The organism is Streptomyces sp. NPDC058665 (assembly GCF_042714995.1).
Lineage (GTDB): Bacteria > Actinomycetota > Actinomycetes > Streptomycetales > Streptomycetaceae > Streptomyces.
This window is the reverse complement of sequence record NZ_JBHXRX010000010.1, coordinates 57,672-104,844: the sequence shown is the minus strand read 5'-3', so window position 1 is coordinate 104,844 and position 47,173 is coordinate 57,672. Positions and strand designations below refer to the sequence as shown.

The following is a 47,173-nucleotide window of genomic DNA, read 5'->3' as shown; positions in this document are numbered from 1 at the left end:
CCGGCCGGCTTTCTGGTGCTCCAGGATCTTCGCCCCGCGGCCGGCGAGGCGGACGTGGCGGTCGCCAGGGCCGGCGCGGGCCTGGTCGAGGGCGTGCTCGATGCCGTCGTTGACGAAGTGGAACGTGGTGCCGCCGGGCCGCTCCCACGGATCACGCTTGGTGTGCGTCACGACGAAGACCGGAGTGTGGAAGGGCGCCTCCTCCGGCCATGTCTGCTCGCCGAAGTCGAACATGCGCTTTCCCATGACGTTCGCGCCGGTGCGCTCGAACGTCTCCCGCGCGACGTCGTTGTCGCGGCCCTCCTCGCCGCCCTCGCCCAGCTTCAGGTTCTCCCGGAAGAATCGCAGCGGGAACGCCCACTGCTGCAGCTCCGTCCACTGCGCCATCCAGCGCTGAACGTCCGGGTCGTCCTGCTTGTCGGGCGCGAGGAAGTCGTCGACAGGCACGGACTCGGGCGCGATGAAGCCGTCCAGCGACATCGACACGCTGAAGAACACCTTCCCGGACATCAGCTCTCCGCCTCCTTCCGTACGAGGCCGGTGACGTAGGCCGCCAGGTTGCTCAGGGTCTGCCGGCCGCCCTCGATCGCGTGGTACTTCTCGACCGCCTCGTCGCGCAGTTCCTTGGTGGGGAACACGGTGTGCATCTCGATCCGGGTCGCCGCGCCGTCCGGCGCGAAGGTCAGGACCGACTCGAAGGCGTTCGGGTCGTCGCGGGTCTCGCCGTGCAGCAGCGCGATCCGCTCCGGCGGGGTGATCCGCAGCCAGCGGATCCACTCGGAGTAGTCGGTCCCGTCCGGCCCGTGCAGTACGAAGACCCACTCCCCGCCCTCGCGGAACTCGAAGGACCGCGTCGTGGTGGTGAACCCCTCCGGACCCCACCACCGCGACAGGTGCCGCACCTCGGTGAACGCCTTGAACACCAGCTCCCGCGAGGCGTCGATGACCCGGGAGATCACGATCTCCCGGTCGGCCGCCGCCGACTCCGCCTGCGGTTCCTGTCTTGCCCCTGCCATCGGTCATTCCTCCTGTTGTGTCTGTTTGAGGTCCTGGACGTAGGTGTCCAGCCGGTCGAAACTCTCGTTCCAGAACCGCTCGAATCCGCCGACCCATTCGTGGACCGGCCGCAGCCCGTGGGCCTCCAGGCCGTAGAGGCGCTGCTTGCCGGCCTCGCGGACCCGCACCAGCCCCACCTCCCGGAGCACCCGCAGGTGCTTGGACGTCCGAGGCTGGCTTATCCCCAGCTCCTGGGCCAGGTCGGTCACCGGCCGCTCACCCGCCCGCAGCAGCGCCAGGATGTCCCTGCGCTGCGGCTCGGCGATCGCGTTGAACGCGTCCGACGTCGTCGCTGCTCGTGCCATGACGGCGATCATATTCCCATATCGGAATACGTCAAGCCGGTGGGGGATCGGGTGACCCTGGGCCGGAGCTTGACCGTCGAGAAGGCTGAACGACGGGCGATGACTTTGCCCCGGGCGAAGAGTCTCCTGTTCGACGCGATGCAGAGCGCGACCTCGAACAGGAGACTCTTCCGGTGACTGATTCGGAACTCACAGCGGACCGAGCCCGAAGGGCCGGGGTCTGGCCCTTGATCCATGCCGAGCGAGCGGCGCTGGCCGCCGATCTCGCGGACCTGACCGACGAGCGATGGACGATACGGTCGCTGTGCGACGACCTGACGGTGCGCGAGGTACTGGCCCATCTCACCTCAGGCGCGAGCCTCAACTCCGTGCGCTGGCTGGCGGGTGTGATCCGCTGCCGGTTCGACTTCGACAAACAGGTGGCCATGCGGCTCGCCGAGCAACTGGGCGCGAACCCGGCCGAGACGCTTGAGCGATTTCGGCGGATCGTCCCGAGCACGACCAAGCCTCCCCTCCCGGCCTTGGCCATGCTGGGCGAGACGGTCGTCCACGCGGAGGACATCCGGCGCCCGCTGGGCATCCGCCGCGATCATCCGATCGAAGTCGTCACGCGGGTGGCCGAGTACTACCACGGTACGGACCTCGTGGTCCTTGCCAAGGGACGTATCGGTGGCCTGCGACTCGTCGCGAACGACGGTCACTTCACGACGGGTTCGGGGCCGCTCGTGTTCGGCTCGACCGTGGCCCTGGTGATGGCCATGACCGGGCGCGCGGCGTACTGCGACGACCTGGAAGGCGACGGTGTCGGCCTCCTCCGTGAGCGCTGCGGACAGGCGTGACGGTGATCAGCGACGTACAAGGCCGTCGGACCGCGCCCCCTCACCGGTGAGCCAAGTGGGGCCGGGCCGGTTCTTCGGCCTGAACTGCCTCCTCGCGCCCCGGAGTCCGGACCGGAGCCGCCACCCTGCGCGGAACTCCGCACAGGGCCGTTACCGGCCCGCCGCGTAGAATGCCTGAACCGCGAGGCTGATCCACTCCGGGTGCTCCCAGGTGGTCCAGCGGGCACGCGCCGCCTTGTCGATCGTGGTCGCCGCCTCGTCCACGGACACGCCGCCCGCGCGCAGGCGCTCGACCTCGTCGCGTACGTGGGCCAGGTAGTCGCGTACGTCGCGGATCAGCGAGGTGTCCGCCACCTCGCCGTGGCCGGGGACGGCGATCTCCGCGTCGAGAGCGGCGAGTTGGTCGAGCACCGTGATCCAGCGCGCGCCGTCGACGTCGGTGTCGTACGGCGGGAAGTACGGCGTGATCGGGAAGATACGGGTCTCCAGCAGGTCCCCGCCGAACAGGACCCGGCCGTCGATGAGCACGGTCTGGTCGGAGGCGGTGTGCGCGGGGCCGACCGTGCGCAGTACGGCCGTACGGCCGCCGAGGTCGATCTCGGCCCGGTCGTCGTACACGAGGTCGGGGTCGACCAGCTCGACGCCTTCGAGTTGGGCGGCGACCGCCGGGCTCATGCCCCGGAACATGTCGATGTATGCGGGGCCCTTGCGGTGCAACTCGTCGCGCTGACCACGGTTGTAGACGATCGTGGTGCCCCCCGGCGAGTCCGACCCCCAGCGACGCCTGGTCTCCCTCGGGCGCGGTTACGTCGAGTGGGCCGTGGCCGACCCCTCGGCCGGCCGGTCTTCGGCGCCGGGGTGTCCGGTTCCGGCCACGAGATCTCGCCCCATCCGCACGAGGTCCTCGACCAGGAACTCGACCGGCTCACCGAGACCGGCGGACTGCCCGCTTCCTCGCGTCCCGGAGCCGACTTCGTGCTCTGGGCCGCCATCCACGGGCTCGCGACGCTGCTCATCGACGGGCTGGCGCGGGTGGACGACAGCCCGGGGGCCGTGGCTCGCGAGGCGGAGCGCGTCGTACGGGTCGTGCTCGACGGCCTGACGCGGGAGGCCGTGCCGGACGAGGGCCGGCCGGCCGTGCGCTCCCTCCATACGGAGCAACGCGCCGACGAGTAGGGCGCGGCTCCGTGTACCTCCTCGGGCCGACGGCCTCAGGACCCGTCGCCGCTCAGGAGTTGCTCCATCGCGGTGGCGTCCTCGTCGAAGGAGTCACGCCTGCGGTGGGGGCCGCAGCCCTGGACCAGGCGGGCGTAGTCGGCCGCGGCGGCGGCGATGCGGTCGCGCAGGACCGCCCCGTTCGACTGGGCGCCGAAGTCGTCCGTCGCGGCGTACACGCCCCGCGACGACACCAGGGCGTGGAGATAGGAGAACATCGGCCGTAGCGCGTGTTCGAGGACGAGAGAGTGCCGTTCGGTGCCGCCGGTCGCGCCCATGAGGATGGGCATGTCCGACAGCGTGTCCTCGGGGAGCACGTCGAAGAAGGACTTGAACAGGCCGCTGAAGGAAGCGTTGAACGCCGGGGTGACCGCGATGACCGCGTCGGCGTCCGCGACAGTGCCGAACGCCTTCTCCAGTGGGGCGGACGGGAATCCGCTGAACATCGCGTCGATGATGGCGTGCCCCAGCGGGCGCAGCTCGACGAACGAGGACTCGACCCTGACCCCGGCGCCGGCGAGTTCCGTGCGTACCGCCGCCTCAAGCCGGTTGGCGAGCATACGTGTTGACGACGGCTCGCGCAGTCCGCCGGTGATGATCGTGAGTTTGGTTGTCGTCACGTCATCCATCCTCCAACTCCCGTCAGGATTCGGTGGGTTCCTTGGTGTTTCCCGCATCACGGGCTCGCAGGAGCGACTGGTGCGTGGGGGCGTCCGGCGCTTCGGGGGAGCGGCCGACGGCGAACTCCTTGCGGAGCACCGGCACCACCTCTTCCCCCAGGAGGTCGAGCTGTTCGAGCACCGTCTTGAGCGGCAGTCCCGCGTGGTCGAGAAGGAACAACTGGCGCTGGTAGTCGCCCGCGTACTCCCGGAAGCCCAGCGTCTTCTCGATCACCTCCTGCGGGGAGCCGACCGTGAGAGGTGTGAGCGAGGTGAACTCCTCCAGCGACGGACCGTGCCCGTACACGGGCGCGTTGTCGAAGTACGGCCTGAACTCCCGTACGGCGTCCTGGCTGTTACGGCGCATGAACACCTGCCCACCCAGGCCGACGACGGCCGTCTCCGGTGCGCCGTGGCCGTAGTGCGCGAAGCGCTGCCGGTACATGTCCACCATCGTCCGCGTGTGCGACGCGGGCCAGAAGATGTGGTTGGCGAAGAATCCGTCGCCGTAGTACGCGGCCAGTTCCGCGACCTCGGGGGTGCGGATGGAGCCGTGCCAGACGAACGGCGGGATGCCGTCCAGCGGCCGGGGAGCGAGGGTGAAGCCCTGGAGGGGTGAGCGGAGCTTGCCCTCCCAGTCGACGACCTCCTCGCGCCACAGCCGGCGCAGCAGGCCGTAGTGCTCGACGGTCAGCGGGATGGCCTTGCGGATGTCCTGGCCGAACCACGGGTAGACCGGCCCGGTGTTCCCGCGTCCCAGCATCACGTCGGTCCGTCCGCCCGACAGATGCTGCAGGACGCTGAAGTCCTCGGCGATCTTCACGGGGTCGTTGGTGGTGATCAGCGTGGTCGACGTCGACAGGATGATCCGCTCGGTCTGCCCGGCGATGTAGCCGAGCAGGGTCGTGGGTGAGGACGGGACGAAGGGCGGATTGTGGTGCTCACCCGTGGCGAAGACGTCGAGGCCGACCTCCTCCGCCTTACGGGCGATGGTCACGCTGGCCCGGATCCGTTCGGCCTCGGTGGGGGCACCACCGGTGGTCGGATCGGGGGTCACATCACCGACGGTGAAGATTCCGAACTGCGTCCCGGTCGTCATGTCACGACACCTCTCAGCTCGCGCGGGGCCGCTCGTCTGCGCCCTGGTATCGGTTGCGGCACACGGCATCCGCCCCCGTGGCCTCCGTAGCCTCACAAACCACTTCATTTCTACCCAATGAGGCCGACGCCGAATCCGGGCCGTCCCCGGACGCCGGAGAGCACGCCCCGCCCGGGGCGAGTCCCTATTCGACGCCGACAGGCCTCCGGGCTGCCGTCGTGCGTCGCAGCCGGGCCGAGAGATGGTGTTGCAGCGGTTGGCCCACGGCCGCGAGGTCGTGGACGAACGTGAGCGCGTCGTCGTCCGTCAGGGTGTAGCGGCGACGCGTGGCGTCGACCTCCTTGGCGGTGGGGGTGCGGGCCACCTCGTGGGTGGCGAGGTCGACCGTCTCGCCGGTGGCCTGGCCCACCGAGATCTCCGCGATGCCGGTGGGCTGGGTGATCAGCGCCTCCACCCGGCCGTCCGGCTGGAGCCGCCACCAGCCGCTCTCGCGGGCCGACGGGCGCAGCGGCGCCCCGTCGGCGTCGAGCAGCCAGGCCCGGGTCTCGTAGCGGAGGAAGGGGCGGCCGTCGTGGCTGAAGGTGATCTCCTGCGCGTAGCTGAAATCCTCGGTGAGTGTGGGGTATTCGCCGCGTCCCCGGCCGCTCCAGGTGCCCAGAAGCCCGAGCACCGGCGCGAGCAGTGGGTGCGGTGCGGGAGCCCCGTCCGGGCGGTGGGTGTCGGGGTACGGGTGCTCTGGTGCGAGGTCGAACACGGTTCGCGCTCCTGGAGTCGGGGCCTGTGCCGCGTTGAAGCCTAAGGGCGGTCCCGTAATCCCTGGCGGGCGCGCGGCTCCGGGGAGCCCTCGTGGCCCGTCCCGTGCCGTGCATACATTCCATTTACGACGTTTCAACGCGATGAGGAGGAAAATGGCAAGTGTAGAGAAGTGATGGAGGCGAGAGATGTCCCAAACCCGCTACACCAAGGACCGCGGCCTGACCACGCGCATGGTGACCACCATGTTCCTGATCGGTCTGCTGTACGTGGTCCTGGTCGGTGTGCTGCTTGCCGTGCTGGGGAAGTTCTGGCCGGTGATCCTGATCATCGCCGGTGGCCTGTTCGTCGCGCAGTTCTGGTTCAGCGACAAGATCGCGGCCTTCGGCATGGGCGCGCGCGAGGTCACTCCGGAGCAGGCGCCCGAGCTGCACGGCGCCGTTGACCGTATCTGTGCGCTGGCCGACATGCCGAAGCCCAAGGTGGCGATATCGGAGAGTGACATACCGAACGCCTTCGCCACCGGCCGGAGCGAACGCAGCTCACTCGTCTGCGCCACCACCGGCCTGCTCCGCAGACTGGAACCGGAGGAGCTGGAGGGCGTCCTCGCCCACGAGATGTCGCACGTCGCGCACCGCGACGTCGCCGTCATGACCATCGCGTCGTTCCTGGGTGTGCTGGCGGGCCTGATGACCCGGATCGCGCTCTGGAGCGGACTGTCGCGAAGCGCCAGCAACGCCGGGCCCGCCGGTATCGCCATCCTGGTGATCCCGCTGGTCAGCGCGGTGGTGTACGCGATCGGCTTCCTGCTCACGCGACTGCTCTCCCGCTATCGCGAGCTCTCCGCCGACCGCACCGCTGCCCTGCTCACCGGCCGACCGTCGGCTCTGGCGTCGGCGCTGACCAAGGTGGACAGCCAGATGGCGCGGATCCCGACCAGGGACCTGCGGAAGGCGGAGCCGTACAACGCCTTCTTCTTCGTGCCGGCCTTCTCCTCCCGCGAGAGCCTGGGGCGGCTGCTGTCCTCGCACCCGACCCTTCAGCAGCGGCTGGACCAGCTCGCCCGGATGTCCGCCGAGCTCGCCCGCCCGTGACCCCGCCCGTGACCCGTCCGTCCCCCCCTCGTCACCGTGAGGAGCTGGTCCCGTGGGCCTTCTCGACACCATCCTGGGCCGGAGCAAACCGGTCCGGCCCGATCTCGACCAGCTCTTCGCGCTCCCTTCCGCCGCGCTGACGCTCCAGGCCGGAGCCGGCTACACGCCGACCGGCCTGGGCTCGGTCTGTTTCGCAGGTGTCGAGGGCGGCGGCTTCGCCCGGATCCGCCAGGACGTACAGGAACTGCTCGACGCGGACACCGGCGAGGGCGGCCACCCGGTGGAGTTCAGCCAGGACTCGTACGGGTACACGTGGCTGCTCTCCCGACAGGCGCCCGACGACACGGCCGCGCTGGTCAACGATCTGCACGCGGTCAACACACTGCTCCAGGACGGCGGCTTCGGCCCGCAGCTGCTCTGCTCCCTGATCAGTTTCCGTGATGCGGAACAGCGGCCGCTCGCCCTCGTCTACCTCTACAAACGCGGCAGCTTCTACCCCTTCGCGCCCCGGCCCGGTGACGCCGAGAAGCGGGACAACCAGCGAGAGCTCCAGGTCAGAGCGATCGTCGGGGACGATCTGCGGATCGAGCCCGATCTCGCCCGCTGGTTCCCCGTCTGGGGCGCGCCGGGACTCTGATCCGCGCCCACCGCCCCTTCACCGAGTCAGGCCGTACGTCAGGTCGTACAGCGATCGAGAACAGCCGTCGTCGAGTGCGCGGGCGCAGGCGTTCGCATCCGCTCGCGGTACTCCCGGGCCGTCGCCACCAGCGCGTCGAGGGCCCCCCTCGTACGCATGAGGTCGTCGATGTGCTCGGAGAGCCGTTCGCGTTCCTGTGCCATCCGCTCCAGCGCCGCGTCCGAGTTCACCTCGCTGGGCGCGTCGACGCACGGCAGCAGCTCGTAGATCGTCCGGCTGGAGAGCCCCGCCGCGTACAGCCGCTGGACGAACGCGACCCGCTCGACCTCGCTGTCCGTGTAGTGCCGCTGCCCGCTGGGGCTGCGGGTGCTGGCGAGCAGCCCCTGCTCCTCGTAGTAGCGCACCGATCTGACGCTGACTCCGGCGCGCGAGGCGAGTTCACCGATCCGCACAAGGCCCTCCCGATGCTGTCCTGTGTCTTGTGCCCTGTGTCGTGCGTCACAAGGCTTGCCTCTGACGTCGATGTGAGGTTTTAGCGTAACCGCAGTGCTCGAAACCCGGGCACGGCGCATCTCGCATCTCGCACCTCGCATCGCGAAGGAGTCCTGACGTGACGACCCTCTTCACCCGTTACCGGCTCGGCGGCCTCACCCTGCCCAACAGGGTGGTCATGGCCCCGATGACCAGGGTCCGCGCTGCGGCCGATGGGCTGGCCACGCCGTCGATGGCCGCCTACTACGCCCAGCGGGCCACGGCCGGGCTGATCGTGAGCGAAGGGGTCCAGCCGAGCGCGATCGGGCAGTCCAACCCGGGCACCCCCGGACTCCACACCGACGAGCAGGTCGTCTCGTGGCGCCCCGTGACCGCCGCCGTCCACGCCAACGGCGGGCGGATCTTCGCCCAGCTCATGCACGGCGGACGGGTCTCGCATCCCGACACCATCGGTACGCGGCCGGTCGGCCCCTCCGCCGTCCCCGCCGTCGGCGACGTATTCACGCCGACCGGGCCCCAGCCCGCCCCGACGCCGCGCGCACTGGACGCCGCCGAGGTGCCCGAGCATGTCCGGTCGTACGCCCAGGCCGCCCGCCGTGCCACCGACGCCGGCTTCGACGGTGTCGAACTGCACGGCGCCAACGGTTACTTGATCTCGCAGTTCCTCTCCTCCAACGCCAACCTGCGCACCGACGGCTACGGCGGCCCGATCGCGAACCGGATCAGGTTCGCCGTCGAGGCGGCTGCCGCCACCGCCGACGCCATCGGCGGGCACCGGACCGGCATCAGGCTCTCCCCGGGCGGGACGTTCTGGGGAGTCGAGGAGAAGGACGTCAGCGAGCTGTACGCCGCACTGCTGACCGAACTGGCCCAACTCGACCTGGGTTACGTCCACATCGAGGCCACCGCCGACGAAGAGGTGCTCGTCGCCCTGCGCCGGGCCTGGCCTGGCACCCTCGTCATGAACCCCACCCTCCCCATGGGACCGAAGCAGGCCGGCAGGGAGGACGCCGACCACTGGCTCGGGCTGGGCGCCGACCTCATCAGCTTCGGCCGCGCCTTCATCGCCAACCCCGACCTCGTCGAGCGGCTGCGCGCCGGACTGCCGATCGCGCCCGTCGACGAGGCCACGTACTACCAGGGCGGTGACGCGGGCTATCTGACCTACCCGGCCCACGAGTACGCGGCCTGAGGCGACGGCCGAGGCGCCGCCGGGTCGGTGAGAACGGCCACCGGCCTCCCGTGGATCACCACGGGAGGCCGGCGACTGCGTGCGGGGGCTTTACAGCACGTTGTTGCCGAAGATCACGTTGGTGTTGAAGCTGTCGTTGATGACGAAGCTGTCCTTGATGAGGACGTTGTCCTTGATCACCGTGGAGACGAACTCGCTGTCCACGATGTAGTTGCCGCGGTCGTGCTTCTTGCCGTACTCCTCGCCGTGCTCACCGGCGGAGGCGGCGCCCGCGCTGCCGAGAATGGCGACGGCGGCGAGAGCGGTGGCGGCAACTGCTGTACGGATACGCATGTATCTACTCTTTCTGGGTGTTGTGCGGGGACTGTCGGACTCTGCACCCATTGACGTCCGGCGCCCCTCGATAACCGGCCGACGGGGCAGACCACTCCGATGCCGGGCAGGGCCTCGCCCCGTCGGCCGGTCAGCCGTTCTTCGGGGGAGGGCCGACCGGGCGGATCGGCATGAAGGGCGAAATTAAGTCAGTCGCTTGCTTTAGCTCGGTGGGGGGAGTTCACTGATCACGTACTCGAAGCCGACCCCGAGGAGGTTCGATGAGCGGCTCCCAGTCAGGTGCCGGTACCCTCGTGCCCGTGAGAGGGAAGACCGGCCGGGGGGATCGGGCCGACGCGACGCGGGAGTTGATTCTCGCGACGGCGGAGCGGCTGTTCGCCGAGCACGGAGTCTTCGCCGTCTCCAACCGGCAGGTCAGCGAAGCGGCGGGACAGGGCAACAACGCCGCGGTCGGCTACCACTTCGGTACGAAGACGGACCTCGTACGGGCGATCGCACGCAAGCACGCGGAGCCGGTCGAAGAGGTCCGGCTGCGGATGGTGGCCGAGGTCGGGGACTCGTCTGACGTACGGGACTGGGTGGCCTGCCTCGTACGCCCGAGCACCAATCATCTCGCCGAGCTCGGCAGCCCCACGTGGTACGCCCGGTTCACCGCACAGGCGATGACGGACCCCGGCCTGCGCGAGATCATGGTCCATGAATCCCGCACCGCTCCCTCGCTGCGCCGGATCATCCAGGGGCTCGACGAGTGCCTGTCGGATCTGCCGGCCGAAGTACGGGCCGAGCGCGGTGACATGGCCCGGCAGCTGATGGTGCACATCTGCGCCGAACGGGAGCGGGCGCTCGCGCTCGGTACCGCCACTCCACGGTCGAGTTGGTACGGCGCCGGGACCGGTCTGATCGACGCGATCGTCGGGCTCTGGCTGGCCCCCGTCTCCCAGACCTGATCACCACTCGCACCTGAGGATGTCTCGGGCCGTTCCGGTCTGCCCCTGAACCCCTGGCCCTCTCATGCCCGGACTGGCTCCCCGCCCGCCCCGTGCGCGCTGATGAGGCCACCCCCTGCGACCCCCACGTCCCTCACCGAACCGCAGACGGAGGAGTTCCGAACGATGAAAGCAACGGTGGAGCGGACGCCGCTCCCCACGGGCCGTGAGGCCGCCGACGTGCTGGTGGTCGGCGCGTCCGCCGCCGGGCTGAGCACGGTGGAGGCGTTACGGCGCCAGGGCTACGCGGGCAGGGTGACCGTGCTGGGCGCGGAGACACACCCGCCGTACGACCGGCCACCGCTGTCGAAGCAGGTTCTCGCCGGCCTCTGGGATCCCGGCCGGGCCCAACTGCGGTCGCGGGAGGCGCTGTCGGCGCTGGAGGCCGAGTTCATCCTGGGCGAGCCGGCGGTCGGCCTGGACCCGGCGACCCGCACGGTACGCACCGCGTCCGGCCACACGCTGAGTGCCGACGCCGTGGTCGTGGCCACCGGAACGCGCCCCCGCGCCTTTCCGGGCCAAGCCGGTCTGGCCGGGGTTCACGTACTGCGCACCCTCGATGACGCGCTCGCACTCCGCGACGCACTACTGGACTCGGCCCGGCTCGTCGTCGTGGGCGACGGAGTACTCGGCGCCGAGATCGCCGCCACCGCCCGCACCATGGGCCTGGACGTCACCGTCGCCGGGCCTCAGCACGCGCCCATGGCGAGCCAACTCGGCCCCCGTGTCGCCGACTTGCTCGCCGAACTGCACACCGGGCGCGGGGTACGTCTGAGGCTGGGCGCCGGTGTCCGCAGGCTGGTCGGGAGCGCGGGCGCTGTCACCGGCGTCGGTCTCGACAGCGGCGAGGTACTGTCCGCGGATCTCGTCGTGGTGGCGATCGGCGCCGACCCGGTGACCGGGTGGCTCCAGGACAGCGGCCTTCGGGTGGACAACGGGCTTGTCTGTGACTCCCGTTGCCGGGCGGGCGAGGGCGTGTACGCCGTCGGGGACGTGGCGCGCTGGCATCACGACCAGCTTGGCGCGCTGCTACGGCTGGAGAACCGGACCAACGCCGGCGAGCAGGCCATGGTCGTCGCCGCCAACATCCTCGGTGGCGACCGGGCTTACACGCCCGTGCCGTACTTCTGGACCGACCAGTTCGACACGAAGATCCAGGTGCACGGCTTCATTCCGACCGGCGCCGACACCGGCGCAGACGCCGAGACGGACACGGACGCGGACGCCAATGCCGACGCCGGGATGACCGTCGTGGACGGAGACCCGGCGACCGGACGATTCGTCGCGCGGTACCGACACGCCGGCAGGGTCACCGGAGTTCTCGGCTGGAACATGCCAAAGCAGACCCGCCTTCGCCGCCAGGGCGTCGCCGACGCGCTCGCCGACGGACCGGCGCGGGCCACCGCCCTGCGCTGACAGGCCCGTTCCCCCTCACAACCACAACTCCCCACAACACACCCCCCTTTGGAGCGGAGACATGACCAACACCGTCGAATCCGTGGGCGAAAGCCCGGCCGCCGTACCCGAGTTCCCGATGACCCGAGCCGCCCGCTGCCCGTTCGACCCGCCGCCGACCGCGGTCGCCAAGCAGAAGGAGGCCCCGCTCACCAAGGTCCGGCTCTGGGACGACAGCACCCCCTGGCTGGTGACGCGTTACGCCGAACAGCGCGCCCTCATCGCCGATCCCCGGGTCAGCGCCGACATCAACCGTCCCGGCTACCCGCTCCAGGTACCGCTCCCTCCCGGTGGCGCGGCGGCCAGCTTCATCCTCATGGACGACCCCGAGCACGCCCGGCTGCGGCGCATGGTGACGGCGCCCTTCGCCATCAAGCGGGTGGAAGCGCTGCGACCCGCTGTCCAGCGGATCGTCGACGAGCTCATCGACGACATGCTCGCCGGTCCGAAACCCGTCGACCTGGTGGAGGCGTTCGCGCTGCCGGTGCCCTCGCTGGTGATCTGCGAACTGCTCGGGGTCCCCTACAGCGACCACGACTTCTTCCAGGACAACAGCAAGGTCATCATCAAGCGGGACGCCGACCCCGAGGACCGGCTCGGCGCCCGGAACGCGCTGCTCGGCTATCTGGACGACCTCATGGGCCGGAAGATCGCCGCCCCCACCGACGATCTCCTGTCCGGCCTGGCCGAGCGCGTGACGGCGGGGGAGCTGACCCGGACCGAGGCGGCGCAGATGGGAGTGCTGCTGCTGATCGCCGGACACGAGACCACCGCGAACATGATCGCGCTCGGTACGCTCGCGCTGCTCGAACACCCCGCCCAACTCGATCTCCTGCGGGACTCCGACGATCCCAAGCTGGTCGCGTCGGCCGTCGAGGAGCTGCTGCGCTACCTCAACATCGTCCACAACGGCAGCCGCCGGGTCGCGCTCGAAGACATCGACATCGCCGGTGAACACGTCCGGGCCGGCGACGGGCTGATCATCGCCAACGACATCGGCAACCGCGACCCCGACGCCTTCCCCGACCCCGACCGTCTCGACATCGGGCGCGACGCCCGCCACCACGTGGCCTTCGGCTTCGGCGTCCACCAGTGTCTGGGCCAGCCGCTGGCCCGGCTGGAACTCCAGGTCGTCTACAGCACCCTCTACCGGCGCGTCCCCACCCTGCGGCTCGCCGCCGACATCGGCCAACTCCCGTTCAAGCACGACGGGAACGTGTACGGGGTCTACGAGCTGCCCGTCACCTGGTGATCCGCCCTGCCCGACCCAACCCCACCGAAGGAGCCCTCATGAAGATCACTCTCGACCAGGACCGGTGCGTCGCGTCCGGACAGTGCGTCGTGGCCGCCGCCGATGTGTTCGACCAGCGCGACGAGGACGGCATCGCCGTACTCCTCAACGCCGAGCCTTCCGCCGATCAGGCAGCCGACACCCGCCACGCCGCGTCCGTCTGTCCGGCGCTCGCCATCCACATCCAGGAGTGATGCCACGCCGGTGTCACTCACCGGCAATCACTCCGGCATTCACTCGAACGGCGTAGTCCGGCTGGTAGTGGGAGCGGGACCGGCGGATTGTCGGCCCCATGCCGGAGTGGTCCGGAGAGCGGGCCACCTACGTGGCCGAGGAGGCTCTCATGGCACAGACCGCGTCCCCTTCGGGGGCTCATCAGACACCGCACCGCAGGAGCCACGGCGGGGCGTCGTGGGCGACGGGCGGGGCCATGTTCGCCGGGGTCCTGCTGTTCGTGGACGGTGTGCTGTCCGTTCTGAACGGTGTGGTGGCCGTCGCGCGGGACAACGTGTTCACGCTCAGCGGAAGCTACACCTACCAGTTCACCCTGACCTCGTGGGGCGTGATCCATCTGGTGGTGGGCACGCTTCTGATCCTCACCGGGCTGGGCATCGTCCGGCGCGCGCCCTGGGCGCGGGTGATCGGGGTGGGCATGGCCGCCGTGAGTGTCGTGGCGAACTTCATGTGGCTGCCGTACCAGCCCGTCTGGGCGGTGGTCACCATCGCGATCGGCGTCTTCGTCATCTGGTCGCTGCTGACCGACCGCTCCAGGGCGGCGGTGCGGTAGCCGGCTGTACGGCGAGCGGCCGGGTTCTGCCCGGCCGCGTCGTCGTCGCCCCTCAGGAACGCGGACGGCGGGCCTGGTCGTCCCGCTCCGCGTTCTTCTCCTTGATCCGCGCGGCTTCCTTCCGGACCTCGGCCTGCGTGGCGCGCTCCCGCCGCAGCCAGGAGGGAAGCTCCTCCTTGAGCGCCTCGATCTGCTCCGTGGTCAGCGCCTCGGTGACGCCGCCACGGGCGAGACCCGCGATGGAGACGCCCAGCCTGGCCGCGACCACCGGCCGGGGATGCGGACCGTCGCGCCGCAGTTCCAGCAGCCACTCGGGCGGGTCCGTCTGGAGCGCGTTCAACTCGGTGCGTGAGACGACACCCTCCTGGAAATCGGCGGGGGTGGCCTCAAGGTAGACACCCAGTTTCTTCGCCGCCGTGGCGGGCTTCATCGTCTGGGTGGTCTGGTGCGACTTCATGGTGTCCAGACTATCGAGCGGGTAAGGGCTGTCCGACCACGGCCGGTAGCCTGGCTGAGTGACAGGCTCGGAGGTACCCCTCGCGTCCCCCACGTTCCGGCTCGCGTACGTACCGGGGGTGATCCCCGGCAAGTGGGTGCGGATCTGGAACGATCGGCTCCCCGACGTACCACTGACCCTGACCACGATCGCCGCGGCAGACGCGGCGGATGCGCTGCGCGCGGGGGAGGCCGACGCGGGATTCGTACGGCTGCCGGTCGACCGGACGGACCTCAGCGCGATCCCGCTCTACACCGAGACGACGGTCGTCCTCGTGCCGAAGGACCACCTCGTGGCCGCGGCGGACGAGGTGTCCGTCGCGGATCTGGCCGACGACATCGTGATGCACCCCCTCGACGACACCCTCGACTGGGCCGGCCCCCTGCCCGGACTGCCCGCGAAGCAGCGACCCGCCACGACGGGGGACGCCGTGGAGCTGGTGGCGGCAGGCGTGGGACTGCTCGTCGTCCCGCAGTCGCTCGCCCGCCTGCACCACCGCAAGGACCTCACCTACCGGACGGTCTCCGACGCCCCCGAGTCGCGCGTCGCACTGTCGTGGCCGGAGGAGCGGACCACCGATCTGGTCGAGGAGTTCATCGGGATCGTCCGGGGGCGCACCGTCAACAGCTCACGGGGCCGCCGCGCGGCCCCGGCGCAGGAGCAGCCGGGCTCATCGAAGGCCAAGCCGAAACCGAAGGCGAAGCGCTCGGACACGGCAGGCGCCCGCCGGAAGCCCGCCGCGGGCAAGTCGACGGGCAGGAATCCCCGGAGCGGCGGCTCGGGCGGCGGTACGGGGGGTACGGGCGGTACGAAGAGCGGCCGGCGCGGCAGACCGGGCCGCCGCTCCTAGGGCCTGTCGTTCGGATCAGGCCTTGCCGGTTCACCGGTCGGCGCGTCCCGGCCCCGGTCGGCCGGGAGTTGACGGATCGGAGCGGCCGGCAGTGCGTCAATCACCCGACGGCGCACATCAGTTGGACCCGGGGTCCGCGTTCCCTTCGACCAGCCTGGCGAGATTGTCCAGCGACATCCGTGAGCCCGTCTCGCTGTCGGCCGCCGGCACCGCGTCCGGGATCCCCTCGTGCAGCAGGACGATCTCCGTACCGCCGTCGACATCCCTGAGCGTGGTCGTCATGGTCATGCTGCCGAGGAGCGCGGGGTCCGCGCTCTCGAACTCGATGACCTCCACGACCTGCTCGTCGGGCACCAGCCGTGCGAAGTGCCCGTGGTACGTGTCCGTCTGCGCCGCCGACTTCCCGGTGTCCGTCGGCGCGTCGTAGATGAGCGAGACACGGAACCGCCCGCCCTCGCGGTCGTCGAACTCGTGCACCTGGGTGGTCATTCCGTCCGGCGCCCGCCATTTCGCGACGGAGTCGGCGTCCAGCAGGGCGCGGTAGACGGCGGTACGCGGAGCCCGTACACGCCGGGAGATCTCGATCGAGTACATGACCTCAACCTAGCGTCTGTCGTTCCCTCACGGCCGAGGCGACTGCCCGACGTTCGGGGGCGTGCTGCGCCAGGTCAGTGTGTTGCTGCGGTGGAGTTCGTAGAAGAGCCAGCCCAGCGAGATCGCGGCCAGCAGGAAGTAGGTGAACCGGCTGGTGACACCGTCCCAGAGCGCGTGCAGCGCGACCGCGAACAGGAAGGTGACCACGAGTTGTGTGGTCGCGGCGAAGGACCAGCGCGCCCCCACCGCCCCCCACAGCGCTCCGCAGATCAGCCCGGTCCACGCCATGTGCGCTGCGGGGGAGGTCAGTCCGCGCAGCAGCAGGGTCTGCTCGACGTCCCCGATGTTCCCCTGGGACTGCAACAGCGCCGTGAACGCGTACCCCATGGTCTCCAGCGTGGCGAACCCCATGCCCGACGCGACCCCGATCAGCAGTCCGTCCGAGATGTGTACGGTGCCCTGCCGCCACTGCCACAGCAGGATCAGCACCGGGACGATCAGCTTGCACGACTCCTCGATCAGGCCGATGCCGATCAGGGACGACGCGCCCAGGCCCCTGAGGGTCGCGAACTCCAGCCGTCCGGCGGTCACAATGCCGACCACACCGCCGAACAGCGCCGCGATTCCGAGCACGAAAGGACCGACCTGCCACTCGCCCGTACTCCCGGCGACGAACGTGAGGAAGGAGAGTGGGACGACGAGAGCGCCCAACAGGATCAGGGACGGTACGTAGTTGACGTTGCCGGTGTCGATGAGCGTGCTCTGCACCAGGAAGTACAGCCCGAGCCCGACGGCCAGAACGGGCAGCCATGCCCACTTGCGCATGGTCGTCGGCATCGACAGCACCTCGTTCTCACGTCGGCGGCGGGTCGGGCCACCGCAGCGTAAGCCGGACCGGGCCGTGCACGAGGCAACGACCCGGCCGGGTCAGAACGCGCTCACCGAGGTCGAACAGGTCACGCCGCTACGGGATGCGTGCCACGCCCGCGTAGATGCCGCTCATCTCCTGCTCGGGCGCTCCCGCTTCCTTGAACCACGCGGGCGCCGTCACCAGTCCGGGCTGGATCAGCTCAAGTCCGTCGAAGAACCGGCTCACCCCGGTGTGGGTACGGAACCCCAGCCTGATGCCGCCCTTCGCGTACTCCGCGACGACCTTGTCCGACAGTTCGGGTACCAGGTCGGACGCGGCGTGCGACAGCACCAGATAGCTGCCCGACGGCAGCACGTCCACCAGGCTGGAGACGATCTCGTAGGGGCCCTGGTCGTCGGGCACGAAATGCATCAGGGCGATGAGGGAGAGCGCGATCGGCTGGTCGAAGTCCAGGGTGGCGCGGGCGTACTGCAGTATCTCCTGCGGGTCGCGCACATCGGCCTGGATGTAGTCGGTCGTGCCTTCGGGGGTGCTGACGAGCAGGGCCTCGGCGTGCCGCAGGACGATGGGGTCGTTGTCCGCGTAGACCACCCGGGCCGTCGGCATGATCGCCTGGACGATCTGGTGCAGGTTGGGCTCGGTCGGGATGCCGGTGCCGATGTCCAGGAACTGGCTCACCCCGTTGTCGGCGAGCCAGGCGGCGGCACGGTGCATGAACGCCCGGTTCTGGCGGGCGCCGTCCGCCGATTCGGCCGGCAGCCGCTCGCCGACCTGGCGGTCGACCTCGTAGTTGTCCTTGCCGCCGAGTAGCCAGTCGTAGACGCGCGCAGGGTGCGGCTTGCTGGTGTCGACCTGAGGTTTGGGCGTCCCTGCCGTCATACGAAACTCCGATGGGTCGTGGCGGTACGACGGGAGGCTGTACGGCGTGTTCGCGCGCCGTCGCCGGGCTTCCCCGGACGTCACCGGCCGTCCGGGGAATTCTGCCACAGGGAAAGGGACTTGATCCGTCCGCGGTGGGCCGGGTGCTGTCCGGCCGCTCAGGCCATCGGCAGACCCAGGCCGTAGAAGGTCACGCGGTACGCGCCCAGGTCCCCGGCCTCGTTGCCTATGAGCAGGTCCTCGGGGGACACCACACCCATCGCGCGCGCCGTCGCCACGATCGTCTCGGCCAGCGCCTGGCCGTCGGGCCGGCCGGGACCGCCCGCGTCGATGCGCAGCCGCGGGCTGTCGGGGTCGGGCCAGGGCCTGCCGGTCGTCGGATGCTCGGCCGCCGTGCCCCAGCCCAGCACGGCCGGGTTCACGGACTCGTCCGCGAACGAGGCGAGCATCAGCCGGTCGCCGCAGTCGATGTCGAACAGGATCGGCGCGCCCTTCCCCTCGATCCGGCCGTAGATCGGCATCCACATCGGGGTACGCAGCGCGGTCGTCTCGGCAGGCAGCGTCGTCAGGAAGTCGGCGAGCGCCCTTGTCATCGTCTCCCAGCCGCGGACCCGCCAGCCGCCGGGGAAGGTGAGGCCGCCGTTCGACCCGTCGGGCCGGAAGCCGAAGAAGCCGGTGATCGCGTGGTCGTCGTCGTGGCCCTGCCGTACGAACCAGCTCTCGACCGGGTCGGTGGGCTGAAGGACCAGTTCGGGCCCCGCCGGACCCGCGCGCAGCTCCAGGGTGTTCGACTCACCCCGCCAGCGCAGATACGGCGAGCCCCAGCTCGGCACGGGGCGCAGGAACGGCGCGAGCCTGCCGTGCACCCCCATGATCGACGCCTCGCCGAAAGTGGCGGTCAGCTCGTCCTTGACCATCCGGAACGCCTCCGCCTGGGAGGCGGCGTCCGGCTCGGCACGCCGTACGGGGATGGCCAGTTCGACGTACGCCTCCCCACCCACGTACCGCTCCTCGTACTTCCCGACGGGCCGTAGCCGCGCGTCGCCGGTGGAACGGCCGGTGACCACGGTCGGGCTGTCGCTCCAGCCCCAGCCGAGCCGGACCACCAGCGCCCGTGTCGCGTCCGACGTCCAGCCGCCGGTGTCCGCCGCGCGGAGGCGGACCGCCAGGGCCGCTACCGTCTCGTCCGTGGCGCTCTGTTGTGGTGCGCTGCCCCGCTGTTCGGTCATGCGACCGATCTTGCCGTACGAACCGGCGGATCTCAGCCGGGAGTTGCGGACTTGGAACATCCATTACGGACCCGGCGGCGGGACGGGCGTCAGCCGTTGTTGTCCGGGTCAGGGCCGGTGCGCTCGTCGCGGTTCAGCGCCGCGATCTCGGCGATGTCCGCCTCGCCCAGCTCGAAGTCGAACAGGCCGAGGTTCTCCTGGACGCGTTCGCGTGTGACCGACTTGGGGAAGACGATGTCCCCTCGCTGGAGGGCCCAGCGGAGCGTGACCTGCGCGGGGGTCCGGCCGATGTCGTTCGCGATGCGGACGACGACCGGGTCGTTCAGCACCATGCCCTTGGCGAGAGGGGACCAGGCCTCGGTCGCGATGTCGTGCTCGGTGTTGAACGCCCTGACCTCGTCCTGGGTCAGATACGGGTGGACCTCGACCTGGTTGACGGCGGGCACGATCACCGAGTTCTCCAGCAGGCGGCGCAGATGGTGCGGCTGGAAGTTGGAGACGCCGATGGCCCTGACGCGCCCGGACCGGTAGATCTCCTCCAGCGTCTGCCAGGCCTCAACGAAGTTCCCGGACTTGGGCCGCGGCCAGTGGATCAGAAAGAGGTCGATGTGGGCCAGCCCGAGGTCCTCAAGGCTCCGGTCGAACGCGGCGCGCGCGTCGGGGGCCTTGTGGAACTGGTTGTTCAGCTTGCTCGTCACGAAGATGTCGTCCCGGTCGATGCCGGAGTCGCGGATCGCCTCGCCGACCTCCTTCTCGTTGCCGTACATCTCCGCCGTGTCGATGTGCCGGTAGCCGCTCTCCAGCGCGGTCAGCGTCGCCTTACGGGTCTCGGCGGGCGGGATCTGGAAGGTGCCGAAGCCGAGCTGGGGAATCGTCACCCCGTTGTTGAGGGTGACGTCGGGTACGGCGTTCATGGTGGCTCCTTGAATGTGGTGCTTCGACAGCGGTGAGAGGGCGGCTGGGGGCACAGCACCGCCTTCCCGATCGTATTGCCGGTAAAACAGCGCAATGGGGCAAATGCTCCAGTGGTGTCCTCGGCCGGGCCGGGTCCGACGGCGCGTCAGCCGGCTTGGTTACGAAAAGGTGGCGTGCTCCTTATCCACGGGTTGCGGGCAACCATCTCCAGGTCCCACCCGTCTGCCAGGACATGAAGATCTCTTTTCTGATTCACAACGCGTACGGGATAGGAGGGACGATCACCACCACGTTCAACTTGGCCCGCGCGCTGGCCGATCGGCATGACGTGGAGATCATCTCGGCACTCCGCCACCGCGAGCGGCCGAACCTCACGCTCGACCCGCGCGTGCGGCTGCGGCCCCTGGTGGATCTGCGGCACGAGAAGGACGACCCGCGGCATCTGACGCCCGCGAAGGTCTTCCCCTCGTCCGAATACCGCTACCAGCAGTACAGCGCGCTCACCGACGAGCGCATCGGTGACGCCCTCGGCTCGCTCGACGCCGACGTCGTCGTGGGCACCCGGCCCGGCCTCAACGTGCATCTGGCCCTCCAGGCGCCCGCGCGGACGGTACGCGTCGGCCAGGAGCACCTCACGCTCAACAACCACCCGCCGCGCCTGCGCAACGCGCTGCGCCGGGTCTATCCGCGGCTGGACGCGCTCACCCCCGTCACGGAGGCCGACGCCGCGGCCTACCGGCGCAAGATGCGGCTGCCCGGCGTCCGGGTACAGGCACTGCCCAACAGCGTCCCGGCCCCGGCCCTCCCGCCCGCGGACGGCGGCGAGCGCGTCGTGATGGCCGCCGGACGGCTGGTGCCGGTGAAACGGTTCGACCTGCTGATCGAGGCCTTCGCAGCCGTCGCCGCCGAACGACCCGACTGGCAGCTGCGCATCTACGGCAAGGGCGAGGAGCACGAGCGGCTGCGCGCGCTGATAGACCGGCTCGGCCTCTACAACTGCGTTTTCCTCATGGGCGCGGTGACCCCGATGGAAGCCGAGTGGGTCAAGGCGTCGATCGGCGCCGCGACCTCCAACTTCGAGCCGTTCGGCATGACCATCGTCGAGGCGATGCGCTGCGGACTGCCCGTCGTGAGCACCGACTGCGAGTACGGCCCCGGCGAGATCATCGCCCCGGGCGAGGACGGCCGGCTGGTCCCCGTCGGCGACCGCGACGCGCTGGCAGGCGCCCTGCTGGACCTCGTACGCGACGACGGGCTGCGCCGCCGGATGGGCCGTACGGCCCTGGAGAACTCCCGCCGGTACGCGCCCGGCCCCGTGGTCGCCCAGGCCGAGCAGCTGTTCGAGGAGCTGCTGGCGGCCCGAAGAGACGGCCGCCCACGGCCGCGCGGGCGGGACCACGCCCTGGTGAGCGGCGGTTACGCGGCCAAGGACACCGCGCTCGTCGCGGCCGGCAGTGTCCTGCGGACAGTACGGAAGGCGCGGCGATGAGCGACGACGGCAGCAGGAACGGCGGAGCGGCGGAGGAGCCCCGAGTGGACAAGCCACGGGTGGACAAGCCCCGCGCGGACGCGACCGTGGACGACGAGGGCCGCTTCGTCGTACGCGTACGACTGCCGCTGCCCGCCTCGGCCCACCCCCGGCTGCTGCTCCAACTGCGCCCGAAGAAGGGGCAGTCGGAGGAGATCGGCCGGGTGGCCGCGCTGGAGAACGTCGGGCAGGACGAGTGGCGGGCCGTCCTGGAGACGGCGCCCGCCCTGCAGGAAGGACGCTGGGACGCGTACGTGCTGGGGCTGCCCGGCGAGGAGCGCACAGCGCTGCTGCCCGGCCTGCGCGATCTGCGCGCGCTGGTGTCCGGCGGGAGCGAAGGACGGGAGACGCCCCTGGCCGTGCGGATCCCTTACGCCACCAAGGACGGCCGTCTCGCCGTACGCGCCTGGCTGCGGACCGCGCACGCGGAGGCCGGGCGGATCGTCTTCTCCGGCCACGCGATGACCGCGCGGGCGCGGCTGTTCGGCGCCGGGCTGGGGGAGGGCGCGGCGGCGCTGCTGCACCGGCGGGGGAAGGACGGCCCCGTACGGCAGCTCGCGCTGCGGGCCGACGGGGCGCGGGACCTCTCCTTCACCGTCGACTACCAGGACCTCCTGGCGGAACGCGGACAGCCCGGAGCGGCGGCGCAGGACATCTGGGACGTGTACGTCCGCCCGGCGGCGGGGGCGGCCCGGATCCGGGTCGCGCGGCTGCTGGACGACGTCGCGGACCGCAAGTCGGTCTTCGTCTATCCGGCGGCCACGCTCGGCGGGGTGACGGTGCGTCCGTACTACACGGTGGACAACGATCTCTCCGTGGCGGTCGCACCGTCACCGACTGCCGCTGGGTGAACGGCCGTGCATGACAGCTGAGTTGGAGGAGTCAGGTTCAGGTCGCGGCCCGCAGCGCCGTCGAGACCAGGGTCTTCGCCTCCGTCTGCACCTCGCTCAGGTGCTCCGGGCCCCGGAAGCTCTCCGCGTACACCTTGTACACGTCCTCGGTCCCCGACGGCCGCGCCGCGAACCAGGCGCTGTCGGTGCAGACCTTCAGGCCGCCGAGCGCCGCGCCGTTGCCGGGCGCCTCGGTGAGGACCTTGGTGATCGGCTCGCCCGCGAGGGTGCCGGCCGTGACCTGGTCCGCGGAGAGCTTCGCGAGGACCGCCTTCTCCTGCCTGGTCGCGGGGGCGTCCACGCGGGCGTACGCCGGGTCGCCGAAGCGTTCGGTGAGGGCCGTGTAGTGCTGGGACGGGGTGGAGCCCGTGACGGCGGTGATCTCGGAGGCCAGCAGGGCGAGCAGGATGCCGTCCTTGTCGGTGGTCCACACCCGCCCGTCGCGGCGCAGGAAGGAGGCGCCGGCGGACTCCTCGCCGCCGAAGCCCAGCGTGCCGTCGAAGAGACCGTCCACGAACCACTTGAATCCGACGGGCACCTCCACGAGCGTGCGTCCGAGGTCGGCGGCGACCCGGTCGATCATCGAGGACGAGACCAGCGTCTTGCCGATCCCGGTGCCGGCCGGCCAGCTGTCGCGGTGCCCGTAGAGGTACTGGATGGCCACGGCCAGATAGTGGTTGGGGTTCATCAGACCGCCGTCCGGCGTGACGATGCCGTGCCGGTCGGCGTCGGCGTCGTTGCCGGTGGCGATGGTGTACGTGTCGCGCTGAGCGATCAGCGAGGCCATGGCGTACGGCGACGAGCAGTCCATCCGGATCTTGCCGTCCCAGTCCAGGGTCATGAACCGCCAGGTCGGGTCGGCGAGCGGGTTCACCACCGTGAGGTCGAGCCGGTGCCGTTCGGCGATCCGTCCCCAGTACGCGACCGAGGCGCCTCCGAGCGGGTCGGCGCCGATCCGGATCCCGGCGTCCCGGACGGCGTCCAGATCGAGGACGGACGGCAGGTCGTCCACGTACCGGCCCAGGAAGTCGTGCCGTCCCGTGGTGCCGGCGGCCAGCGCACGCGCGTACGGGATCCGGCGGACCTCCTTGAGCCCCGCCTCGATCAGGGCGTTGGCGCGGTCCTGGATCCAGGAGGTGGCGTCGGAACCGGCGGGGCCGCCGCTCGGCGGGTTGTACTTGAAGCCGCCGTCGGCCGGCGGGTTGTGCGACGGCGTGACCACGATGCCGTCGGCGAGACCGGAGATACGGCCCTGGTTGTGGTCGAGGATCGCGTGCGAGACGGCCGGGGTGGGCGTGTAGCCGTCGTCCGAGTCGATCAGGACGGTGACCTCGTTGGCGGCCAGCACCTCCAGCGCGGTGACCCGGGCCGGCTCGGAGAGGGCGTGTGTGTCGGCGCCGAGGAACAGCGGCCCGTCGGTGCCCTGGCGGGTCCGGTACTCGCAGATGGCCTGGGTGGTGGCGGCGATGTGGTCCTCGTTGAACGCCGCCGACAGGGCGGAGCCGCGGTGCCCCGACGTACCGAAGGTGACCCGCTGCGCGGGCTCGGCCGGATCGGGGTGCAGCGCGTAATAGGCCGTCACCAGCCGCGCCACGTCCACCAGATCCCCGGGCTGCGCCGGCTGCCCGGCCCTGTCGTGCACCATCGGCGAACTCCAATCGTGTCGGTCGGTCGGCCGCCGCGCGGGACGTCGAGCCCGCCGTCCCGGCGCGTGCCACGTAACCCTATGAGGTCGGGCGGCGCCAGTGGGCGCCCAGTTCCCGCGGCCGGTCCTGATGCGCGCGTATCTAGGATCAATAATCATTTGCCTAAAGCTATTAGGCATTGTTAGCGTTCGAGTCATGAAAGCCGTGACCGAACATGACATCCGCACGTCGTTCGTCAATTGCTCCAAGGGCGAGGCGGCGCGCCTTCCGCTGCCGCGGGACCTCGCGGAGCGTCCCTGGGAAGATCTGGACTTCCTGGGGTGGCTCGATCTCTCGGCGCCCGACCGCGGCTATCTCGTCGCCGAAAGAGAGGGCACTCTCGTCGGCGTGACGCTGCGTTATCCGTCGCGCCGCCGCGGTTATCTGCACCGCAGCATGTGTTCCCTCTGTCTGACCACCCACCCGGGCAGCGGCGTTTCGCTGATGACCGCCAGGAAGCGCGGCAAGGCCGGGCGGGAGGGGAATTCGGTCGGCATCTACATGTGCACCGACCTCGCCTGCTCCCTCTATACACGCGGAAAGAAGACGGCGGCGCCCGGCGGACGCATGGAGGAGAGCCTGACGGTGGAGGAGCAGACAGAGCGCACCCGCGCGAACCTCTTCGGCTTCCTGGACAAGCTCGCTCCCTGACCCGGCAGGGCCCGGCGGGGCCCTGGCAGGGCCCCGATCGCCCGTACGGCCGTACGGCTCCCTCGCGGGCGGGCGAGGGCCCGCCGCCCTACGATTGCCCGGAAAGCAGCCCTCTTCGACGGAGAAGGTGCGCCGCATGACGAAACTCGGCCTTCCGGACAGCATCCAGGCCTGTCTGTTCGACCTCGACGGGGTCATCACCAAGACCGCCGTCGTTCACGCGGCAGCCTGGAAGGAGACGTTCGACGAATTCCTGAGCAAGCGCGGCGACGGGGAATTCCGCCCCTTCGACGCCGTCGCGGACTACAACCAATTCGTCGACGGACTTCCCCGGTCCGACGGAGTGCGGGCCTTTCTCGGCTCGCGCGGTATCCAGCTGCCCAACGGTGAGCCCGACGACCCGCCCGACCGGGACACCGTCCAGGGGCTCGGCAACCGTAAGAACGAACGGCTGCTGAAGCGGATCAGGGCCGGTGGCGTCGAGGCGTACGAGGGTTCGCTGCGTTACATCCGGGCCGTCCGGGCGGGCGGTCTGCGTACCGCCGTGGTCTCCTCCAGCACCAACTGCCGCGACATCCTGCGGGCGATCGACGCCGAGGCGCTCTTCGACGCCCGGATCGACGGCGTCGTCGCGGCGGAGCGCGGTCTGCCCGGCAAGCCCGACCCCGCGCCCTTCCTCGCGGCGGCGGGGGACCTCGGCGTCGAGGCGTCGGCCGCGGCTGTGTTCGAGGACGCGCTGGCGGGCATGGAGGCGGGCCGGGCCGGACACTTCGGGTACGTCGTCGGCGTCGACCGGGTGGGCCAGGCCGACGCGCTGCGGGCGCACGGCGGGGACACCGTCGTCACCGACCTGGCCGACCTCACCGACCAGGAGCCGCAAGCATGATCACTGACTCGATGTACACGGTGGAGCCGTGGTCCCTGCGGGAGAGGGAACTCGACATGAGCGTGCTGCCGCAGAGCGAATCGGTCTTCGCGCTCTCCAACGGCCATGTCGGCTGGCGCGGCAACCTCGACGAGGGCGAACCGCACGGCCTGCCCGGCTCCTACCTCAACGGTGTCCACGAGCTGCACCCGCTGCCGTACGCCGAGGCCGGTTACGGCTACCCGGAGTCCGGCCAGACCGTCATCAACATCACCAACGGGAAGATCGTCCGGCTGCTGGTCGACGACGAGCCGTTCGACGTGCGCTACGGGCAACTGCGCTCCCACGAGCGGGTGCTCGACCTGCGCTCCGGCCTGCTGCACCGTACGTGCGAGTGGACCTCGCCGGCGGGCAGCACCGTACGGGTGCGCTCCTCGCGGCTCGTCTCCTTCACCCAGCGCGCCGTCGCCGCCGTCTCCTACGAGGTCGAGGCGGTCGACACCGAAGTACGCATCGTGATCCAGTCGGAGCTGGTCGCCAACGAGCAACTGCCCGAGCCCGAGAGCGAGACGGACCCGCGCGCCTCCGTCGCGCTGGAGTCGCCGCTCGACGCGGAGGAGCACTTCGCGTCAGGCAACCGGCTGCGGCTCGTGCACTGCACCCGCCGCAGCGGTCTGCGTGTCGGGGCGGCGGCCGACCACTCCGTCTACGGGCCCGATTCGACCACGACCCACAGCGAGTCCCACGACGACATCGCACGGCTGACCGTGACCTCGGTCCTGGCGCCGGGGAAGACCCTGCGCGTCGACAAGATCGTGGCGTACGGCTGGTCGAGCGCCCGGTCGCTGCCCGCGGTCGGCGACCAGGTGGACGCGGCACTGGCCGGCGCGGCCAGCATCGGCTGGAAAGGGCTCGCCCAGGAACAGCGCGCGTATCTCCACGACTTCTGGAAGTGCTCCGATGTGGAGGTGGACGGCAACGAGAAGATCCAGCAGGCCGTACGGTTCGCGCTCTTCCATGTGCTCCAGGCCGGTGCCCGCGCCGAGCAACGAGGCATCCCCGCCAAGGGGTTGACCGGCTCCGGCTACGACGGGCACGCCTTCTGGGACACCGAGGCGTTCGTCCTGCCGCTGCTCACGTTCACCTCGCCCGACGCGGTGTCACACGCTCTGCGCTGGCGCCAGAGCACGCTGCCGGCCGCGCGGGAGCGTGCCCAGCAACTCGGGCTGCACGGAGCGGCGTTCCCCTGGCGGACCATCGACGGCTCGGAGTGCTCGGCCTACTGGCCCGCCGGCGCGGCGGCCTTCCATGTGAACGCCGGTATCGCCGAGGCGGTGGTGGGCTATCTGTCGGCGACCCGCGACGAGGAGTTCGAGCGCGACTGTGCCGTCGAACTGCTGGTGGAGACAGCGCGGTTGTGGCGGTCCCTCGGACACCACGATCCCCACGGCGCCTTCCACATCGACGGCGTCACCGGCCCCGACGAGTACAGCGCCGTCGCTGACGACAACACGTACACGAATCTGATGGCCCGGACGAATCTGCGGGCGGCCGCCGACATCGTGGAGCGCCACGCGGACCTGGCGTCCCAACTCGGCGTCGACGAGGAGGAGTCCGCCACCTGGCGGGACGCGGCCGACGCCATGAACATCCCCTACAACCACGAGTTGCGGGTCCATGAGCAGGACGCCGGCTTCACCCGGCACCAGCACTGGGACTTCGAACGCACCAGGCCCGACCAGTACCCGCTCATGCTCCACTTCCCCTACTTCGACATCTACCGCAAGCAGGTCGTCAAACAGGCGGACCTGGTCCTGGCGATGTACAAGTGCAGCGAGTACTTCGACGCCGAACACAAGGCCCGCAACTTCGCCTACTACGAAGCGATCACCGTGCGTGACTCCTCACTCTCGGCCTGCAGCCAGGCGGTGATGGCCGTGGACACGGGACACCTGAGGCTGGCCTACGACTATCTGACCGAGGCCGCGTTGATGGATCTGCAGGATCTGGAGCACAACACGCGCGACGGCCTGCACATCGCCTCTCTCGCGGGCGCCTGGACGGCTCTGGTGGCGGGCTTCGGCGGTATGCGGCACAGCCGGGACAGGCTGGAGTTCTCGCCCCGGCTGCCGGAGGAGATCAGACGGCTCGCCTTCACGGTGAAGTTCCGGGACAGGCACCTGCATGTCGAGATCGCCTCGAAGACCGTCACGTACACCGTGTCCACCGGTGACCCGGTGAAGGTCCACCACTACGGCGACCCCGTCACCCTGCACGGAGAGACCGCCGAGGTCCGCGCCATCCCGGCCCTCGTCCCCTCGCCGACACCGGACTATCCGGCCGGGCGCAGGCCCAACGCGGATGGGCACCGCCGCTGACCTCAGATGACGCGGCCCCTTTCGCATGGCGTAACAAATGGTGTGAAACTGGACGACAGTGAGTGGGGCGACCACTCCAAGAGCGGATCAGACGAGGCCGCACAGGTCTGATCGATGGTGCCGGCCCCTCGGTCCCGCCGAACCGGGCCCGGCCTGCGCGGCCCACACCCGCCGTGGCGGGCCGAGATGCCTGGGCACGGCAGTACTGAGGAGTGCTTCCATGGCCAAGGCAGTAGGAATCGATCTCGGTACCACCAACTCGGTGATCGCCTCCTGGGAAGGCGGCGAGGCGACCGTGCTCCCCAACGCGGAGGGCACCCGCACCACACCGTCCGTGGTCGGCTTCACCGACTCGGGAGAGCGTCTGATCGGGCAACTGGCCCGCCGGCAGGCGATCCTCAACCCCAAGGGCACCATCTACTCGGCCAAGCGCTTCATCGGCCGGCACTACGACGAGATATCCGACGAGGCCAAGGCCGTCGCGTACGACGTCGTCGAGGGCGAGGGCGGTGTCGCCCGTATCGACGTACGGGGCAAGCTGTACGCGCCCGAGGAGATCAGCGCGCTCGTACTGCGCAAACTCGCCGAGGATGCCGGACGGTCCATGGGCGAGCGGGTCACCGAAGCCGTCATCACCGTGCCCGCCTACTTCAACGACGCGCAGCGCACCGCCACCAAGGACGCCGGGAAGATCGCCGGCCTCGACGTGCTGCGCATCATCAACGAGCCGACGGCCGCGGCGCTCGCGTACGGGATGGACAAGAAGGAGCACGAGACGGTGCTCGTCTTCGACCTCGGCGGCGGCACCTTCGACGTGAGCATCCTGGACGTCGGGGACGGTGTCGTGGAGGTACGGTCCACCGCCGGTGACAGCCATCTCGGCGGCGACGACTTCGACCGCCGTCTGGTCGACCATCTCGCCGACGCCTTCCAGCGGGACAACGGCATCGATCTGCGGCGGGACCCGCAGGCCCTGCAACGGCTGTTCGAGGCGGCCGAGAAGGCCAAGACCGAACTCAGTTCGGTCACCCAGACACAGGTCAACCTGCCCTTCGTCACCGCCGACGCGTCCGGCCCCAAGCATCTGACCGAGACGGTCATGCGGTCCACGTTCGAGCAGATCACCGCCGACCTCGTGGAACGCTGCCTCGCCCCCGTCCAGCAGGCGCTCGCCGATTCCAAGGTCACCGACCAGGACATCGACGAGGTCATCCTGGTCGGCGGCTCCACCCGTATCCCCGCCGTACAGACCCTGGTCCGCCGGCTCACCGGCGGCAAAGAGCCCAATATGAGCGTCAACCCCGACGAGGTCGTGGCGCTGGGCGCCGCCATCCAGGCGGGAGTGCTCAAGGGCGAGGTCAAGGACGTCCTGCTGCTCGACGTCACGCCGCTCTCGCTCGGCGTCGAGACGCGCGGCGGCGTCATGACGAAGATCGTCGAGCGCAACACCACCATCCCCGTCCGGCGCTCCGAGACGTTCTCCACCGCCGCCGACAACCAGCCGGCCGTCGACGTCGTGGTCGTACAGGGAGAACGTGAACTGGCCGCCGACAACCGGGTGCTGGGCCGGTTCCAGCTCACCGACATCCGACCCGCGCCCCGGGGTGAGCCACAGATCGAGGTCACCTTCGACATCGACGCCAACGGCATCCTCAACGTCAACGCGAAGGACCAGTCCACCGGCAAGGAACAGTCCATCACCATCAGCGAGGGCTCCAACCTCGACCGGTCCGAGGTCGAACGGATGGTCAGTGAGGCCGAACGCAACCGTGGCGAGGACCAGGCCCTGCGCGAAGCCGTCGACGCCCGCAACGAACTCGACGCCGCCGCCTACCAGGTGGAGCGGAGCCTCACCGAACTCGGCGACGCCGCGCCCGAACACGAGAAGGCCCGCGCGCGGATGCTGGTCACCGACGCCCAACAGGCGGTCAAGGAAGGGGCCGACCCGGCGCGGGCCAGGTCGCTGACCTCCGAACTCCAGCAGGTGCACGCCGCGCTCGCCGCCCGCCGTGCCGGGCCCGGTCCCGGCGACGACGGCGCAGGGCCCGCGGGCGGAGAGGGCTCCGAGGACGAGTCCGAGTCCGGCGGCGGAGCCGACGACGACGTCATCGACGCCGAATTCAACAAGGACTGAAGCGGCCGCCATGACTACTTCTCCGGAACCGGTACCCGAGCCCACCGAGCCCACCGAGCCCCGCGAGCCCTCCGAGATCAACTCCGAAGACAACTGGCCCAACGACCCCGCCGCACCGAGCGGTCCGGCGGCGCCGAAGCCCGCTGCCGCCGGTCCGCCGAACGGCCCCCCCACGCCCGGCGGACCGGCCGATACCGAGGAGCCGGACGTGGTCCCCGTGGCCGAGCTCGACGAGCTGCGGGACCGCTGGCGACGCGCGCTCGCCGACCTCGACAACCTCCGCAAACGCCAGACGAAGGACCTCGCACGCGAACGCGACTCCGAACGCGCCCGGGTCGCCACCGCCTGGCTCCCCGTGGTGGACAACCTCGAACTCGCCCTGTCCCACACCGAATCCGGCACCGAATCCCTGATCCAGGGCGTCAACGCCGTACGCAACCAGGCCGTCGACATCCTCGACCGGCTCGGCTACCCCAGGGACGACGAGACCGGCGTCCCCTTCGACCCGGCCCGGCACGAAGCCGTCACCGTGGTGGAGGACCCCGAGGCCGAGCCGGGAACCGTCGTCCAGTGTCTGCGCCCCGGCTACGGCACCCCCGGCCGCCAGCTGCGCCCGATGGCCGCCGTCGTCAGCAAGCGGCAGGAGTGACGCGCCCATGGCAGTGGACCTCTACGAAGCCCTCGGCGTGCCGCGCACCGCGAGCACCGAGGAGATCCAGCAGGCGTACCGCGCCCGCGCCCGCAAGTACCACCCCGACATCAACAAGGACCCCGGCGCCGAGGAACGCTTCAAGGAGCTGAACGAGGCCTACAGCGTGCTGTCCGACCCCAAGACCCGGGCCCGTTACGACCGGTTCGGCTCGGACTTCAGGAAGGTGCCCGAGGACTACGACGAACGCGTCGGGGCCAGGACCGGAGGGGGTGCGGGGGCGGGACCCGGCAGGGGGCGGACATGGCGCCCGGGACCGGGTTACGGGGGTGGCGACCCGTTCGGTGGCACGGCGGGTCCCGGCGGTTCCGCCGGTCCTGGCGTCGACTTCGAAGATCTCTTCGGCGGCCTTTTCGGCGCCGGAGGCGCCCGGGGCCGGGTGCCCGGCGCCGATCAGGAGACCGAACTGGTGCTCACCGTCGAGGACGCGTACCAGGGCGGCCGGCGCAGTCTCACCCTCTCCGGTCCCGACGGCCGCCGCAGCTACGAGGTGAACATCCCGCGCGGTGTCACCGAGGGGCAGCGGATCCGGCTCGCCGGACAGGGCGGGAGGGGCAGCGACAACGCACCGGCGGGCGACCTGTATCTCCGGGTGCGTCTCGCACCGCACAAGATCTACCGCGTCGACGGCCGCGACCTCACCGTCCAACTCGCCCTCTCCCCCTGGGAAGCGGCGCTCGGCGCGACCCTTCCCGTCACCACACCGCACGGGACCGCCAAGGTGTCCGTCCCGGCCGGCTCCTCAAGCGGGCGCAGGCTGCGGCTCCGTGGCGAAGGACTGCCCAACCCGCAGGGCAAGGACGGCGACCTCTACGCCGAGCTGCGGATCATGGTGCCGCGGCACCCCACCGACCGTGAGCGCGATCTCTTCGAACAGCTGGCGAGCGTCTCCGACTTCGACCCGAGGAGGATGCGATGACCCCGCCACCGCCCCGTCCGGCGCGCCCCCGGACGCGCACCGTCTACGCGCTGGCACCGCTGCCCGGACTCTCCCTGGAGACCGTCGCCCGCCGGTCCGGGATGCACCCCGACGCCGTCCGCAAGTTCGTCGCCCTCGGTCTGCTGGACGCCCGCCGTGAGGCGTCAGGACGGCTCCGGTTCGCCGAGAGCGCCCCACTGGAACTCGCCCGGATGGAACGGCTGCGGGTCGGCCTGTGCCTCAACTACGCCGCGCTGGGCGTGGTGGTCGACCTCCTCGACCGCATCAGCCGCCTCGAAACCGCCCTGCGCCGCCGAGACACCAGGAGTGATCAGCCGCCATGGACATGAACCGGCTCACCCAGAAGTCCCAGGAAGCGCTCCAGGACGCCCAGACCGTGGCCGTACGCCTCGGGCAGAACGAGACCGACGGCGAGCATCTGCTCCTCGCGCTCCTGGACCAGCGGGACGGCCTCGTCCCACGGCTGCTCGACCAGGCGGGCACCGGCACCGCCGATCTGCGCGGCGCCGTGGAGGCCGACCTCTCCCGTAGGCCCCGGAGCACCGGCCCGGGAGCGGCGCCCGGCCAGGTCTTCGTCACCCAGCGGCTCGGCAGACTGCTGGACACCGCCGAACAGGAGGCGCACCGGCTCAAGGACGAGTACGTCTCCGTCGAACACCTCCTACTCGCGCTCGTGGACGAGGGTTCCGCGAGCTCCGCCGGACGCCTCCTGAAGGAGTACGGCCTCACCAAGGAGGCGTTCCTGGCGGCGCTCACCCGGGTGCGCGGCAACCAGCGCGTGACCTCCGCGACCCCGGAAGGGGCGTACGAGGCGCTGGAGAAGTACGGCCGCGACCTGGTCGCCGAGGCACGCGAGGGCACCCTCGACCCGGTGATCGGCCGCGACGCCGAGATCCGCCGCGTCACCCAGATCCTCAGCCGTAAACGGAAGAACAACCCGGTCCTCATCGGCGACCCCGGCGTCGGCAAGACGGCCATCGTCGAGGGACTCGCCCAGCGCATCGTGCGCGGCGACATCCCCGAGGGGCTGCGCGACAAGACCGTCTTCTCCCTCGACATGGGGTCGCTGGTCGCGGGTGCCAAATACCGGGGCGAGTTCGAGGAACGCCTCAAGGCCGTCCTCGGCGAGGTCAAGGCCGCCGCCGGGCGGATCCTGCTCTTCGTGGACGAACTGCACACCGTGGTCGGGGCCGGAGGCGGCCCCGAGGGGGCCATGGACGCGGGCAACATGCTCAAGCCCATGCTCGCCCGCGGCGAACTCCATATGATCGGCGCCACCACGCTGGACGAGTACCGCAAGCGTATCGAGTCCGACGCCGCGCTCGAACGGCGCTTCCAGCAGGTGCTGGTGGACGAGCCGAGCGTCGAGGACACCGTCTCCATCCTCCGCGGGCTCCGGGAGCGTCTGGAGGTCTTCCACGGCGTACGGATCCAGGACACCGCCCTGGTGGCGGCGGCGACACTCAGCCACCGTTACATCTCCGACCGCTTCCTCCCCGACAAGGCCATCGACCTGGTGGACGAGGCCTGCGCCCGGATGCGTACCGAGATCGACTCCATGCCCGCCGAACTGGACGAGATCACCCGCCGCGTCACCCGTCTGGAGATCGAGGAGGCCGCGCTCTCCAAGGAGTCGGACGCCGCCAGCGAGGCCCGGCTCACCGAACTCCGCCGTGAACTCGCCGATCTGCGCGGCGAGGCCGACGCCGAACAGGCGCAGTGGGAAGCCGAACGCCAGGCCATCCGCCGCGTTCAGGACCTGCGCCAGGAACTCGAACAGGTCCGGCGCGAGGCGGCGGAGGCCGAACGGAACTACGACCTCGACCGGGCCGCGGAGCTGCGCTACGGCCGCCTCATCGAACTCGAACGCCGGCTCGCCGCCGAGCAGGAACAACTCGCCGCCAAACAGGGGGAGACCAGGCTTCTGCGCGAGGTGGTCACCGAGGACGAGATCGCCGACATCGTGGCCGCCTGGACCGGCATCCCCGTGGCCCGGCTCCAGGAGGGCGAGCGAGAGAAGCTGCTGCGCCTGGACGAGATACTCCAGGAGCGGGTCATCGGCCAGGACGAGGCCGTCCGGCTGGTCGCGGACGCCATCATCCGGGCCCGGTCCGGCATCCGCGACCCGCGCAGGCCCATCGGCTCGTTCATCTTCCTGGGGCCGACCGGAGTGGGAAAGACCGAACTCGCCAAGACCCTCGCGGCGGCCCTCTTCGACTCCGAGGAGAACATGGTCCGTCTCGACATGAGCGAGTACCAGGAGCGGCACACGGTCAGCCGGCTGGTCGGCGCGCCACCCGGTTACGTCGGCTACGAGGAGGGCGGCCAGCTCACCGAGGCCGTACGCCGTAAGCCGTACTCCGTCGTCCTGTTCGACGAGATCGAGAAGGCCCACGCCGACGTCTTCAACACTCTCCTCCAGATTCTGGACGACGGCCGCATCACCGACGCCCAGGGCCGGGCGGTCGACTTCCGCAACACGGTGATCATCATGACGTCCAACATCGGGTCGTCCCATCTCCTCGACCGCGCCACGGCCGACGGCGAGATCAAGCCCGAGGCCCGTGATCTGGTGCTGGCCGAGCTACGGGCCCACTTCCGCCCCGAGTTCCTCAACAGGGTCGATGACATCGTGCTGTTCCAGCCCCTGGGCCTCGTACAGATCGAGCGCATCGTGGAGCTCCAGTTCGACGAACTGCGCGGGCGTCTCGCCGAACGCCGGATCAGCGTCGACCTCACCGAGCAGGCCCGTGAACTCATCGCCCACCAGGGCTTCGACCCGGTCTACGGTGCCAGGCCGCTGCGCCGCTACATCTCCCACGAGGTGGAGACGCTCATCGGCCGGGCGCTGCTGCGCGGTGATGTCGAGGACGGCGCGTCGATCCTGGTCGACGCCCAGAACGGCGAACTCGTCGTCACCTTTCCCGACAGCGGGCCGCACGACGGGCGGACCGCCGGACAGGAGGAGGAGTGAGCACTATGAGCATCGGAGTCGACCCGCATCTGTCCATGGTGCGGTCCGTCGAGCCGCTCACCCCGGAGGGCTGTGAGGAGTGCCTGCGGCTGGGGACGCCCTGGGTGCAGCTGCGTCTCTGTCTGACCTGCGGGCATGTCGGGTGCTGCGACTCCTCGCCGCTCAAGCACGCCCGTCACCACGCGCGTATCGACGGCCACCCGATCGTGGAGCCCTTCGTGCCGCGCCAGGACTGGCGCTGGTGCTATCTCCACGAGGCACTCGTCTGATGTCCGCCGACGATGTGCGGGGCGACGAGATGCCCGCGCCGCCGCTCGACGAGACGCCCGATCTCAACGGTGCCTACCCCCGGCTGAGCCCGGGACAGATCGACATGCTCGCGCGGTCCGGCGCCCGCCGCCGCACCTTCGAGGAAGGCGAACGCCTCTTCGTGGAAGGGGAGACCTGCGAGCGGTTTCTGGTGATCCTGCGCGGTTCGGTCGTCGTCGTGAAAGGCCCCGGCAGCCCGGACGAGCAGGAGATCCGGGTCCATGGCCCCGGCCGGTTCCTCGGCGAACTCGGACTCCTCGAAGGCCGGGCGGCCTTCTACACCGTGATCGCCCGCGAACCCGGCGACGTGCTGACCCTCCCCGTCGACAGACTGCGCGAACTCGTCGTCCGGGAACCGGACTTCGGGGACCTCGTACTCCAGGCCTGCCTCGTCCGCCGTGAACTGCATGTCGGCGAGGGCGTCGGCTTCCAGATCATCGGCTCCGGATACTCCGGCGACAGCCGCAGGCTGCGCGAGTTCGCCGCCCGCAACCAACTGCCGTACCGCTGGACCGATCTGGAACGCGACCACGGCGCCGACGCGCTCCTCAGCCGGTTCGGCCTCACACCCGAGAAGACCCCCGTCGTCCTGTGGGGCGGCCGGCACATCCTGCGCAACCCCGGGAACGCGGAACTGGCCGCTCTCATCGGCGTGCCCGCTACCGGCGTACCGCCCGACCATGTGCGCGACCTGCTGGTGGTCGGCGCCGGACCCGCCGGCCTGGCCGCCGCGGTCTACGGCGCGTCGGAGGGACTGACGACGGCGCTGGTCGACAGCGTGGCCACCGGCGGTCAGGCCGCCACGTCCGCTCGTATCGAGAACTATCTCGGCTTCCCCACCGGGATCTCGGGCGGCGGACTGGTGGAACGCGCCGTCGTCCAGGCCCGGAAGTTCGGCGTGGCCATCACCGTGCCCGCCAAGGCGATCGCCCTGCGCGAGAGCGACGGCCATTACGTCGTCACCTTCGCCGACGGTACGGAGGCGGCCGGGCACCACATCGTCGTGGCCACCGGCGCCCACTACCGGAGGCTGACCGCCCCGGGCGTCGAGCGTCTCGCAGGAGGGAGCGTCCACTACACCGCCACACTGGAGGAGGTCCGGCAGTGCGGCGACAATCCGGTCGCGGTGGTCGGCGGCGGCAACTCGGCCGGCGAGGCGGCGCTCTTCCTCGCCCGGTTCACACCCAACGTCCAACTTCTCTTGCGCGGTGGTGAGTTGGGAGCCTCCATGTCCCGCTATCTGGTGGACCAGATCGAACGCCACCCACGAGTGGAGGTGCGTCCGCACACCGAGGTCCGGGAAGCGCACGGGCGGAACTCGCTCGAAGCGCTCACGGTGGAGAACAACCGCACCGGAGAGCGGAGCCGTACGCGGGTGCGGGCGCTCTTCGTCTTCATCGGGGTCAGCCCCCACACCGGCTGGCTCAAGGACACGCTTCCCCTCGACGAGCGCGGCTTCGTCCTGTGCGGGCCCGACGCCTTCGCTTCGACCAGTCCGGTGCCCAGGCGGTCGCTGACCCCCGCCCCGCTGATGCTGGAGACAGCGCTCACCGGGGTGTTCGCCGCCGGCGACGTACGCGGCGGCTCGGTCAAGCGCGTGGCGTCCGCGGTCGGTGAGGGCGCGATGGCGGTCCGCCTCATTCAGGAACGGCGTGCTCGCGAGGGCTTCGGCCCGCCCTGACGGCGCCCGGCCGCGTCCGCGAGTGACTTCACCACCTCGGACGCCAGCACCGCCTGGCCGGACGTCGAGAAATGGATACGGTCCTCGCTCAGCAGATCCGGGCGCGCGTTGAGCGGGTGGTCCCACATGTCGACGAGCACCATGTCGTACTCGACCGCCAGTCCGCGCGTGATCTCGTTGAGTGTCCGCACCCGCCGCGGGAAATCCGGGATGGCGGGAATGTCGAACGCCCTGCCGAGCGTGACAGTCGTCAGCCGCGCCCCGGTCCCCGCCGCGCGCTCGAACACCTGCCGCACCGTGCGCTCGACGATGCCGAAGTCCGGCCGCCGCCGGAACAAGTCGTTGGCGCCGCAGGAGACATGGAGCAGATCGGGGCCGAACGCGACGATCTCGTCCAGCTGCCCGGCCAGCGTGTCGGCGGCGGTCGCTCCGGGCGTGCCGGTGTTCAGATAGACCAACTCGGGGCGGACGCCGCGCAGTACGCCGGCGACCCGCTCCGCCCACGGCAGGTTCGCGTAGCCGGGGCTCGGGTCACCGGTGCCGGCGGCCAGGCTGTCCCCGGCCACCGCGAACCGTCGCCACGGCGCACCGGCGAGGAGCCGCGCGGCACGTGCCGGGGAGAGGCAGAAGGGATCGGTCTCTTCGGTGAGGGCCTTCGCCGCAGTCGTCATGGCGTAAAAGTACGATCGATCGTGCGCACACTGCACAACGCCACGCCGGAGTGTCGTGCGCCGGGCCGTCAGCCCGGCGGTGCGTCGCAGAGATCGTCCAGGACGAACGCGTCGGGTTCGCGCTGCAACAGCCGCTCGGCCTCCAGTTGCGCGAGCAGGCCGTCGAGCGCCACGGTGTCCTGCGGCTTCTCCAGGAATTCCAGTACGGCCCGCTGGAAGGCGCCCCGCAGCGTCGACGGCATGGCGTCCGACGCGTCGACGCAGATCTGGTCCGCGCCGTCGAGCATCCGCAGCACGTCCGCCGAAGCCCCCGTCGGGGCTTTCCCGCCGGTCGTACCCGCCGTACCCGACGTACCGGACGGGAAGTACGGGCGTTCCCCCGGACCCGCCGCCTCGACCCAGTCGGCCTGCGTCCGCGGCGAGGTGAGTTCCAGCAGCAGTTCCCACGCCGCGTCGCTCGGCTTGAACACCGCGGCCATGTCGCCCGAGACCTCGAACACGTTTCGGCCCCGCGGCAGCCCCTCGACGAAGTCGGCGGTCGGAGCGGGCCTCACGTCGTCGCCGTAATGGCGGCCGATGAAGGAACCCTGGTGCTCGCGGGTGCAGTCCTTGGCTTTCAGCAGCCCGTATCTGCCGGCGCCCAGATTCTCGAAGTGCGTGGTGAGCGAGTCCACGCCGTTCGCGGGCTCGTCGGTGGCGAGCAGAGCGGCCCAGTCCTGCCATGCCCGCTTCACGGGCCTTTTGTCCCACGGCAGTTGGCCGGTGGCGAACTGCTCGTACACCGCGTGGCCCTGCCGTTGCAGCAGCAGGTCCTCGATCCAGTCCGTGCCCGGCCACCCGGATGTCGCGCCCGAGGCCATGCCCAGGCACCACACGGCGTCCTCGGGCCCCGCGTCCGCCTCGCCCGCTCTGCTCCAGACGATGGATTTCAGGTCCACCCGGATCGGAACCCAGTACGCGTGTGTCTCCGTGCCCTTGGTCGTCGTGACGGGAAAGCTCGGTGCCCACGGCGCGACGGCCTTGTCCTCCACGTCTCCCTCAAGCGGCCGAGCGTCCCCGTTGAGCGCGTACTCGGCCAGCTCGCCGGGGCCGTTGAGGATCGCCACGTCGGGCGGGGCGTCCGTCCGCAGCTGCGCCACCAGTGTCTCGCGCAGCGAGCGCGTGCCCTTGTAGACGTAATGCCGGCCCGTCCGCTCGCCTATCTTCGCGAGCGTCTTCCTGAACGGCTTCTCCTCGCCGTCCGTCCAGGGACCGAGGACCACCAGCGTCGGCTCGTCCTCGGCCGCGCAGCCCGCCGAGACGACGGCCGCCCCGGCGAGGAGGGCGCCCGCGAGCACCGTGCGGAAGAGCCGGTACGGAGCCCTCACGGCGTCCTCCAGAAGATCTTCAAGTGTCCGCGGCCGTAGTGGAACAGCGTGAAACCGGACGCCACCGCGCCCACCGAGCCGACCATCAGGGAGACTTCGGCCGCCAGCGCCCAGCCGCCCGGGTGGGTGCCGCGCAGCTCGACGGCCAGTCGCTCGTCCAGAGCGTCGATCGTCGGATCGGCCTTCGCCGTCGCGCTCACCGCGGCCAGCTCGACGCCCGCCTCCCGCACTTCCCGCTGCGCGCGGTGCTGGCCGAGGGCGCCGAGGACGAGTACGCCGAGGACCAGCGGGACCGGCAGCGCGTACAGGATCAGCAGCAGGCTCCGTACATGTAACCGGTCGCGGATGAAGTCCAGTGTGCCGACGACGGTGAACACGAAGACCAGCACGGCCAGCAGGGCGCCCGACGCCGTCACGGCGGAGAGCGCGCTCCAGCCCGAGAGCTCCGACGCGTCCGCGTCCAGCTCACCTTCGAGGGCCTTGATGCGGTTGAGCACGGCCATGGGCTCGGCGGGGGTGCCGGTGTCGCGCAGCAGACTCTCCGCGTAGTCCAGCCCGGCCGTGCGCAGGGCCTTGCTCTCGTGATGGCTGTCGGACCAGCGTATCCAGTCGTCGTATGCGACCACGAGCCCGGACACCACACGTACCTCCTGCTCCTGGGCGGTGCGCAGCGCCTTGGTCTGTGCCGCGTTGTTGAGGCTCTGTGCCGCCTCGGTCAGCAGCGACGGATACTTCTCGCCGAGCCCGACGAGATCGGTCTGGAGCAGCGGATCCCTGCCGTTGTCGCCGAGGCGCCGGGTGGCTTCGGCGTCCGCGAGGGCCAACGACGTTCTGGCATGGGCCAGTTCGACCATGGCGGGGGCGTAGCGCTCGCGCAGTTGCTGCGTACGGCCGTGCAGGTCGAGATACGCCGTCCCGGCGAGCGCCAGGACGGTCAGCGCGAGCGCCGGCAGCAGCAGCATGCGGCTGAACAGGAACGGGGCGGTGTGCCGTCGCGTGTCCGCGGTCGGCCTGCGGCCGGAGGACCAGCGCCACATCGGCCGCCCCGTCGACCGCCACACGGCCCGCCCGGCCGACCGCCCCGCTGTCCGGGCGGTCCGGAGCGGCGCGGGCACGGTGAACCGGCGGCCCATCAGCGCTCCCCGCCGGCGGCGTCCGCCCCCGGCTGCGGGTCCGTCGGCCGGGCGGCGCGCAGCCGGCCGGGCCGCCAGCCCCGCAGCCGGCCCTGGCGTTGCTCGCCCCTGCTGTGGGCGAACGCGTACGGCCGGGTGCGGTAGGCGTTGTCGAGCAGGGCTCTCTCCAGCGTCCTGTGCTCGCGCAGGGTGGTGCGGGGCACCTGCTCGGAGAGCCGTTCGTAGCCCGCGCCCAGCTGTTTCCGCAGCTCGTGCTCGGTGCGAGGGATCGGGATCTCCGCGTCCAGCGCCTCGCGGAGCGCGCCGAGCGGATCCGGCTCCGGGGGAGTGGTGACCAGTCGCAGCAACAGCTCCAGCAGATCGGTGCGCAGCCGGTCCTGGGCCTGACGGTCCGTCATCCCCTCGTATCTGGCGAGCCGGTGCAGAGACTCGTACGCCTTCTTGACGGCGGCCACGGTCGGCGGAGCACCGTCGGCCGGCAGGTCCGCGTGGATACGCGCCATACCCGTGCGGGCGGCGGTGCGATGCCGCGAGTCGGCGGGAACGGCTTCGAGCCGGCCGAGGGCGAGCCGGGTGTCACCGTCGGCCAGATGGATACGGGCCAGGCCGAAGGCGGCACTGCCCAGCGCGTGGTTGCGCTTCCACACCGCACTGTAGAACACCATCGCCTCGCGCGGGTGGTCGAGGACCTCGTGGCAGTAGCCGAGCGCGAGCTTCGGCGCGTACTCGCCGGGAATCGCCGCGTAGACCTGGTCGAAGGAGCGCAGCGCCGACGCCGTGTCGTTCCTGGCCAGATGGAGCAGACCCTGGTGCCAGCGCAGCCGCCAGTCGGACTCGGCGAGGGTGCCGACGGCGGCCTCGGCCCGCCTCAACTCGGCCGTGGCGGACGCCAGATGGCCGCCCGCGTCGGCCGACCGGTAGCGGCTCACCTCCAGATGGAGACGGCAGCGCAGGAGCGCCAGTTCGGGGGAGAGCTGCCAGTCGGCGCTGAGTTGGAGCAGCCCGGCCGGATCGTCGTACGACGTGCGCTGGAGCTCCTTCCAGTTGGGGTCCTGGCGGCTCACCTTGGGCACGGGCAGGCCCACGGCCACCTCGGCCGGTTCCGGCGGCCGTATGGCCAGGGGCCGTTTGCCGTTCCCGCCCTGCCGCCACTGTTCGAGGGGCGGCGCCTTGCCGAGTTCGCCGTCGAGCGCGGCGGGCGCGACCGCGAACAGGGGTGAGGGCTCGAACGTCTCCTCGTCGAGACGCAGCGAGCGCAACTCGCGCAGCACGCCGCGGAGCTGGACGGACATCTCCTGCGCGTCGGCGAACCGGTCCTCGGGGCGCGGTGCCCGTGCCCGGTGCAGGACGCGCTGGAGTGAGGTCGTACCGAGGTCGGCGGGACGCGCGGGGACCCGGTCGAGCAGCTCCTGGAGGACGGCCCCGACCGCGTACAGATCGGCCGCCACCGTCACCTTGGTGGAACTGCCGAGCTCGGGTGCCGGATACGTGACCGGGCCGGCGTGGCCGATCTTCCGTACGCCCGCGACATCGATGAGCTTGATGCCGCTGCCGCAGTGGATGACGTTGGTGAGGGACAGGTCGCCGTAGACGAAGCCCTCGTCCTCGTGCAGATGGCGGAGCGCGTCCAGGATCAGCAGCCCGTAGACGGCGATGAACTCATGGACGCGGTAGCCGTCGAAGGGCGCCGCGTCGCGCGCGATCTGCTCGGCGACCCACTGGAGCGGCGCCCCGTCCGCGAACTCCATCACGATGAACCGGGCCTTGTTGGCCGGGTGTTCGGGCTGCTCGGGGTGGCCGGGATGCCGGGCGTAGTTGAACACCTTGATGATCGAGGGGTGGTTGAGGCTGACCAGCCGGAGCAGTTCCAGGCGCGAGATCCAGCGGTCGGTCGGGTCGTCGGGGTCCCGTACGCCCTTCAGGGCCACCGGACGGTTGTCCAGCATCTGGTCGCGGGCCAGATACACCTGGCCGTAACTGCCCTCGCCGAGCAGTCCGACGACTTTGTACTGCTGGTGGAGCTCCTGGCCTCGTACGAGACCGGCCTCCGGTTCCGTCGGAGTCCCCGGGCCGGGCCCCGGTCCCGAGCCGGGCTCGGGCTCCACGAAGGCGTCGGGATCGTCGACGGTGATGTGCGGCAGATCGGTGAGGCCGCCACCTGACGGATTCACCACGTACTCACCCGGTGAGTTGGGGCGGTCGAGGAGTCGTACGGCGGACCCGGCCGCCTGGAGCGCTTCCTCGACTGCGATGTCGAGCAGGAAGAGGTCGTAGGCGAGAGCGGCGCTCCTGTGCGGCACCTCCCCGTCCGTGCGCAACTCGGCCAGCCGGGAGGACAGTTGGCGATACACCGGCCGGGGCGCGTCGGTGACGCCCCGGTCGCCGGAGTGCGCGTACAGCCTGCGGAACCTCTTCTCCAGCTCGGCGAGCACGGCGAGCCGCGCCGCGAGGGACGTCGTGCGGCGCTCGGCCCACCCGTCGTCGAGCAGCGTGTCCACGACGCCTTCGAGCAGGGGGGACGCCGGGTCGCGGAAGACGAGCAGCAAGCGGGTCAGCCGGCCCTTCCGTAACGCTTTCAGCAGCGGCAGCACCGCCTCGCCCGTCGGCGCCGCCCTGTCGACCGAGAGGAAGGCGGCGGAGATCGGCGGGCTGTCCCCGGCGATCCGCGCCAGCAGGCGGTCGCGCTCGTCCGGCCCCTCGTGCTCGTCCGGTCCGTGCTCTTCGTGCGGTCCCTCGTCGTCGTACGGTCCGGTGGGCCCCGACGGACCTACCAGGCCGACGCGCTCGGCGGTGCGCGCGATGAGCTGTCCGGCCGTCCGGCCCTGTGCGTCCACGGCCATGTCGATCGAGCCGACCGGCGGTTCGGTGGGGTCGCCCCGATCGGCCGGCCGCGGATTGCGTTCACGGTCGGCCAGGTTGAGCGTGGCGTAGACCGCCGAGATGTCGTCGGGACGGCCGTCGCGGGCGAAGACCAGCTCCACCGGTTCCGTGGCGGTGCGCCTGCCGGCCGCCGGGTCGGCCCCGGAGACGGGATCCGAGACCGGGGCGGAGGCGGGGGCCGATGCCGCGCCCGTCGCCGGAGCCGCGTCGATGAGCCAGTGGGTCACCTTGCGGCGCAGGGCGAGCGCGCGGTTCGATCCGCTCCTGGGCGGATCGAACGGGATGGTGTGCGACAGGGCGGCGCGCCCCGTCACCTTCAACTCGTCCTGATGACCGGCCGGCCGGGGCCGCAGGACCGACAGATACCGCAGAATCGTCTCGGTCGGGATCATGTACGCGTAGTCGACCGAGAACCGGTGGTCCTTGTACCGGTACGTCATGATGCCGATGACCCCGCCCGTGCGGGTGTGGACCACGCCGCCGCCGCTGTAACCGGGGCGTACCGCGAAGGACTCGTCGACCGGGTTGAGCTGGACCCATTCGGAATAGCGCGCGGGGCCGCCGCGCCCCATGAGCCGCGCGTTGATCGTCTCGCCGCCGGGCAGCTGGTCCGTGTACCCGACGGAGTGCACCAGTTCGTTGAGAGCCGGGATCTGGCGGTGCAGCACGGCGGTCTCCACCCGAGGCACGGAGGCCAGCCGCAGCAGGGCGATGTCGGCGCTGAAAGTCGAGGTCGGCGGCTTGAGCTGGTCGGCCAGTACCTCGGCGCGCAGGCGCGGGGGCGGATCCCCGCGGGTGCCGGGGAACTCCGCGTACAGCGGCGCGACCGGCCGGGGCGGATCGTCGCGCCTCGCGGCGTCCCGCGAACCGCCGCTCCCGCGACGGGGTTTGGACAGCACCACATGGGCGCAGGTGAGCACGAGCCCGCCTGGCAGCAGCACGCCCGCCCCGAGCGGCGGCGCGGCACTGTTCTCCCCCTCGACCAGCCGGACCCGCCAAGGGTCCTCCTGCGACGGGGAGTTGGACGTGGTCTCCAGCTGCCTCATACTGCTCAACAATAACCACGGGGTGTGACAATGAGCCCCCGCTGTGTGACCAGGGGGGTCGGAATGAGCGCGCGTGGCGGACGTGGAGGGCACGACGGCGAGGAGACCGTGGGTCTCGCCGAGGTGATCGGCCGGATCCGCGAGGAGCTGGAGGAGGCGCGGCGGGGCGGGCGTGACAGCGGGCTCCAGTTCCGGGTGGAGCGGGTACACGTCGAATTCTCGGTGCAGGTACGGCGCGAGGGCACCGGCAAGGGCGGGCTGAGCATCGGCGTCGTCACCGCGGAGGCGGGCGGGACGGCGGCGCACGAGAGCATGCACCGCATCGAGATCGAGCTGATGCCGCACGACAGGGACGATCCGCCGGAAGGTCCTGGCTACCGGGTGGGCGGCCCGAGATAGCCGCGTCGAGGGGGTGCTCCGCGAGGTGCCGGACGGGACGGGGGTCCCGTCCGGCACCTGAGGACAGCGGTGGTCCGGCTGCCGGGCCGGATCAGCCGGCCGCGTCCGAGCCCGCCATCAGGACCGGCGCCGGCAGGATCACTTCCCGTTCGATCCGTCCGCTCTCCCGGCCTGCCACCGACCAGGTGCCGAGGGACAGTTCGGCCGTGATGCCGGGCCCGAAGCCGGCGATCACCCCGCGCGCACCGTGCTCGGCCCCACCGTCCTCGAAGAACCGGTCCAGCGCGTCGAAGACGACCGCGCTCGCGATGTTGCCGCGCTCGGTGAGGGTCGCCCTGCTGTAGCGGAACATCTCCGCCGGTACGTCGAGGTACTGGCAGAGGTCGTCCAGGATCCTGGGGCCTCCGGCGTGCACGATGTAGAAGTCCAGTCCGGACACGTCCCAGTCGTGCGGTTCTGCCATCTCCCGCATGGCGGGCGCGAGTACGGACATCGTGCCGGGCACCCGCTTGTCGAGCATGAAGTGGAATCCGGTGTCACGCACCGCGTAGGAGATCCAGTCCTCCGTGTCGGGCACCAGATGAGAGCCGTTGCGCTCCAGACGTACGCCGGTGCCTCCCTCGCCCCGTACCACCGCGGCGGCGACGGCGTCCCCGAAGAGGCCGTTGGAGAGCAGATTGCCCACCGCGAGGTCCGTCGGCTGGTAGCAGAGCGAGCAGAACTCGCAGCACACGATCAGTACGTTCGCCTCCGGATACGCGGAGCAGAAGTCGTGCGCCCGGTTGATGGCCGCACCGCCCGCGGCGCAGCCCAGTTGAGCGATCGGCAGCTGCCGGGTCTCCGACGTGAAGCCCATGGTGTTGATGAGCCACGCGGTCATCGAGGGCATCATGAAGCCGGTGCACGACACGTAGACGATCATGTCGATGTCCCGCGGCGTCAGTTCGGCGTGGTCCAGCGCACGGAGTACGGCCTCCGGCACCCGCCTCTTCGCCTCCGCCTCGTAGACGGCGTTACGAGTGGTGAAGCCCGGATGCCGAAGAGTCGTCTCGATGGGCTGCACCAGACGTCTGGTGCGGACACCGGTGTTGCTGATGAGCCGTACCGCGAGTTCGAGTTGGGGATGGTCGGGGTGGAGCTCCCGTGCCAGCTCCACGGTCTGTTCCAGCGTGATGACGTGCTCGGGGACTGCGATGGCGGGCCTGCACAGAGTTGCCATGATCAGCTCCTTACCAGGTGACCGGCAGGGCGAGCGGGTATCGCCAGATCGAGACGGTGTTCCACCGCACCTCCTCCGCCGGGACGGCCAGACGAAGGTCGGGAAAACGGTTGAGCAGTGTGCCGATGGCGACTTGGAGCACCATGCGCGCCAGGTGGGCGCCCAGGCAGTGGTGGCTGCCATAACCGAAGGTCATGTGCACGGCGGGGTTCTCGCGGTGGAAGTCGAGCTCGTCGGGGCGGTCGTAGGCGAGTTCGTCACGGTTGGCCGTCAGATAGGACACATGGACCGTGTCGCCGGCCTTGATGACGACCCCGTCGAACTCGACGTCCTCCGTCGCGACGCGGGGGATGCCGACGCCCTGGCGGAAGGGGATGTGGCGCAGCAGTTCCTCCAGGGCCTGCGGAAGCAGTTCGGGCCGGGCGCGCAGCTCGGCCGCGCGCTCGGGCTGAGTCAGCAGCGTGTAGACGATGTTGCTGATGTTGTACGTGGTGGTGTCGTGACCGGTGATCACCAGGAGCATGGCCAGCACGGCGAGTTCGTCCGCGTCGAGCGTCTCGTCGCCGATACGTGCCGTGGCGAGGCCGCTGATCAGGTCCTTGCCGGGGGACCGCCGCCGCTCAGCTGTCAGCTCCGAGAAGTAGGCACGCAGCCATGCCTTCGCCTCGACCGCCGAATTCCGGTCGGCGGCGTTCATGGACATCATGTCCATGGCGCGCTGCCGCAGTTGAGGGCGGTCCGCCTCCGGTACGTCCAGCAGCTCGCAGATCGTCATCAGCGGCAGCCGGTCCGCGAGATGGTCGGCGATGTCGGCCGGAGCGCCGCTTCTGGCCATGGTGTCCAGCAGACCGTCCACCGTCCGCTGGGTCCACGGGCGCAGCGCCTCCACCTGCGGGGTGGTGAAGGCCTTGGTGATCAGCTTGCGCACCCTGTTGAGCGCGGGCGGGTCCATCAGGTTGATCGACTCGGACTGCGCGATGGGCGCCGGAGTGATCCGGGGGAAGTCCCGCCCGATCAGGGCGGCTCTGCTGAAGCGGCGGTCCGAGGTGACGGTCTTCACGTCCTCGTACCGCGTCACCAGCCAGCATTCACCCTCGCCGTACGGCATGCGCACACGGGCGACGGGCGCCTCCACACGCATCCTGGCCATGAAGGGGTCGGGTTCCAGGGCCTCGTCATGGCGGAAGGGGCAGGTCTGTACTGAGTCCACGCCGGTCATCACGGCACTCCCACGGGCAAGAATGGTCACTCACGGTGACGTTGGCTCTGAGTTCATTCCGTACCTGGAGAGCCGCCATGCGCCGCGATGCCAAGCTCACCTGTACGGGTAACCGGCGGATTCGGGCGCACTCGGTCCGACACCGTGTGCGGGCTTCGAAGAGACGTGGTCGTACATTCGGCCATCTGCTTACGTCGTCTTTACATCGCTCCGCCGAGCCTGCCGCGGCAGCTTCTCTCGCACACCTGACCGAGACGGTCAACGCGCGCTCCGCGCGGGTGTGATGGGCGGCCGGGGCGGGTGCCGGGAGCGCACTCCCGAGGCTCTAGGGTGAACGCCATGTCCACCCCAGAACTGATCCGCATCGTCTCCCGCGACTCGCCGATGGCGCTCGCACAGGTGGAGCGAGTGCGCGCCGAACTGACCGCGCTCCACCCCGGCATCGCGACCGAGGTCGTCCCGGTCAAG

At 70.4% G+C, this 47,173-nt stretch carries 47 protein-coding genes (1 of these 47 running past the window's edge); 25 read left to right on the top strand and 22 right to left on the bottom strand.

The window, feature by feature from the left end; genetic code table 11:
* The 3 genes from ACFWV8_RS08950 to ACFWV8_RS08940 form a co-directional block, all read right to left on the bottom strand.
* Window positions 1-510: dihydrofolate reductase family protein (locus tag ACFWV8_RS08950; protein WP_384199064.1), on the bottom strand; the 510-nt coding region annotated here is incomplete at its 3' end.
* A complete protein-coding gene (locus ACFWV8_RS08945) occupies window positions 510-1,016 on the bottom strand; it encodes an SRPBCC family protein (protein ID WP_384199063.1) in 507 nt (168 codons plus the stop codon). The genes ACFWV8_RS08950 and ACFWV8_RS08945, both read right to left, overlap by 1 nt.
* A gap of 3 nt (window positions 1,017-1,019) precedes the next feature.
* Window positions 1,020-1,361 carry an ArsR/SmtB family transcription factor gene (locus ACFWV8_RS08940; protein ID WP_384199062.1) on the bottom strand — a complete coding sequence of 114 codons (342 nt, stop codon included), beginning with the start codon at window positions 1,359-1,361 and terminating at the stop codon, window positions 1,020-1,022.
* A gap of 173 nt (window positions 1,362-1,534) precedes the next feature.
* Here ACFWV8_RS08940 and ACFWV8_RS08935 point away from each other — a divergent pair, with 173 nt between their 5' ends.
* Window positions 1,535-2,200: a maleylpyruvate isomerase family mycothiol-dependent enzyme gene (locus tag ACFWV8_RS08935; RefSeq protein ID WP_384199061.1), complete on the top strand. Its 666-nt coding sequence runs from the start codon at window positions 1,535-1,537 to the stop codon at window positions 2,198-2,200.
* Between the two features lie 150 nt (window positions 2,201-2,350).
* On the opposite strand, the gene ACFWV8_RS08930 is transcribed toward ACFWV8_RS08935, so the two are convergent.
* Complete coding sequence (locus tag ACFWV8_RS08930) at window positions 2,351-2,875, bottom strand: MBL fold metallo-hydrolase (RefSeq protein ID WP_384199060.1); 525 nt, start codon at window positions 2,873-2,875, stop codon at window positions 2,351-2,353.
* A gap of 138 nt (window positions 2,876-3,013) precedes the next feature.
* Here ACFWV8_RS08930 and ACFWV8_RS08925 point away from each other — a divergent pair, with 138 nt between their 5' ends.
* On the top strand, window positions 3,014-3,376 hold the full coding sequence (locus tag ACFWV8_RS08925) for a hypothetical protein (protein WP_384199059.1): 363 nt from the start codon (window positions 3,014-3,016) through the stop codon (window positions 3,374-3,376).
* A gap of 35 nt (window positions 3,377-3,411) precedes the next feature.
* On the opposite strand, the gene ACFWV8_RS08920 is transcribed toward ACFWV8_RS08925, so the two are convergent.
* From ACFWV8_RS08920 to ACFWV8_RS08910, 3 genes are all read right to left on the bottom strand, one after another.
* Window positions 3,412-4,035 (bottom strand): CE1759 family FMN reductase, encoded by a 624-nt coding sequence (locus tag ACFWV8_RS08920; RefSeq protein ID WP_384199058.1) that lies wholly within the window; start codon window positions 4,033-4,035, stop codon window positions 3,412-3,414.
* Between the two features lie 22 nt (window positions 4,036-4,057).
* Window positions 4,058-5,173 carry an LLM class flavin-dependent oxidoreductase gene (locus tag ACFWV8_RS08915; protein ID WP_384199057.1) on the bottom strand — a complete coding sequence of 372 codons (1,116 nt, stop codon included), beginning with the start codon at window positions 5,171-5,173 and terminating at the stop codon, window positions 4,058-4,060.
* A gap of 184 nt (window positions 5,174-5,357) precedes the next feature.
* Window positions 5,358-5,927, bottom strand: coding sequence for an FABP family protein (locus tag ACFWV8_RS08910; RefSeq protein WP_384199056.1), 570 nt, complete (start codon window positions 5,925-5,927; stop codon window positions 5,358-5,360).
* A gap of 187 nt (window positions 5,928-6,114) precedes the next feature.
* Between ACFWV8_RS08910 and htpX the strand changes: the two genes are divergently transcribed.
* Entirely contained in the window at window positions 6,115-7,020 is a 906-nt protein-coding gene (gene htpX, locus ACFWV8_RS08905) for a zinc metalloprotease HtpX (protein WP_329377868.1), read from the top strand.
* Between the two features lie 52 nt (window positions 7,021-7,072).
* On the top strand, window positions 7,073-7,657 hold the full coding sequence (locus tag ACFWV8_RS08900) for a hypothetical protein (protein WP_384199055.1): 585 nt from the start codon (window positions 7,073-7,075) through the stop codon (window positions 7,655-7,657).
* Between the two features lie 38 nt (window positions 7,658-7,695).
* Here ACFWV8_RS08900 and ACFWV8_RS08895 read toward each other — a convergent pair whose 3' ends face one another.
* Window positions 7,696-8,109 carry a MerR family transcriptional regulator gene (locus ACFWV8_RS08895; RefSeq protein ID WP_384199054.1) on the bottom strand — a complete coding sequence of 138 codons (414 nt, stop codon included), beginning with the start codon at window positions 8,107-8,109 and terminating at the stop codon, window positions 7,696-7,698.
* 158 nt (window positions 8,110-8,267) lie between these two features.
* Between ACFWV8_RS08895 and ACFWV8_RS08890 the strand changes: the two genes are divergently transcribed.
* Entirely contained in the window at window positions 8,268-9,341 is a 1,074-nt protein-coding gene (locus ACFWV8_RS08890; RefSeq protein ID WP_384199053.1) for an alkene reductase, read from the top strand.
* A 90-nt stretch (window positions 9,342-9,431) separates the two neighbouring features.
* On the opposite strand, the gene ACFWV8_RS08885 is transcribed toward ACFWV8_RS08890, so the two are convergent.
* Entirely contained in the window at window positions 9,432-9,674 is a 243-nt protein-coding gene (locus ACFWV8_RS08885; protein ID WP_384199052.1) for a hypothetical protein, read from the bottom strand.
* A 299-nt stretch (window positions 9,675-9,973) separates the two neighbouring features.
* Between ACFWV8_RS08885 and ACFWV8_RS08880 the strand changes: the two genes are divergently transcribed.
* The 5 genes from ACFWV8_RS08880 to ACFWV8_RS08860 all read left to right on the top strand — a co-directional run bounded on the left by ACFWV8_RS08880 (window position 9,974) and on the right by ACFWV8_RS08860 (window position 14,193).
* Window positions 9,974-10,621, top strand: a complete 648-nt coding sequence (locus ACFWV8_RS08880) for a TetR/AcrR family transcriptional regulator (RefSeq protein WP_384199051.1) — start codon at window positions 9,974-9,976, stop codon at window positions 10,619-10,621.
* A gap of 165 nt (window positions 10,622-10,786) precedes the next feature.
* Entirely contained in the window at window positions 10,787-12,076 is a 1,290-nt protein-coding gene (locus ACFWV8_RS08875) for an NAD(P)/FAD-dependent oxidoreductase (protein ID WP_384199050.1), read from the top strand.
* A 61-nt stretch (window positions 12,077-12,137) separates the two neighbouring features.
* Entirely contained in the window at window positions 12,138-13,367 is a 1,230-nt protein-coding gene (locus ACFWV8_RS08870) for a cytochrome P450 (RefSeq protein ID WP_384199049.1), read from the top strand.
* A gap of 38 nt (window positions 13,368-13,405) precedes the next feature.
* The gene (locus ACFWV8_RS08865; protein WP_384199048.1) at window positions 13,406-13,600 is read left to right on the top strand and encodes a ferredoxin; all 195 of its coding nucleotides are present in this window, start codon (window positions 13,406-13,408) and stop codon (window positions 13,598-13,600) included.
* 149 nt (window positions 13,601-13,749) lie between these two features.
* On the top strand, window positions 13,750-14,193 hold the full coding sequence (locus ACFWV8_RS08860) for a hypothetical protein (RefSeq protein WP_384199047.1): 444 nt from the start codon (window positions 13,750-13,752) through the stop codon (window positions 14,191-14,193).
* Between the two features lie 52 nt (window positions 14,194-14,245).
* On the opposite strand, the gene ACFWV8_RS08855 is transcribed toward ACFWV8_RS08860, so the two are convergent.
* A complete protein-coding gene (locus ACFWV8_RS08855; RefSeq protein ID WP_329377848.1) occupies window positions 14,246-14,650 on the bottom strand; it encodes a DUF5997 family protein in 405 nt (134 codons plus the stop codon).
* Window positions 14,651-14,708: 58 nt separating this feature from the next.
* Here ACFWV8_RS08855 and ACFWV8_RS08850 point away from each other — a divergent pair, with 58 nt between their 5' ends.
* The gene (locus tag ACFWV8_RS08850; RefSeq protein ID WP_384199046.1) at window positions 14,709-15,539 is read left to right on the top strand and encodes a LysR family substrate-binding domain-containing protein; all 831 of its coding nucleotides are present in this window, start codon (window positions 14,709-14,711) and stop codon (window positions 15,537-15,539) included.
* A 117-nt stretch (window positions 15,540-15,656) separates the two neighbouring features.
* Here ACFWV8_RS08850 and ACFWV8_RS08845 read toward each other — a convergent pair whose 3' ends face one another.
* From ACFWV8_RS08845 to ACFWV8_RS08825, 5 genes are all read right to left on the bottom strand, one after another.
* Window positions 15,657-16,133, bottom strand: coding sequence for an SRPBCC family protein (locus ACFWV8_RS08845; protein ID WP_384199045.1), 477 nt, complete (start codon window positions 16,131-16,133; stop codon window positions 15,657-15,659).
* 27 nt (window positions 16,134-16,160) lie between these two features.
* On the bottom strand, window positions 16,161-16,970 hold the full coding sequence (locus ACFWV8_RS08840; protein WP_384199044.1) for a PrsW family intramembrane metalloprotease: 810 nt from the start codon (window positions 16,968-16,970) through the stop codon (window positions 16,161-16,163).
* A 127-nt stretch (window positions 16,971-17,097) separates the two neighbouring features.
* The gene (locus tag ACFWV8_RS08835) at window positions 17,098-17,883 is read right to left on the bottom strand and encodes an SAM-dependent methyltransferase (RefSeq protein WP_384199043.1); all 786 of its coding nucleotides are present in this window, start codon (window positions 17,881-17,883) and stop codon (window positions 17,098-17,100) included.
* A gap of 158 nt (window positions 17,884-18,041) precedes the next feature.
* Complete coding sequence (locus ACFWV8_RS08830) at window positions 18,042-19,112, bottom strand: hypothetical protein (RefSeq protein WP_384199042.1); 1,071 nt, start codon at window positions 19,110-19,112, stop codon at window positions 18,042-18,044.
* Between the two features lie 89 nt (window positions 19,113-19,201).
* Window positions 19,202-20,026 (bottom strand): aldo/keto reductase, encoded by an 825-nt coding sequence (locus tag ACFWV8_RS08825; protein ID WP_384199041.1) that lies wholly within the window; start codon window positions 20,024-20,026, stop codon window positions 19,202-19,204.
* 233 nt (window positions 20,027-20,259) lie between these two features.
* Here ACFWV8_RS08825 and ACFWV8_RS08820 point away from each other — a divergent pair, with 233 nt between their 5' ends.
* Window positions 20,260-21,516 carry a glycosyltransferase family 4 protein gene (locus tag ACFWV8_RS08820; protein WP_384199040.1) on the top strand — a complete coding sequence of 419 codons (1,257 nt, stop codon included), beginning with the start codon at window positions 20,260-20,262 and terminating at the stop codon, window positions 21,514-21,516.
* Complete coding sequence (locus tag ACFWV8_RS08815) at window positions 21,513-22,406, top strand: hypothetical protein (protein WP_384199039.1); 894 nt, start codon at window positions 21,513-21,515, stop codon at window positions 22,404-22,406. The genes ACFWV8_RS08820 and ACFWV8_RS08815 overlap by 4 nt, the downstream gene beginning before the upstream one ends.
* A 37-nt stretch (window positions 22,407-22,443) precedes the next feature.
* Here ACFWV8_RS08815 and pgm read toward each other — a convergent pair whose 3' ends face one another.
* Window positions 22,444-24,090: a phosphoglucomutase (alpha-D-glucose-1,6-bisphosphate-dependent) gene (gene pgm, locus ACFWV8_RS08810; protein ID WP_384199038.1), complete on the bottom strand. Its 1,647-nt coding sequence runs from the start codon at window positions 24,088-24,090 to the stop codon at window positions 22,444-22,446.
* A 196-nt stretch (window positions 24,091-24,286) separates the two neighbouring features.
* On the opposite strand from pgm, the gene ACFWV8_RS08805 reads away from it, so the two are divergent.
* The 10 genes from ACFWV8_RS08805 to ACFWV8_RS08760 all read left to right on the top strand — a co-directional run bounded on the left by ACFWV8_RS08805 (window position 24,287) and on the right by ACFWV8_RS08760 (window position 36,771).
* Window positions 24,287-24,781 carry an FBP domain-containing protein gene (locus tag ACFWV8_RS08805; protein WP_384199037.1) on the top strand — a complete coding sequence of 165 codons (495 nt, stop codon included), beginning with the start codon at window positions 24,287-24,289 and terminating at the stop codon, window positions 24,779-24,781.
* Window positions 24,782-24,917: 136 nt separating this feature from the next.
* Window positions 24,918-25,667 (top strand): HAD family hydrolase, encoded by a 750-nt coding sequence (locus tag ACFWV8_RS08800; RefSeq protein WP_384199036.1) that lies wholly within the window; start codon window positions 24,918-24,920, stop codon window positions 25,665-25,667.
* Window positions 25,664-28,024, top strand: a complete 2,361-nt coding sequence (locus tag ACFWV8_RS08795; RefSeq protein ID WP_384199035.1) for a glycoside hydrolase family 65 protein — start codon at window positions 25,664-25,666, stop codon at window positions 28,022-28,024. The genes ACFWV8_RS08800 and ACFWV8_RS08795 overlap by 4 nt, the downstream gene beginning before the upstream one ends.
* A 220-nt stretch (window positions 28,025-28,244) precedes the next feature.
* Entirely contained in the window at window positions 28,245-30,158 is a 1,914-nt protein-coding gene (dnaK, locus tag ACFWV8_RS08790) for a molecular chaperone DnaK (RefSeq protein ID WP_384199034.1), read from the top strand.
* A gap of 10 nt (window positions 30,159-30,168) precedes the next feature.
* Window positions 30,169-30,807 (top strand): nucleotide exchange factor GrpE, encoded by a 639-nt coding sequence (locus tag ACFWV8_RS08785; RefSeq protein ID WP_384199033.1) that lies wholly within the window; start codon window positions 30,169-30,171, stop codon window positions 30,805-30,807.
* A gap of 7 nt (window positions 30,808-30,814) precedes the next feature.
* Window positions 30,815-31,786 carry a DnaJ C-terminal domain-containing protein gene (locus ACFWV8_RS08780; RefSeq protein ID WP_384199032.1) on the top strand — a complete coding sequence of 324 codons (972 nt, stop codon included), beginning with the start codon at window positions 30,815-30,817 and terminating at the stop codon, window positions 31,784-31,786.
* On the top strand, window positions 31,783-32,136 hold the full coding sequence (locus ACFWV8_RS08775) for a chaperone modulator CbpM (RefSeq protein ID WP_329377816.1): 354 nt from the start codon (window positions 31,783-31,785) through the stop codon (window positions 32,134-32,136). The genes ACFWV8_RS08780 and ACFWV8_RS08775 overlap by 4 nt, the downstream gene beginning before the upstream one ends.
* Window positions 32,127-34,781, top strand: a complete 2,655-nt coding sequence (clpB, locus tag ACFWV8_RS08770; protein ID WP_384199031.1) for an ATP-dependent chaperone ClpB — start codon at window positions 32,127-32,129, stop codon at window positions 34,779-34,781. The genes ACFWV8_RS08775 and clpB overlap by 10 nt, the downstream gene beginning before the upstream one ends.
* Window positions 34,782-34,786: 5 nt before the next feature.
* Window positions 34,787-35,050, top strand: a complete 264-nt coding sequence (locus ACFWV8_RS08765) for a UBP-type zinc finger domain-containing protein (RefSeq protein WP_329377812.1) — start codon at window positions 34,787-34,789, stop codon at window positions 35,048-35,050.
* Window positions 35,050-36,771, top strand: a complete 1,722-nt coding sequence (locus ACFWV8_RS08760) for an FAD-dependent oxidoreductase (protein WP_384199030.1) — start codon at window positions 35,050-35,052, stop codon at window positions 36,769-36,771. Before ACFWV8_RS08765 ends, ACFWV8_RS08760 begins: the two co-directional genes overlap by 1 nt.
* On the opposite strand, the gene ACFWV8_RS08755 is transcribed toward ACFWV8_RS08760, so the two are convergent.
* The 4 genes from ACFWV8_RS08755 to ACFWV8_RS08740 all read right to left on the bottom strand — a co-directional run bounded on the left by ACFWV8_RS08755 (window position 36,732) and on the right by ACFWV8_RS08740 (window position 43,868).
* Window positions 36,732-37,442 carry an SGNH/GDSL hydrolase family protein gene (locus ACFWV8_RS08755; protein ID WP_384199029.1) on the bottom strand — a complete coding sequence of 237 codons (711 nt, stop codon included), beginning with the start codon at window positions 37,440-37,442 and terminating at the stop codon, window positions 36,732-36,734. The two genes, ACFWV8_RS08760 and ACFWV8_RS08755, sit on opposite strands and share 40 nt — an antisense overlap.
* A 68-nt stretch (window positions 37,443-37,510) precedes the next feature.
* Window positions 37,511-38,809 (bottom strand): hypothetical protein, encoded by a 1,299-nt coding sequence (locus ACFWV8_RS08750; RefSeq protein WP_384199028.1) that lies wholly within the window; start codon window positions 38,807-38,809, stop codon window positions 37,511-37,513.
* Window positions 38,806-39,942: a hypothetical protein gene (locus ACFWV8_RS08745; protein ID WP_384199027.1), complete on the bottom strand. Its 1,137-nt coding sequence runs from the start codon at window positions 39,940-39,942 to the stop codon at window positions 38,806-38,808. Before ACFWV8_RS08745 ends, ACFWV8_RS08750 begins: the two co-directional genes overlap by 4 nt.
* Complete coding sequence (locus tag ACFWV8_RS08740) at window positions 39,942-43,868, bottom strand: tetratricopeptide repeat protein (protein ID WP_384199026.1); 3,927 nt, start codon at window positions 43,866-43,868, stop codon at window positions 39,942-39,944. Before ACFWV8_RS08740 ends, ACFWV8_RS08745 begins: the two co-directional genes overlap by 1 nt.
* A gap of 63 nt (window positions 43,869-43,931) precedes the next feature.
* On the opposite strand from ACFWV8_RS08740, the gene ACFWV8_RS08735 reads away from it, so the two are divergent.
* A complete protein-coding gene (locus tag ACFWV8_RS08735; protein ID WP_384199025.1) occupies window positions 43,932-44,267 on the top strand; it encodes a trypco2 family protein in 336 nt (111 codons plus the stop codon).
* Between the two features lie 91 nt (window positions 44,268-44,358).
* Here ACFWV8_RS08735 and ACFWV8_RS08730 read toward each other — a convergent pair whose 3' ends face one another.
* Both ACFWV8_RS08730 and ACFWV8_RS08725 read right to left on the bottom strand, forming a co-directional pair.
* Complete coding sequence (locus ACFWV8_RS08730; protein WP_384199024.1) at window positions 44,359-45,486, bottom strand: type III polyketide synthase; 1,128 nt, start codon at window positions 45,484-45,486, stop codon at window positions 44,359-44,361.
* A 10-nt stretch (window positions 45,487-45,496) separates the two neighbouring features.
* A complete protein-coding gene (locus tag ACFWV8_RS08725) occupies window positions 45,497-46,705 on the bottom strand; it encodes a cytochrome P450 (protein ID WP_384199023.1) in 1,209 nt (402 codons plus the stop codon).
* A gap of 339 nt (window positions 46,706-47,044) precedes the next feature.
* Here ACFWV8_RS08725 and hemC point away from each other — a divergent pair, with 339 nt between their 5' ends.
* On the top strand, window positions 47,045-47,173 hold the start of the coding sequence (gene hemC, locus ACFWV8_RS08720; protein WP_384199022.1) for a hydroxymethylbilane synthase. Its footprint extends 807 nt past the window's final position; only the first 129 of its 936 coding nucleotides appear in the window; its start codon is at window positions 47,045-47,047; its stop codon lies off the right edge, out of view.

Bases quoted from the DNA above. Each gene is read 5' to 3' on its own strand.
- ACFWV8_RS08795 (WP_384199035.1), top strand. From the start codon at position 25,664: ATGATCACTGACTCGATGTACACGGTGGAGCCGTGGTCCCTGCGGGAG.
- ACFWV8_RS08830 (WP_384199042.1), bottom strand. From the start codon at position 19,112: ATGACCGAACAGCGGGGCAGCGCACCACAACAGAGCGCCACGGACGAG.
- ACFWV8_RS08765 (WP_329377812.1), top strand. From the start codon at position 34,787: ATGAGCATCGGAGTCGACCCGCATCTGTCCATGGTGCGGTCCGTCGAG.
- ACFWV8_RS08725 (WP_384199023.1), bottom strand. From the start codon at position 46,705: ATGACCGGCGTGGACTCAGTACAGACCTGCCCCTTCCGCCATGACGAG.
- ACFWV8_RS08840 (WP_384199044.1), bottom strand. From the start codon at position 16,970: ATGCCGACGACCATGCGCAAGTGGGCATGGCTGCCCGTTCTGGCCGTC.
- ACFWV8_RS08875 (WP_384199050.1), top strand. From the start codon at position 10,787: ATGAAAGCAACGGTGGAGCGGACGCCGCTCCCCACGGGCCGTGAGGCC.
- dnaK (WP_384199034.1), top strand. From the start codon at position 28,245: ATGGCCAAGGCAGTAGGAATCGATCTCGGTACCACCAACTCGGTGATC.
- ACFWV8_RS08820 (WP_384199040.1), top strand. From the start codon at position 20,260: ATGAAGATCTCTTTTCTGATTCACAACGCGTACGGGATAGGAGGGACG.
- ACFWV8_RS08940 (WP_384199062.1), bottom strand. From the start codon at position 1,361: ATGGCACGAGCAGCGACGACGTCGGACGCGTTCAACGCGATCGCCGAG.
- htpX (WP_329377868.1), top strand. From the start codon at position 6,115: ATGTCCCAAACCCGCTACACCAAGGACCGCGGCCTGACCACGCGCATG.
- ACFWV8_RS08760 (WP_384199030.1), top strand. From the start codon at position 35,050: ATGTCCGCCGACGATGTGCGGGGCGACGAGATGCCCGCGCCGCCGCTC.
- ACFWV8_RS08780 (WP_384199032.1), top strand. From the start codon at position 30,815: ATGGCAGTGGACCTCTACGAAGCCCTCGGCGTGCCGCGCACCGCGAGC.
- ACFWV8_RS08845 (WP_384199045.1), bottom strand. From the start codon at position 16,133: ATGTACTCGATCGAGATCTCCCGGCGTGTACGGGCTCCGCGTACCGCC.
- ACFWV8_RS08825 (WP_384199041.1), bottom strand. From the start codon at position 20,026: ATGAACGCCGTACCCGACGTCACCCTCAACAACGGGGTGACGATTCCC.
- ACFWV8_RS08865 (WP_384199048.1), top strand. From the start codon at position 13,406: ATGAAGATCACTCTCGACCAGGACCGGTGCGTCGCGTCCGGACAGTGC.
- ACFWV8_RS08730 (WP_384199024.1), bottom strand. From the start codon at position 45,486: ATGGCAACTCTGTGCAGGCCCGCCATCGCAGTCCCCGAGCACGTCATC.
- ACFWV8_RS08785 (WP_384199033.1), top strand. From the start codon at position 30,169: ATGACTACTTCTCCGGAACCGGTACCCGAGCCCACCGAGCCCACCGAG.
- ACFWV8_RS08775 (WP_329377816.1), top strand. From the start codon at position 31,783: ATGACCCCGCCACCGCCCCGTCCGGCGCGCCCCCGGACGCGCACCGTC.
- ACFWV8_RS08870 (WP_384199049.1), top strand. From the start codon at position 12,138: ATGACCAACACCGTCGAATCCGTGGGCGAAAGCCCGGCCGCCGTACCC.
- ACFWV8_RS08755 (WP_384199029.1), bottom strand. From the start codon at position 37,442: ATGACGACTGCGGCGAAGGCCCTCACCGAAGAGACCGATCCCTTCTGC.
- ACFWV8_RS08740 (WP_384199026.1), bottom strand. From the start codon at position 43,868: ATGAGGCAGCTGGAGACCACGTCCAACTCCCCGTCGCAGGAGGACCCT.
- ACFWV8_RS08745 (WP_384199027.1), bottom strand. From the start codon at position 39,942: ATGGGCCGCCGGTTCACCGTGCCCGCGCCGCTCCGGACCGCCCGGACA.
- ACFWV8_RS08945 (WP_384199063.1), bottom strand. From the start codon at position 1,016: ATGGCAGGGGCAAGACAGGAACCGCAGGCGGAGTCGGCGGCGGCCGAC.
- ACFWV8_RS08815 (WP_384199039.1), top strand. From the start codon at position 21,513: ATGAGCGACGACGGCAGCAGGAACGGCGGAGCGGCGGAGGAGCCCCGA.
- ACFWV8_RS08885 (WP_384199052.1), bottom strand. From the start codon at position 9,674: ATGCGTATCCGTACAGCAGTTGCCGCCACCGCTCTCGCCGCCGTCGCC.
- pgm (WP_384199038.1), bottom strand. From the start codon at position 24,090: ATGGTGCACGACAGGGCCGGGCAGCCGGCGCAGCCCGGGGATCTGGTG.
- clpB (WP_384199031.1), top strand. From the start codon at position 32,127: ATGGACATGAACCGGCTCACCCAGAAGTCCCAGGAAGCGCTCCAGGAC.
- ACFWV8_RS08930 (WP_384199060.1), bottom strand. From the start codon at position 2,875: ATGAGCCCGGCGGTCGCCGCCCAACTCGAAGGCGTCGAGCTGGTCGAC.
- ACFWV8_RS08805 (WP_384199037.1), top strand. From the start codon at position 24,287: ATGAAAGCCGTGACCGAACATGACATCCGCACGTCGTTCGTCAATTGC.
- ACFWV8_RS08915 (WP_384199057.1), bottom strand. From the start codon at position 5,173: ATGACGACCGGGACGCAGTTCGGAATCTTCACCGTCGGTGATGTGACC.
- ACFWV8_RS08735 (WP_384199025.1), top strand. From the start codon at position 43,932: ATGAGCGCGCGTGGCGGACGTGGAGGGCACGACGGCGAGGAGACCGTG.
- ACFWV8_RS08835 (WP_384199043.1), bottom strand. From the start codon at position 17,883: ATGACGGCAGGGACGCCCAAACCTCAGGTCGACACCAGCAAGCCGCAC.
- ACFWV8_RS08800 (WP_384199036.1), top strand. From the start codon at position 24,918: ATGACGAAACTCGGCCTTCCGGACAGCATCCAGGCCTGTCTGTTCGAC.
- ACFWV8_RS08855 (WP_329377848.1), bottom strand. From the start codon at position 14,650: ATGAAGTCGCACCAGACCACCCAGACGATGAAGCCCGCCACGGCGGCG.
- ACFWV8_RS08860 (WP_384199047.1), top strand. From the start codon at position 13,750: ATGGCACAGACCGCGTCCCCTTCGGGGGCTCATCAGACACCGCACCGC.